Annotated in this window: 52 protein-coding genes and 1 other RNA gene (1 of these 53 cut by a window edge); 19 read left to right on the top strand and 34 right to left on the bottom strand. The window is 56.4% G+C overall.

The features are described 5' to 3' along the window. The 13 genes in view from ACSAMM_RS00265 to ACSAMM_RS00205 are tightly spaced (at most 35 nt apart) and all read right to left on the bottom strand, a layout consistent with a single transcriptional unit that may run on beyond the window. Positions 1–831, bottom strand: partial view of a Coenzyme F420 hydrogenase/dehydrogenase, beta subunit C-terminal domain gene (locus ACSAMM_RS00265; protein ID WP_457788941.1) — the 5' portion only. Its footprint begins 393 nt before the window's first position; only the first 831 of its 1,224 coding nucleotides appear in the window; it begins with the start codon at positions 829–831; its stop codon lies off the left edge, out of view. After that, entirely contained in the window at positions 779–1,930 is a 1,152-nt protein-coding gene (locus ACSAMM_RS00260; protein WP_457788939.1) for a polysaccharide pyruvyl transferase family protein, read from the bottom strand. Before ACSAMM_RS00260 ends, ACSAMM_RS00265 begins: the two co-directional genes overlap by 53 nt. Next, a complete protein-coding gene (locus ACSAMM_RS00255; protein WP_457788937.1) occupies positions 1,927–2,649 on the bottom strand; it encodes a phosphocholine cytidylyltransferase family protein in 723 nt (240 codons plus the stop codon). Before ACSAMM_RS00255 ends, ACSAMM_RS00260 begins: the two co-directional genes overlap by 4 nt. Then, a complete protein-coding gene (locus tag ACSAMM_RS00250) occupies positions 2,649–3,707 on the bottom strand; it encodes a pyridoxal-phosphate-dependent aminotransferase family protein (protein ID WP_457788935.1) in 1,059 nt (352 codons plus the stop codon). The genes ACSAMM_RS00255 and ACSAMM_RS00250 overlap by 1 nt, the downstream gene beginning before the upstream one ends. A 29-nt stretch (positions 3,708–3,736) precedes the next feature. Then, entirely contained in the window at positions 3,737–4,411 is a 675-nt protein-coding gene (locus ACSAMM_RS00245; protein ID WP_457788933.1) for a hypothetical protein, read from the bottom strand. Next, positions 4,362–5,588, bottom strand: coding sequence for a hypothetical protein (locus ACSAMM_RS00240; RefSeq protein ID WP_457788931.1), 1,227 nt, complete (start codon positions 5,586–5,588; stop codon positions 4,362–4,364). The genes ACSAMM_RS00245 and ACSAMM_RS00240 overlap by 50 nt, the downstream gene beginning before the upstream one ends. Before the next feature lie 29 nt (positions 5,589–5,617). Then, positions 5,618–6,379: a WecB/TagA/CpsF family glycosyltransferase gene (locus tag ACSAMM_RS00235; protein WP_457788929.1), complete on the bottom strand. Its 762-nt coding sequence runs from the start codon at positions 6,377–6,379 to the stop codon at positions 5,618–5,620. Then, on the bottom strand, positions 6,354–7,529 hold the full coding sequence (locus tag ACSAMM_RS00230) for a glycosyltransferase family 4 protein (protein ID WP_457788927.1): 1,176 nt from the start codon (positions 7,527–7,529) through the stop codon (positions 6,354–6,356). The genes ACSAMM_RS00235 and ACSAMM_RS00230 overlap by 26 nt, the downstream gene beginning before the upstream one ends. A gap of 17 nt (positions 7,530–7,546) precedes the next feature. Beyond that, positions 7,547–8,692 (bottom strand): non-hydrolyzing UDP-N-acetylglucosamine 2-epimerase, encoded by a 1,146-nt coding sequence (gene wecB, locus ACSAMM_RS00225; protein WP_457788925.1) that lies wholly within the window; start codon positions 8,690–8,692, stop codon positions 7,547–7,549. A gap of 2 nt (positions 8,693–8,694) precedes the next feature. Then, positions 8,695–9,903, bottom strand: a complete 1,209-nt coding sequence (locus tag ACSAMM_RS00220) for a polysaccharide biosynthesis C-terminal domain-containing protein (RefSeq protein WP_457788923.1) — start codon at positions 9,901–9,903, stop codon at positions 8,695–8,697. Beyond that, positions 9,903–10,928 (bottom strand): polysaccharide biosynthesis protein, encoded by a 1,026-nt coding sequence (locus ACSAMM_RS00215; protein ID WP_457788921.1) that lies wholly within the window; start codon positions 10,926–10,928, stop codon positions 9,903–9,905. The genes ACSAMM_RS00220 and ACSAMM_RS00215 overlap by 1 nt, the downstream gene beginning before the upstream one ends. Then, positions 10,898–11,107: a hypothetical protein gene (locus ACSAMM_RS00210; protein ID WP_457788919.1), complete on the bottom strand. Its 210-nt coding sequence runs from the start codon at positions 11,105–11,107 to the stop codon at positions 10,898–10,900. The genes ACSAMM_RS00215 and ACSAMM_RS00210 overlap by 31 nt, the downstream gene beginning before the upstream one ends. Before the next feature lie 35 nt (positions 11,108–11,142). Further along, the gene (locus ACSAMM_RS00205) at positions 11,143–12,153 is read right to left on the bottom strand and encodes an aromatic acid exporter family protein (protein WP_457788917.1); all 1,011 of its coding nucleotides are present in this window, start codon (positions 12,151–12,153) and stop codon (positions 11,143–11,145) included. Between the two features lie 511 nt (positions 12,154–12,664). Between ACSAMM_RS00205 and ACSAMM_RS00200 the strand changes: the two genes are divergently transcribed. Continuing rightward, positions 12,665–12,889 (top strand): hypothetical protein, encoded by a 225-nt coding sequence (locus ACSAMM_RS00200; protein WP_457788915.1) that lies wholly within the window; start codon positions 12,665–12,667, stop codon positions 12,887–12,889. A 66-nt stretch (positions 12,890–12,955) separates the two neighbouring features. On the opposite strand, the gene ACSAMM_RS00195 is transcribed toward ACSAMM_RS00200, so the two are convergent. Continuing rightward, positions 12,956–13,483 carry a ferritin-like domain-containing protein gene (locus tag ACSAMM_RS00195; RefSeq protein WP_457788913.1) on the bottom strand — a complete coding sequence of 176 codons (528 nt, stop codon included), beginning with the start codon at positions 13,481–13,483 and terminating at the stop codon, positions 12,956–12,958. Between the two features lie 182 nt (positions 13,484–13,665). On the opposite strand from ACSAMM_RS00195, the gene pdaA reads away from it, so the two are divergent. Further along, on the top strand, positions 13,666–14,469 hold the full coding sequence (gene pdaA / locus ACSAMM_RS00190) for a delta-lactam-biosynthetic de-N-acetylase (protein ID WP_457788911.1): 804 nt from the start codon (positions 13,666–13,668) through the stop codon (positions 14,467–14,469). A gap of 327 nt (positions 14,470–14,796) precedes the next feature. Here the strand turns inward: pdaA and ACSAMM_RS00185 are convergent, their stop codons facing one another. Both ACSAMM_RS00185 and ACSAMM_RS00180 read right to left on the bottom strand, forming a co-directional pair. Further along, the gene (locus ACSAMM_RS00185) at positions 14,797–15,840 is read right to left on the bottom strand and encodes a uroporphyrinogen decarboxylase family protein (RefSeq protein WP_457788909.1); all 1,044 of its coding nucleotides are present in this window, start codon (positions 15,838–15,840) and stop codon (positions 14,797–14,799) included. A gap of 115 nt (positions 15,841–15,955) precedes the next feature. Then, positions 15,956–16,435 (bottom strand): acyl-CoA thioesterase, encoded by a 480-nt coding sequence (locus ACSAMM_RS00180; protein WP_178725711.1) that lies wholly within the window; start codon positions 16,433–16,435, stop codon positions 15,956–15,958. A gap of 371 nt (positions 16,436–16,806) precedes the next feature. Here ACSAMM_RS00180 and ACSAMM_RS00175 point away from each other — a divergent pair, with 371 nt between their 5' ends. From ACSAMM_RS00175 to ACSAMM_RS00160, 4 genes are read left to right on the top strand one after another with little or no spacing between them, the layout of a single operon-like run. Further along, complete coding sequence (locus tag ACSAMM_RS00175) at positions 16,807–17,772, top strand: ATP-binding cassette domain-containing protein (RefSeq protein WP_178725713.1); 966 nt, start codon at positions 16,807–16,809, stop codon at positions 17,770–17,772. Continuing rightward, the gene (locus ACSAMM_RS00170) at positions 17,769–18,479 is read left to right on the top strand and encodes an ABC transporter permease (protein ID WP_178725715.1); all 711 of its coding nucleotides are present in this window, start codon (positions 17,769–17,771) and stop codon (positions 18,477–18,479) included. Before ACSAMM_RS00175 ends, ACSAMM_RS00170 begins: the two co-directional genes overlap by 4 nt. 16 nt (positions 18,480–18,495) lie before the next feature. Then, on the top strand, positions 18,496–20,289 hold the full coding sequence (locus tag ACSAMM_RS00165) for a DUF7088 domain-containing protein (protein WP_457788906.1): 1,794 nt from the start codon (positions 18,496–18,498) through the stop codon (positions 20,287–20,289). Continuing rightward, the gene (locus ACSAMM_RS00160) at positions 20,286–21,860 is read left to right on the top strand and encodes a DUF4340 domain-containing protein (RefSeq protein ID WP_457788904.1); all 1,575 of its coding nucleotides are present in this window, start codon (positions 20,286–20,288) and stop codon (positions 21,858–21,860) included. Before ACSAMM_RS00165 ends, ACSAMM_RS00160 begins: the two co-directional genes overlap by 4 nt. A 58-nt stretch (positions 21,861–21,918) precedes the next feature. Here ACSAMM_RS00160 and ACSAMM_RS00155 read toward each other — a convergent pair whose 3' ends face one another. Next, a complete protein-coding gene (locus ACSAMM_RS00155) occupies positions 21,919–22,791 on the bottom strand; it encodes an AraC family transcriptional regulator (protein ID WP_457788902.1) in 873 nt (290 codons plus the stop codon). Between the two features lie 93 nt (positions 22,792–22,884). Here ACSAMM_RS00155 and ACSAMM_RS00150 point away from each other — a divergent pair, with 93 nt between their 5' ends. Together ACSAMM_RS00150 and ACSAMM_RS00145 are read left to right on the top strand one after the other, a co-directional pair. Beyond that, positions 22,885–24,174: an ADP-ribosylglycohydrolase family protein gene (locus ACSAMM_RS00150; protein ID WP_457788900.1), complete on the top strand. Its 1,290-nt coding sequence runs from the start codon at positions 22,885–22,887 to the stop codon at positions 24,172–24,174. A 40-nt stretch (positions 24,175–24,214) separates the two neighbouring features. Beyond that, entirely contained in the window at positions 24,215–25,108 is an 894-nt protein-coding gene (locus ACSAMM_RS00145; RefSeq protein ID WP_457788898.1) for a ribokinase, read from the top strand. Positions 25,109–25,317: 209 nt separating this feature from the next. Here the strand turns inward: ACSAMM_RS00145 and ACSAMM_RS00140 are convergent, their stop codons facing one another. Then, the gene (locus ACSAMM_RS00140; protein WP_457788896.1) at positions 25,318–26,718 is read right to left on the bottom strand and encodes a hemolysin family protein; all 1,401 of its coding nucleotides are present in this window, start codon (positions 26,716–26,718) and stop codon (positions 25,318–25,320) included. Positions 26,719–27,181: 463 nt separating this feature from the next. On the opposite strand from ACSAMM_RS00140, the gene nifJ reads away from it, so the two are divergent. Then, positions 27,182–30,754: a pyruvate:ferredoxin (flavodoxin) oxidoreductase gene (gene nifJ, locus ACSAMM_RS00135; protein WP_457788894.1), complete on the top strand. Its 3,573-nt coding sequence runs from the start codon at positions 27,182–27,184 to the stop codon at positions 30,752–30,754. A gap of 105 nt (positions 30,755–30,859) precedes the next feature. Here nifJ and ACSAMM_RS00130 read toward each other — a convergent pair whose 3' ends face one another. The 3 genes from ACSAMM_RS00130 to ACSAMM_RS00120 form a co-directional block, all read right to left on the bottom strand. Next, positions 30,860–31,447, bottom strand: coding sequence for an indolepyruvate oxidoreductase subunit beta (locus ACSAMM_RS00130; RefSeq protein ID WP_457788892.1), 588 nt, complete (start codon positions 31,445–31,447; stop codon positions 30,860–30,862). Between the two features lie 14 nt (positions 31,448–31,461). After that, positions 31,462–33,216 carry an indolepyruvate ferredoxin oxidoreductase subunit alpha gene (gene iorA / locus ACSAMM_RS00125; protein WP_457788890.1) on the bottom strand — a complete coding sequence of 585 codons (1,755 nt, stop codon included), beginning with the start codon at positions 33,214–33,216 and terminating at the stop codon, positions 31,462–31,464. A 211-nt stretch (positions 33,217–33,427) separates the two neighbouring features. After that, on the bottom strand, positions 33,428–34,189 hold the full coding sequence (locus ACSAMM_RS00120; protein ID WP_457788888.1) for an EFR1 family ferrodoxin: 762 nt from the start codon (positions 34,187–34,189) through the stop codon (positions 33,428–33,430). 254 nt (positions 34,190–34,443) lie between these two features. Between ACSAMM_RS00120 and ACSAMM_RS00115 the strand changes: the two genes are divergently transcribed. Further along, complete coding sequence (locus ACSAMM_RS00115; RefSeq protein WP_457788886.1) at positions 34,444–37,443, top strand: InlB B-repeat-containing protein; 3,000 nt, start codon at positions 34,444–34,446, stop codon at positions 37,441–37,443. 102 nt (positions 37,444–37,545) lie between these two features. On the opposite strand, the gene ACSAMM_RS00110 is transcribed toward ACSAMM_RS00115, so the two are convergent. Further along, positions 37,546–38,067, bottom strand: a complete 522-nt coding sequence (locus tag ACSAMM_RS00110; protein WP_457788884.1) for a hypothetical protein — start codon at positions 38,065–38,067, stop codon at positions 37,546–37,548. Beyond that, positions 38,060–38,503, bottom strand: coding sequence for a hypothetical protein (locus ACSAMM_RS00105; protein WP_457788882.1), 444 nt, complete (start codon positions 38,501–38,503; stop codon positions 38,060–38,062). Before ACSAMM_RS00105 ends, ACSAMM_RS00110 begins: the two co-directional genes overlap by 8 nt. A 335-nt stretch (positions 38,504–38,838) precedes the next feature. Here ACSAMM_RS00105 and ACSAMM_RS00100 point away from each other — a divergent pair, with 335 nt between their 5' ends. Further along, entirely contained in the window at positions 38,839–39,216 is a 378-nt protein-coding gene (locus ACSAMM_RS00100) for a hypothetical protein (RefSeq protein WP_457788880.1), read from the top strand. A gap of 163 nt (positions 39,217–39,379) precedes the next feature. Here ACSAMM_RS00100 and ACSAMM_RS00095 read toward each other — a convergent pair whose 3' ends face one another. The 6 genes from ACSAMM_RS00095 to ssrA form a co-directional block, all read right to left on the bottom strand. Continuing rightward, a complete protein-coding gene (locus tag ACSAMM_RS00095) occupies positions 39,380–40,132 on the bottom strand; it encodes a class I SAM-dependent methyltransferase (protein WP_457788877.1) in 753 nt (250 codons plus the stop codon). A 244-nt stretch (positions 40,133–40,376) separates the two neighbouring features. Next, entirely contained in the window at positions 40,377–40,901 is a 525-nt protein-coding gene (locus ACSAMM_RS00090; RefSeq protein ID WP_457788875.1) for a GNAT family N-acetyltransferase, read from the bottom strand. Between the two features lie 377 nt (positions 40,902–41,278). Next, a complete protein-coding gene (locus tag ACSAMM_RS00085) occupies positions 41,279–41,848 on the bottom strand; it encodes a DUF305 domain-containing protein (protein ID WP_457788873.1) in 570 nt (189 codons plus the stop codon). Positions 41,849–42,153: 305 nt separating this feature from the next. Continuing rightward, a complete protein-coding gene (locus ACSAMM_RS00080) occupies positions 42,154–42,402 on the bottom strand; it encodes a hypothetical protein (RefSeq protein WP_457788871.1) in 249 nt (82 codons plus the stop codon). Positions 42,403–42,659: 257 nt separating this feature from the next. Continuing rightward, entirely contained in the window at positions 42,660–43,832 is a 1,173-nt protein-coding gene (locus ACSAMM_RS00075; protein WP_457788869.1) for a M20 family metallopeptidase, read from the bottom strand. Positions 43,833–44,428: 596 nt separating this feature from the next. After that, positions 44,429–44,779: a transfer-messenger RNA gene (gene ssrA / locus ACSAMM_RS00070) on the bottom strand. 117 nt (positions 44,780–44,896) lie between these two features. Here ssrA and ACSAMM_RS00065 point away from each other — a divergent pair. Then, positions 44,897–45,376: an LURP-one-related/scramblase family protein gene (locus ACSAMM_RS00065; RefSeq protein ID WP_457788867.1), complete on the top strand. Its 480-nt coding sequence runs from the start codon at positions 44,897–44,899 to the stop codon at positions 45,374–45,376. A gap of 187 nt (positions 45,377–45,563) precedes the next feature. Further along, positions 45,564–46,286, top strand: coding sequence for an RNA polymerase sporulation sigma factor SigK (gene sigK, locus ACSAMM_RS00060; RefSeq protein WP_457788865.1), 723 nt, complete (start codon positions 45,564–45,566; stop codon positions 46,284–46,286). Positions 46,287–46,693: 407 nt separating this feature from the next. Here the strand turns inward: sigK and ACSAMM_RS00055 are convergent, their stop codons facing one another. After that, positions 46,694–47,590, bottom strand: a complete 897-nt coding sequence (locus ACSAMM_RS00055; RefSeq protein WP_457788863.1) for a LysR family transcriptional regulator — start codon at positions 47,588–47,590, stop codon at positions 46,694–46,696. A gap of 113 nt (positions 47,591–47,703) precedes the next feature. On the opposite strand from ACSAMM_RS00055, the gene ACSAMM_RS00050 reads away from it, so the two are divergent. From ACSAMM_RS00050 to ACSAMM_RS00035, 4 genes are all read left to right on the top strand, one after another. Further along, the gene (locus tag ACSAMM_RS00050) at positions 47,704–48,273 is read left to right on the top strand and encodes a chromate transporter (RefSeq protein WP_178721377.1); all 570 of its coding nucleotides are present in this window, start codon (positions 47,704–47,706) and stop codon (positions 48,271–48,273) included. Then, positions 48,273–48,836 (top strand): chromate transporter, encoded by a 564-nt coding sequence (locus tag ACSAMM_RS00045; RefSeq protein WP_178721375.1) that lies wholly within the window; start codon positions 48,273–48,275, stop codon positions 48,834–48,836. The genes ACSAMM_RS00050 and ACSAMM_RS00045 overlap by 1 nt, the downstream gene beginning before the upstream one ends. 101 nt (positions 48,837–48,937) lie before the next feature. Next, positions 48,938–49,303 (top strand): BlaI/MecI/CopY family transcriptional regulator, encoded by a 366-nt coding sequence (locus ACSAMM_RS00040; RefSeq protein WP_457788861.1) that lies wholly within the window; start codon positions 48,938–48,940, stop codon positions 49,301–49,303. Continuing rightward, entirely contained in the window at positions 49,303–50,706 is a 1,404-nt protein-coding gene (locus tag ACSAMM_RS00035; protein WP_457788860.1) for a M56 family metallopeptidase, read from the top strand. Before ACSAMM_RS00040 ends, ACSAMM_RS00035 begins: the two co-directional genes overlap by 1 nt. A gap of 92 nt (positions 50,707–50,798) precedes the next feature. Here the strand turns inward: ACSAMM_RS00035 and trxA are convergent, their stop codons facing one another. From trxA to ACSAMM_RS00020, 3 genes are all read right to left on the bottom strand, one after another. After that, entirely contained in the window at positions 50,799–51,110 is a 312-nt protein-coding gene (gene trxA / locus ACSAMM_RS00030) for a thioredoxin (RefSeq protein WP_457788858.1), read from the bottom strand. An 88-nt stretch (positions 51,111–51,198) separates the two neighbouring features. Beyond that, positions 51,199–51,798: a Crp/Fnr family transcriptional regulator gene (locus tag ACSAMM_RS00025; protein ID WP_457788856.1), complete on the bottom strand. Its 600-nt coding sequence runs from the start codon at positions 51,796–51,798 to the stop codon at positions 51,199–51,201. A gap of 193 nt (positions 51,799–51,991) precedes the next feature. After that, positions 51,992–54,142: a Tex family protein gene (locus tag ACSAMM_RS00020; protein ID WP_457788855.1), complete on the bottom strand. Its 2,151-nt coding sequence runs from the start codon at positions 54,140–54,142 to the stop codon at positions 51,992–51,994. A 233-nt stretch (positions 54,143–54,375) separates the two neighbouring features. On the opposite strand from ACSAMM_RS00020, the gene ACSAMM_RS00015 reads away from it, so the two are divergent. Next, positions 54,376–54,765, top strand: a complete 390-nt coding sequence (locus ACSAMM_RS00015) for a MarR family winged helix-turn-helix transcriptional regulator (RefSeq protein ID WP_457788853.1) — start codon at positions 54,376–54,378, stop codon at positions 54,763–54,765. After that, positions 54,762–56,165: an MATE family efflux transporter gene (locus ACSAMM_RS00010; protein ID WP_178724163.1), complete on the top strand. Its 1,404-nt coding sequence runs from the start codon at positions 54,762–54,764 to the stop codon at positions 56,163–56,165. Before ACSAMM_RS00015 ends, ACSAMM_RS00010 begins: the two co-directional genes overlap by 4 nt. Before the next feature lie 72 nt (positions 56,166–56,237). On the opposite strand, the gene ACSAMM_RS00005 is transcribed toward ACSAMM_RS00010, so the two are convergent. Continuing rightward, on the bottom strand, positions 56,238–57,023 hold the full coding sequence (locus ACSAMM_RS00005; protein WP_457788850.1) for a DUF134 domain-containing protein: 786 nt from the start codon (positions 57,021–57,023) through the stop codon (positions 56,238–56,240). Positions 57,024–57,283: the final 260 nt, after the last annotated feature.

Genomic DNA, 57,283 nt, shown 5'->3' with positions numbered 1-57,283 from the left:
CCGACAGTTGTAGCAGCAGTCCCGCAGGCTTTCATGCTGCAAAAAGGCATGGTAATATGGATCACAGGAGCCGTTCCTCTTTATAACGACGCTGCGGCCCTTTTTGTCCCGACAGCTATATTGTAAAAGATAAGGACGGGAGTTCTCCTGCAGGCGGAAGCGATAGGATTCAATTGCCCCATGCCGCTTGGACTCTAGCCAGCGGATATACGCCTCAAAAAGGCGCGGACTGGGTACCCCGTGACAGATAAAATCGCAGGTCAGCAAGTTCGGATCGTCTTCACCGAGATACGCTTTCAGCCCGTAAATCTGACAGGGTGTACCAGCATACAAGACACGGCGAGATTGATGTAGGAAAGCCTTTACCTGTGCAAAAGAGTCTACGGTGTCGCACTGTACGTATTTTGAGCCGCACAGTGGAGGAAGCTCTTCCTCTCGCTGCGCGAAGGCCATCCGGCCGAACGCCTTTTCCAGCTTGGCGCCAAAGACTACGCCACCGCTTCGTATCACCTCTTGCGCCAAAGCGGCGAAGATGCCGGCCGAGGAACAAGGGAACACCGTGTTCTGTCCCGGCAGCCGCTTTACCGCCCAGAAGGATTTTACACTCTTCGGATCGTCCGTCTCGGCCTGTTCCACCGGGCAGATACGATGGCACAGGCGGCAATCCACGCAGCGAGAGTCTTCGATAACCGCTCGCAAGAATCCATTTTCATCCTCCCGCATAGTGATGCAGGAAACCGGACAACGTTGTTCACAAGCCCTGCATCCGGTACAGCCTTCACTTACAAATTTCATGTTCGACCTCTTCCAAGCTGTCGCGCAGGTACGCATACGACTCAAGCTTCCATGGAGACAGGCGGCTATCCACCTGAGTATACGAAATGGCTTTATCAAAAACAGAGAAAGATTCGTACCCGTTGAGTACACGCTCAGGAATCCCGGCGATTTGCAGGATATTTTTAAGGCGGCCCGAATATTTCGGGGGCAAATCCACGAGAAAATTCTTTTGGAATATCAGACAAAACGCCGTACCGTGAAAGGAGTCGGTTAGGACATACTTTGCATGTCGGATAAGACGCAACAGTTCCTCAGGCGTCGGTGACAGGATATGCTGACACGAGGCGTGGCGTTTGTATTTTACCGAAAACTCCACCGAAACCAACCGGCATTGTTTCTGTTGAGCCAGACGGCCAGCGTATTCCTTCAGTTTCTCGTTTGTTCCGTAATTGATTTGGAAGACGAGCAGATACGGCGTATTTTCCGCGATTCGCGGCTTGGCCATATCGGATAAATCGCGCCAAACCGCGGGCGAAGCAACCAAAGTCGGATCCAAAACGAGGCGTGGTTCTACAGCTGTGCCAGCCCGCTTGACAATTTCCACACCGGTCTGTTCCCGCACGGAAAGAAACCGGTACTTCTGGAGCTTCGGCCGGATTTCCTCCAGCTCCTCCTCGGGAATCTGATCCCGCCCAAAGCTGGTTGCGAAAGAACCGCAGGGCTCTCCCGCCTTTAAAAAATCAAGGTAATAGGCATCCGTGTTATGTATGCCCGCATTCCACAGCTGATCGCTGCCGCTCAGATAGAAATCGGCCGTAGGACAGTCTTTTTCCAGGTCCTCACAGCTGGTATACATCCGCTGTGACAAATGTACGCGGCGTTTTAAAAAGCCATTAAACATTCTGCGTTCCCGTCGGGTGTTGACAAATGGGAATATCCAGCAAAAAAGCGTTCTCAACAGCACGTTTTTCTTCCAGGCGGGATGATACTCCAGAGCTAAATTGGCCTGATTTTTCGGAACATCCTTGTATCGCCAATAGTCCACGACCTCAACCGTATGGCCAAGCTGTTCGAGAAGCGTCTGGGTTGCAAAAGTCTGCAGCACCGATCCGTAGTTCAAAGGACGGTGTTCTGTAAGCAGGGCTATCTTCATATACCGATTTCCTTCTTTTTCCGATCCACATACATCATGATGCGCCGGTAGTCCTCAATGGTATCGACTTCCGCCCAGAAGGCCCCCTCCACGTCCAGGGCATAGACTGGCTTTTCGTCGGAAATGGCATACAGCGCGTTTTCCCACCAAAGACCGTGCTGCTGCGATTCCACCAGGTTGTCTAGGCTGTCGATAAAGCACTGTGCCATGGCCCCCTTGACGCTGGCGATCCCAACATATTCACAATCGCGGTTGTCCCGCGTGAGTTCTTTGCCATAGGCTTTTATCCTGCCGTTTTCCGTCTGAAAAAAGTAATCGCCGGTATCGGCGCGGCTTCGATCCGAGAGCATGACGGCCTCTTCCTTGGCTGATAGGAGGCGATCGAGGATATCCTGCTCCCAATACACGTCAGCGTTGGCGATGATCTGCTGCGCCGTACAGTCAAGCTGAGATTCCGCCATCCAAAGGGAGCCAATACTGTTGGTCACATCGTAAAAGGGATTGTAGACTATCTGAGCCCCGCGATCTTTGATAATATCCTCGAGATATGTATGCATGTAGCCGGTGATCACGGTCACATCCATATGATTTTTCTGCAGCAGCCGAATCGTATGCAGAATGAGCGGCTCTCCTCCCACATCCAGAGTGCATTTCGGAATAGGGGGAATATCCTTACTGATTCTGGTTCCGCGGCCCGCCGCCAGTAAAAATGCATGCATTATAAAACCCTCTTTAATTTATCGTATAGGTTATCGTAATCCGCCGGCTGCAGATTTCCCAGATGGCCGACGCGAAGAATGTAATCGGCACGTTCACCGCCCGATGGAGTGAGGAAAATCTCATATCGAGATTTCAAAGTTTCATAAACCCGTTTTGCTCCACCGTCAGGAAAAAGAATGGGCGTACAGGAATTCGACAGGCGGTAATCCGGTATAGGGAGTTTCAATTTCTCTGCGTATTGTCGAAAATAAGCGGCGCGCTGATGATGTTCCTCGTTCACGAAGGGAATTCCTTGCTCCAAAATGCTCTGTAGCCGCTGCTGCAGCATGAGTACCGTGCCGACCGCGCTGGTAAACGGCGGCTGCCCTCGCTTTTGATTGACGATATGTTCTTTCAAATCGAGATAATAGGAGGCGCGTTTGTTTTGGAAAATTCGTTCTTCGGTCAGCCGTTGGCTGGCGGCAACCAGCGCCAAGCCCGGCGACAGCGCCAAGGCCTTTTGGCTTGCCGTCAGAAGCAGATCGATTCCCATAGCTTCCATATCGATGGGATCCGCAAGATAGGCGCTCACGGCATCGACAAGAAAATATAAGCCGTTTCGGCGACAAAATTCCCCCAGCAGCTGTCCGTCGTAGAGCTGCCCGGTACTGGTCTCGCTTAGGTTAATCACCAGCGCCGTATAACCCGCCTGCTCAAACGGCTCAAGAAGTCCTGGGGTGAAACCGGTTCCAAACGGCAGGGTAAGCGCATCGTAGGGGATTTGATAAACGTCACAAATCTCCGTAAAGCGCTGTCCAAAGCTTCCGCCGTTCAGGATAAGCAGCTTGTCCCGCGGCGTAAAGCAGGAGGAGATTGCCGCGTCCATGGCCCCGCTGCCGCTGGTCGTAAGGACGGCGAAAGAGGCGGATTCCGGTGCGTGAATCGAGTCAAGAAAATTTCGCTCGATTTCCAACATTACAGCACTGAATTCAGGCGTGCGAAAATAGGGTTCCTGCTGAGAGGCTATCTGTAAAGAGGCGGGATACATCTGCACAGGGCCAACGGTAAACAGTATCATGGAAAACAAGTCCTTTCGAGTGAGCACAATTACAGGTTCACATACCGTCCACGTTTATCTCCGCAATCAAAGCGATTCGGTGCTTCCGTGTTTTTCCAGTTCGTATTCGGCACTCTCCAATCAACGCCATATTGATCACACAGGATTTGTTCATAGTTTCGCGGGACACGAAGTGGCGTTCCATACAACGGCATGTCGATAAATCCTTCCGCACGACGGCATACCAGGCGTGCTATCGATGTCGTTTCGTCGTTCGGATAGGTCAGATCCTCTCTGCGATAATACTCATAAGAAATCATCATATCCCCTTCGGTTTGAAAGAGAAAAAAATCAATGGGAATGCCGCCGTACTGACAGGTAAACTCCGTAACGGTATTCTCTTGCTCACAATACCGAATCAGGCGAAAACCGGCGCTCTGAAGCTTATGTATCAGGTCTTTAACCTGTTGCTGGGATATGTCTAGGATCCCCAGGTCGATATCGATGTCATGAGATAAAAATTGTTTCTCCCGGATTATGCCGAGCAGGCTGCCATAAATATAAAAGTACGAAATTGGCTCGTCCTGGAGCACTTCATAAAGATGATTTGTTACTGCTCCGGCGTTTTTTTTGAGAAGTTTTTGCTGCCGCTTATGCTTTTGATGTCGAAGGAACTCATAGAGCTTTCCGAAAAGCGGGAGGACGCTTATTTTTCTTTTCAACATATATATTGGTATCATGTTCTACTCCTTGCTCGCTATTCATGCTTTTCTCAAAGATAACCAGATAGTATACTGTCAACACCGATATATATATAGAAATATTATCGGTGAAATATATAATTTGAAAGTATATAAGCAGGACAAATGGAAGCGCCGACTGAATTTTTTTCGACAATTTATAACTGCAGATACAAGTAACAACTGAGTAAACCGTATACCCGATAAATCCAGTTTCAATGTACATGCGCATAACGTCGGAATGAATATTCTGTGTCAATGCATATTGAAAGCTTAAAAACGCTTCACAAAATCCCAATCCTCTTCCCCAAAAGAATGGAGATAATTCCCATTCAAATTGAAATAACTGATAGAGCGAAAATCGGCCGCTATCCATAATGCCATATTTTAAAAAAATCGATTGAAGATGCATACTACTTACTAAATAAAGAAATATACCGGCACATAGCAAATAGCCAAATGTTATGAAACCGCATGGCAACGGCCGAATGAGTTTCATGTTTCTTCCAAACAAAAAGAACAAGAGAATTATCAGAATCAGCGCGAAATCAACGATTCTCTTTCCGTTAAGAATGACAATACCAGCCAGCACAAAATCGTGCGCTTTAAGTTTCTTTTCAGTTAATAAAAAATAAAGGAGAAGAATGCCAGCCGCAAAGGGAACGATGTTTGATTCCAGCTGATTTTGATATACGTCATATGAATTGAACAGCCCTTTAACATAAGCAAACAGACTGTTTGTAGCGGCAAAACGAATTACTTGAATGAGATAAGCGCACACCAAGCCATAATATACGCTTTTGACAACGGATGTCTTGTATAGCCTTCCAACCGACATAGAACACCATGCAATTACAATTGGAAAAATAATAAAAAATATATATTTTAGATTTTCAACCAGATATTCTCCTTCACTTGTGAATCCCAATAGTAACGAATAAAAAGCAATACATATCTGTGGAAGCAATAAGAGGCGGATGGTGTCTATATCCAATTTTACAAGCTTATACTTATTTTTCAGCAATAAAGTCATGTAAATAATTACGGCGGATAAAGCTATTATGTACTTGATATTATTTTCAATTTGTAAAAATAAAACAAATGATAACAAAAAATTACTGAACATGAGAAGCAACTTATTAATAGATATACGTGTATGCACAAACTTCCCTCCTTTACGGAAATAGTTGCTTATCTTTTAAACAACGAATACCATATAAACTTCGTATTCGTCACCACATACCGCTTGAACAACCGCTTTGGCTCCTTCAGCAGGCGATACAGCCATTCCAGTCCGGCGTTTTGCATCCATTGGGGGGCGTCGTTGACAATGCCCGCCAAAATATTAAAGGCGCCACCGACACCTGTCATCAGGCCGTTTACTTTTCCCTTTAAGCGATGCATCAAAAGTTCCTGTCGGGGAGCCCCTATTGCTACCCAAATAAAATCCGCTTCCGACGCATTGATTCTTTCGGCAAGCTCATCGACTTCTTCGTCCGAAAGCTCTCGAAAAATCGACGGTTCACAGCCGCATATTTCAAGAGCCGGATAATCCACACGTAACTGCTTTTCCATTGTTTTAAGCGTATCCGAAGTGGTGCCATAAAAGTAATGCTTTTTCCCCTGGAAACGACTGTCGGTAAATGTGTTCTGCATAAAATGCGTTCCCGTAACCTTTTCCATATGGTCAAAACCCTTTTTTCTACCCACCACCGATAACGGCTTTCCATCTGGAAGAGACAGGATAGATTCACTCTGCGCTTTCAGATATTCTGTATCCTCATGGGCCATAACCGTCGTGTGCACATTGGAAGCGCAGACATATTCTCCCTGGATTTGCGAGAAGTTGCTATTTATAAAATTTAAGCAGCTTTCCATATTCACCGCTGAAATGGGTACGCCGATTATTTCAACCCGCGGCGGCAATTCACTTAATATGTTTGGCTCTATCATATATATCTACCAACTCTTCATAATTTTTCTGCTTTGTCAAATAATCGGCGTAATAGCTCCTAGCATTTTGAGAATATAAAGAACGATTGGCGATTACGTCCTCCAACGCCTGTTGAAAGCCCTGTTTATCATTACAAGGAAATACCGCGCCGCCTTTTGCCTGATACACCATATCGTTTTGGTTTCCCATATTGGTGGAAACCACGGGACAGCCCATTGAAAAGCATTCCGACAGAATCATAGGAAATCCCTCATATAAATTGCTCGGAAACAGCAGCGCCTGTGCGCTGGACAAGTCTGAAAATATGTCTTTTTGTGGCTTAAAGCCATAATACTGAATATTATCGAACCTTTCGGACGCTTCTTTCACCTGCGCTTTATAAGTACCGTCGCCATAAATATGCAATTGATACTCCGCCGGCAGTTCCGGCCAAGCATCTAATAGAAATGGGATACCTTTGTTTTCTTCCAATCTGCCAGCGAACACAAACGTATTATAAATTTTTTTCGTTGAATTTGAACTCTCCGCTTCTTCGACAAAATTGGGCTTAATAAAAATATTCGACCCATTCACATCCATCAGCTGGTCAAACTTTGATTTATTAAACTCCGTCAAGAATATATAGGATATCTTTCTGTATGTGCCGATCCATCGGTGAAACTTGAGCATAGCAATGACCACTGCCGTTTGCAATCTTGAATTTCGGTAGCAGCCATGTTTCCATGCCGTTTTAAAGGATTGATGCTTTTTACAGTCCTCACAGATGTGGCCCTCTCGATAAAACATTCCATTTGGACACAAAAAACGAAAATTATGTATGGTTTGAATCACGGGTACTTTTAAGCTTCGTGCCGCATAATAGACTGACGGACTGATCAGGGGAAACGTATTGTGGCAATGCACCACATCGATTTGATTTTGCTTGATGAGTTTCTTTACCTCAACATACGATTTGAATGACCATATTGTGGAGAGAGGCGACAATAGAAGCTTTAATTTAGATGATTTCAGTTCATCATTACTTCTGGTGTATGTCAAGACTTCATGGCCGTTTTCCCTCAGCATTTTCACTTCATTCTCGAAAACGGTATGTTCCCCACCACCAATTTGATAGAAATTATGAATCATCAAAATCTTTTTCTTACTCATTGGCCGCCTCACAAATCCTAGTATTTCTTTCTCCACACCATCTTATTGACCACGCCGGTATAGCTTTGAATGAGCTTGACAACCTTGGTGGACACGTTTTCATCGGTATAATTGGGAACCGGGATGCCGACGTCGCCGTTGTTATTCATTTCTACAGCCGTGTCCACCGCCTGCAAGACCTGGTCGGTGGTAATGCCGGCGAGGATAAAGTTCCCCTTGTCGAGCGCTTCCGGGCGTTCGGTGGAGGTACGGATGCAGACAGCCGGGAAGGGGCTGCCCACCGATAGGAAAAAGCTGGACTCCTCCGGCAGGGTTCCGCTGTCGGAAACCACCGCATAGGCGTTCATCTGCAGGTGGTTATAATCGTGAAAGCCCAGGGGTTTATTCTGCAATACCCGTTTGTCAAACTGAAAATGTCTCTGCTGAATAAATTTCGCGCTGCGCGGATGGCAGGAATACAGGATCGGCATATCGTATTTTTCCGCCATGGCGTTGACGGCGTTCATCAGCTGAAAGAAATTTTCTTCCGTATCAATATTTTCTTCCCGATGGGCCGACAACAAAATATATTTGCCCTTTTCCAGACCGAGCCTGTCCAGGATATCCGACGCTTTGATGCTTTCCAAATTCTCATGAAGCACCTCGGCCATGGGAGAGCCGGTGACGTAAGTGCGTTCCTTGGCGGTTCCCTCGCTGTTCAGGTACCGTCTGGCATGTTCGGAATAGCAGAGATTCACATCGGCAATATGATCGACGATTCTCCGGTTCGTCTCTTCGGGCAGACATTCGTCGAAGCAGCGATTGCCCGCCTCCATATGGAAAATCGGGATATGCAGCCTTTTGGCGCTGATAGCGGAAAGGCAGGAGTTCGTATCGCCCAGAATCAGCAGGGCGTCCGGTTTTTGTTCCGTCATCAGCTTGTAGGATTTGGCGATGATATTCCCAATGGTTTCGCCGAGATCGGCGCCGACCGCGTCCAGATAAAAATCGGGGGCGCGCAGGGCCAGATCGTCAAAGAAGACCTGATTGAGCTCATAATCATAATTCTGGCCCGTATGAACCAGAATCTGATCAAAGTAGGTGTCGCATTTTTTTATAACGGCGGCAAGGCGGATAATTTCCGGCCGGGTGCCGACGATGGTCATCAGTTTCAAACGGGCCATTGTTACACTTCCTCAAAAAAGGTATCCGGTCTTTCGGGATCAAAGCATTCGTTGCACCACAGCAGCGTCACCAGATTCTCCGTTTCGCTGAGATTCACAATTCTATGCGTATATCCCGGTATCATATCCACCACCGTGATTTCATCGCCGCTGACATAATAATCCACCACCGGATAGGCGGAGCCGGTGGCGGGATCCGTACCGACTTTTCGAAGCTGAATCAGCCCTCGGCCCGATACGGCGACGAATTTCTCGGTTTTCGTATGATGCCAGTGCTGGCCTTTGGTAATCCCCGGTTTGCTGATGTTCACGCTGAACTGCCCTCTGTCGGCTGTGCGTATGATTTCCGTGAAGCTGCCTCGGTTATCCACATTCATTTTCAGCGGATAGCTGAAATTATCCGGGGCCAGATAAGACAGGTAGGTGGAATACAGCTTTTTGCTGAAGCTCCCTTCCGTCATATCCGGAACGCTCAAGGTTTTCCGGCTGTCTCTGAACTCGTATAACAAATCGACAATCTCCCCCAGCGCAGCCTGATGAACCTCGGGGACATAGCCATAGCCGTTTTCATCGCGGTGTTCTTTGCCGTCCAGGGCGCGGAACATTTCCTCCATCAGATCATCGATGTAGACCAAATCCAGCCGAACGTTTCGATCGTTCACCTGTATCGGCAAGCCGTTGGCAATGTTGTTGCAGAAGGTGGCCACGGCCGAATTGTAATTGGGCCTGCACCATTTCCCGAAAAGATTGGGGAAACGATAAATCAGCACCCTGGATCCGGTTTCTTCACCGTACGCCTTAAATAAATTCTCTCCGGCCAATTTGCTTTTACCATATTCGCTGCCGGCGTATCTTCCCTCCAGCGACGCCTGAATCGAGGAGGACAGCATGACCGGACACGTGTTATGATAATTCTTCAAAGTATCCAACAATTTAGAACCAAAGCCAAAATTCCCCTGCATAAACTCATCCGGGTTGTCGGGACGATTAACGCCGGCAAAATTAAATACAAAATCCGCTTTTTCGCAATACGTATGCAGCTGGTCTTCCGTGCCGTCCACATCATATTCAAAAATCTCCAGTTCGCTTGGGTCACCCATGCTGTCCCAAGTATGTCTGCTATCCCTGCCGTTTTTTATGGCTTTCAGGGCTTCCACAAAATTACGGCCGACAAACCCCTTGGAACCCGTCACCAAAATATGAAAACCCATTAGTCCTCAAACAATCCTTTCAAAGCGTTTTGGACATACTCCGTGGTCATAATTTTTTCTACCACCCCGTCCACATCCAGCCGTTTGGTATTGTGACTCGTATAGGCTTCTTCGCTTTGGGTCTTTACTTCGCCGTCCACGAAATATTTGTCGTAGTTCAAATCCCGTTCATCCGCCGAAATGCGGAAGTATTTCCCAAAGTCCTCGGAATTCAGCCGTTCCTCTCGGGTCATAAGGGTTTCATATAACTTCTCACCGTGGCGTGTGCCGATAATGTGGATCCCAGTGTCGCCGAATAATTTCTGTACGCCTTTTGCTAAATCTTCAATGGTGGACGCATCCGCCTTTTGGATAAACAAATCGCCGGGTTTTGCATGCTCAAACGCGAACAGCACCAGGTCGACCGCTTCATCCAGGTTCATCAAAAACCTTGTCATGCTGGGATCCGTTATCGTGATTGGTTTGCCGGCGCGGATTTGGTCAATAAATAAAGGAATCACGCTGCCGCGAGAACACATGACGTTACCATATCGTGTGCAGGAAATCACTGTGCCGGTACCTTTGACCTCCCTGGCCTTGGCACGAATCACTTTCTCCATCATCGCTTTGCTGATACCCATGGCATTAATGGGGTACGCAGCCTTGTCAGTGGACAAGCAAACGATTCTTTTCACGCCAAACTGCACGGCGGCGGTTAAGACGTTATTCGTACCCTCGACATTGGTACGCACAGCCTCCATGGGGAAAAACTCACAAGAAGGCACCTGCTTTAAGGCTGCCGCATGAAATATGTAATCCACCCCGTACATCACGCCAGCGACGCTTTCCTTATTGCGCACATCTCCGATATAAAACTTCAGCTTATCGTTGTTATATTTTTTCCGCATATCGTCCTGCTTCTTTTCATCGCGGGAGAAAATACGAATTTCACCGATGTCTGTATTTAAAAAGCGCTTTAACACGGCGTTGCCGAACGAACCAGTTCCCCCTGTAATCAAGAGCGTTTTCCCTGTAAAAATCGACATGAGTTTGTCCTCCATTCAGTACTTCCTAAAGTTTTAAAACATTTTTTAAGCCTTGCAGGAAGACTTGGCAGCATGACTGCCACAATATTTCCTGTCTTTTTCTCGCGCAAAGCCCTCTTTTGCTTTCCTAATTTAATAGGAATACTTTTATCAGAAACATAACAATCAAATTTGAGCATACACGGATATCGACATTTTGTCAATAGTTCGGGGGTTAAGTCGATAATAATTCTACCCAAAACCGGCGAATTTGAGAAGGAGTCAAGCTTTCGGCGAAAAATTTCTTTTCCTCTAACAAATGCTGGATCTGGTGGACGATTTCCACGAGGACGGCGCGGGTTTCGAATTCCTCCCGGGTGGCGGGCAGGCGGCTATGCTGAAAGTGGGTACGCACCTCCTTTAGCTCCTCCAGCAGGACGGTGGCGTTGTTGCATTCATGCAGGGAGTAGGCCGTCAGCTTCATGAAGTTGGCCACCACGTTGGCTTGATAGGGTACACAGGACAGGCGGGGTAAATCCCGGTAAATGGCCGAGAGGATCCGCCACTGGCGGCGGCGCAGCTCGACGTACTGCACGAAATAGCGGGTGTCGGAGGAGAAGCTGTTGTTCTGGTAGGCGCTGGCCCGGCGGTGAGCGGTTTCGAGCTGCTTGTCCAGTTCCTCCAGGCGCCGGCCCGCGTCGATGCCCGCAGAGCTGGCCACCACCCGCTCGGACAGCTCGATCAGGATTTCCCGGACAGTCTCGTCGATGCGCCGCTGATCCGCCCGGATGGCGTCCAGCTCCCGCGGCATATACAGATTCATGACAATACCCATGACGATACCGATAGCCATCAGGATCAACTCGTTAAGGACGGCGGACAGGGTCATGGCGCCGGCGCTCCAGAAATGCAGCACCAGGACGGTGCTCATGGACAAGCCGTCCATCAGGCCGAAAAGGTGGCACAGCAGCGCGAACACCAACAGGAACAGCCCTAGGGAGAGGACGGTATAGCCGGCTGTTGAAAATACTGCGAAGGATACGGCCAGGGCGGTGAGGAAGGCGCAGCTGCGCCTTCCCGCCAGGCGGAAGGTGTCCCGCCGGGTGTTCTGAATGCTCAGCAGGGTAATGGTCACGGCCGACGTGGCGTACCGCAGCCCCAGCAGAGAGGCCGCCGTATAGGCCAGACAGCAGCCCACCGCGATTTTTCCCGTTTTTATAAGTTCCGCCCGTCCCAGCCGCCGCACCGGCACGCCTCCCCGCCGTCTGATTCTTTGCTGTTAGCGTGCGCCTTTTGGCGGCGTTTAGTCATGGGCGTCCTCTTTTTATAAGGATCTGCTGCACACGGCATTCCTATAGGAAAGGGAGGAGAAAAAGCGCGGTTTTGCGTCTGTACAGACGCAAAATGCGGGCCACGCTTCATGTACCCACCGGCATAACGTGAACGCTATGATCGTGGTTTTTCAAGGGTGTTGCTAAATTATTCATTTTGGAGCACCTTCTTGTCGCATTTCGTCGAAGGGCTCGGGTTTGGCGGGATATCCAAAGAAAAAGGGCGGCCGTGGGGATCGACTGGATATTCTGCAATTTTGGCTTTTGTCCGGAAAAACGCCTGCACCAGATTTTTTTCGCTAAAGTCCTCCGTCTTGGGGGAAATGGATAAAGTTCGGCGGATCGACAAAATCTCCTATATTGGATCCGTTTTTTTGATTCGCAGGGTGTATACTACAGACATACCAACAAAAGGAGGATGTCAAAATGAAAAAGATCACTGTCCGCTTATCCACGCTTATGGAGATTCTCACACAGATGAAACACGACAATGTGGACTTCGTCGAAATGGATCTCGTGGGGGATGCCGTGGATTGCGGCCAGATCTGTCCGGCGTTTGTCGAACTACTGGGCGTCCGGAAAACCTCCGACGCGTACATTGTCGATTACGGCTGCGTGGATGAAATCTCGCGGGAAGATTTAGCGAGCTGATCGCACGCGCTTCCGAACATATAAAGCAAGGCCCAGGCTGCACCCCCCATGCAGTCTGGGCCTTTTTTATTGGCAGTCCTTGAGGAACCGGGTAAAAATTTCGGCGTGGAGAACCTCATCCCGGGCGATCCGGTTGAGCACGGCGGCGACGCAGGGATCCGGAATGTCACAGGCCGCCGTCCGGTAGAACTCGGCCGCTTTTTTCTCGTCGGTAATATTATTCAACAGGATCTGACGCACGTCGTGGGAGTAACAGACCATACTGCCGCTCCACCAGGCGCAGGATCCCCGCTGATCGCAGCCAAAGCGGGGATCAGCGCCGAGCAGCACGATGAGCTGTCCCAGCATATCCAGATGGTGCATTTCTACCTTGGCGATGCGGAAGACGGTTACAGCCAATTCCGGGCGGCAGGAGGTCAGGATCCAATGCTGGTATTCATAGCTCATGATAGCGGTCATCTCGCTTTTGGCGCCGGCCAACGCCTGGGAGAGGCGGCACGCCGCCTGGATATTGGGCCCCGTGACTTTCAGCGGCGGATAGGGCGCGGAATCAGCGACAGGAAAAGCCTCGGACGAGGGCTGCTTGTTCTGCATGGACGGTTTCCCCCTTAATCATTTGGGACATATATATGCCAACGCGATAAGGCCTAGACCCATGCAAAAAAGGACGAGTTTTGGCGGGGGCGGCGCGCATATCCGGGAAAAAGCGCCAATATAGTAGTAGCAGAGCGACAACCGGGCGCAGGCCGTCCGGCATGGAAAGGCAGGTAAGGCGTATGTATGTCATCCTTCGCCGTAAGCACATCGCGGCGGCGCTTTGCAGCGCCCTGGCACTGGTGCTGGTACCGCTGGGGCTGGCCCAGCTGCCCGGCGAGCACGTGTCCGCGTCCAAGGCGGCGAACACCAACTGGGGGCTGAGCTTCCAGAAGGAGGGAGAGCCGCCGGTGGGCAACGCCTCCGCCGACTATCTCAAGCAATACGGGGCGTATTACCTGGGGGACACCTCCAAAAAGACCATCTATCTAACCTTCGACGCTGGGTATGAGAATGGTTACACCCCGGCCATCCTGGACGCGCTGAAAAAGCACAACGTCAAGGCCACCTTCTTCGTGGTGGGCAATTACATCCAGACCAGCCCCGATTTGGTCAAGCGGATGGCGGCCGAGGGGCACACGGTGGGCAACCACACCTTCCATCACCCGGACATGTCCAAGATATCCGACGCCGCCTCCTTCGGGCAGGAGATGCGGTCGCTGGAAAACCTGTATAAGGAGACCACGGGCCAGGACATGACCAAATTCTACCGGCCGCCCCAGGGCAAATACAGCGAGAGCAACCTGAAAATGGCGCAGGAGCTGGGCTATAAGACCTTTTTCTGGAGCCTGGCTTACGTGGACTGGTATGTGGATAAGCAGCCGACGGCCACCGAAGCCTTCAACAAGCTGCTGACCCGGATTCATCCGGGCGCCATTGTGCTGCTGCACAGCACGTCCAAAACCAACTCGGAAATTCTCGACGAGCTGCTGGGAAAATGGGAGGCCATGGGATATACCTTCGGCACCCTGGCGGATTTGTCATAGGGAACAGAAAGGCGCTGCGGACGTATCCGCGGCGCCTCAGCGTGTCGACAAAGTCGACACGCTGCTGGACGGGGATGCCGGATCGCGGCGGCTCGTTATACTCGCCTTGCTCCCTCTATCCCCGCCAGTACCACCCCTGCTCTTGAAAAATAGCGGAAACACATGTGTTTCCGCTATTTTTCGCCTATAAGGTGTGTTTGCGAGTCACATGTCCTCGCAAACACCGATCGGTAACCCGCCTCCGCTTTTTTCGTCTTCCGAATGGCGGATTCCCCTTCTTTGACAGACTGAGGCGCCGCGGACGTATCCGCGGCGCCTTTCTGGCCTTCAGCTGTAAAACAGGGCGTAGGTTTCCATCGCGTCCATCACGGCGCGGGCGTTCTCCAGCGGCACGCCGGGATACCAGCCGTAGGTCATCATCAGGCCCCCGCGTTTGCCGCCGATTTTGGAAACCTCTTCCCGGATAAGTGCATCGATCTGCTCAGGCGTGCCCTTGGCGGTCACCAGCTGCCGATCGATGTCCAAATCCACGCAAATCCGGCCGGCGAAGCGGGCAGCGATCCAGTCGATCCCGTTGACCAGATCCTGCAGGTTAATCACCTGGACGCCGCCCTCGATCAGGTCGTCCGCCAGCAAGCGGATATCCCCGTCGGAATGCATATGGACAATGACGCCGCGTTCCTTCGCGGGGCGCATCAGCCGCTGGTAAACCGGCTTGATGTACGTGCGGAAATGGGCGGGCGAGAGCATGGGGCCGACCTGCATGCCCAAATCCTCGGCATAGCCCATCCTATCCACGCCCATGTCCAGGTACCGCCGGACAATTTCCATATTAAAGGCTTCCACCAGCTCAATCAGCTGAAAAATACGGGGATCCTCGTCCTGAAAATCGTACATCAGGTTTTCATAGCCCCGCAGATCGCACAGCTGCAGGAACGTGTGGCCGTGACGCAGGGCGCCGGCGGACAAGCCCCCGGCAGCCTTTTCGGCCTCCACCCGCGCCCTCTCGACCTCCCAATCCACCGGGCCGATGCCCATGCAGACCGCCGGATCCGGCCCCCGGTAAGAGGCAAACGCCTCCCAATCCTCCAGCGGGTGCCGCACCACCGTGCCGGTGATGCCGTCGACGGTGGTTCGCCAGACGCAGCCGAAGTCGTCGGTAAAATCCGCACCCTTGCGGGCCACCAGCGGGTATTCCGGCACGTAACGGCCCGCCGGCCGCCGGAAGCCCGGAAACAGCAGCGGATGGGATTCCATCAGCTCGAAAATCGCATCCTGCGGATAGGCCTCCCAGCAGGAGGGGTTGATCACAAAATTCATGGGGATATAGTCGGGGGTTTCGAAACAGATGGCTCTGCGCATGTTGTCCATGACCGGCATCTCCTCTTCCCATAGGATTTCGGGCTGCGGCCCTTTTTATCATAACGCGGGAGGCTGGGAAGAGATAGCCGTTTTTTTGCGGATTGGTACGGAAAATTTGCGATGTTCAGTATTGCTCATCCCGGCGCTGGCGGCGCAGGGCGCGGCGGCGCTGGCCGCCCTCCCATTCCGCCTTTTCCTCAGGTACAATGGTAAACAGGCCGGGGACGGGAACCGGGTTTTCCTCCTGATCGATGGCCACCAGCACCAGATAGGCCTGATTGATCAACGCTTTATCCCCGCCCAGATTTTCCACATACACATCCACTCGCACCTCCATGGAGGTGTTGCCCGTCCAGGTCATCTGCCCCACGAGCAGAACGGTGTCCCCGATATGAGCGGCGGCTTTAAACTGCAAGTTGTCCACGGCGGCGGTGGTGACGTTCACGCCGCTGTGCCGGCGGGCGACCACGGCGGCCACCACGTCGATCCATTCCATCAAACGGCCGCCGAACAGACGACCGTCGCCGTTGCTGTGCCCGGGCAGCACGATCTGCACCTGCTCGGTGCGGGATTCCCCCACGGTTTTCATCGGACGCTTATCCATCGGCAGCCGCCTTCTTCCCTTTCATTTCCATTAGTATAGCACATTTTCCGGGCGCCAGTCACTCCGCGTGGTTTCCATTCCCGGTATTTTCGGCTCCTCCGCCATTTTCGGACCGTTCTGACTTGAAATTTTCATTGAAAAGACGGAAGAAACATGCTATACTGGTGCAGTTAATGCTTCCCGCGCGCGCCGACGGAAAAATCACACGATAAACACACAACTTTTATAGACTGTTTACAACTGCCGCCGCCGGTTCCGATACAATAAAAACAGCGTGCGGACATGGGTAAACAGCCGCAAAACAGCGCGTTGGACAGGAGAGCTCCGCGGGGCTTGCCTGCGCGGATACTAACAGGAGGGATGGCAAAACCATGATCGAGGTACAAAACCTGACGAAGCGATATGGCGGGCACTGCGCCGTGAACCATATCAGCTTCACAGTGGAAGAGGGCGAAATCCTCGGGTTCCTGGGGCCGAACGGCGCGGGAAAATCCACTACCATGAACATTCTCACCGGCTATCTGTCGGCGTCGGAGGGCGTTGTAAAAATCAACGGCCACGACGTGCTGGAGGAGCCTAATGAGGCCAAGGCCAACATCGGCTACCTGCCGGAGCAGCCGCCGCTGTATCTGGACATGACGGTGCGCGAATATCTGGACTTCATGTACGATCTTAAGAAATGCGCCCTGCCCCGCGCCCAACATATCGCGGAGATCTGCCGGCTGATGAAAATCACCGACGTGTACGGACGGCTTATCAAGAACCTGTCCAAGGGCTATCGGCAGCGGGTCGGCTTCGCACAGGCCCTCATCGGCAATCCGCCGGTGCTGATTCTGGACGAGCCGACGGTGGGGCTCGACCCCAACCAGATCATCGAAATCCGCTCGCTCATTAAGAGCCTGGGCAAGCACCACACGGTGATCCTGTCCTCCCATATCCTGCCCGAAATCGAGGCGGTATGCGATCGGATCGTGGTCATCAACAAAGGCACCATCGTCGCCAACGACACGGCGGAAAACCTGTCCAAGCAGTATTCCAGCGATCGGCGTCTCCTGATGCGGGTGGCTGGGCCGGAAGCGGACGTTTCCGCGCTGATATCCCGCATCGACGGGGTGGACAATGTCGCCTCCATGGGCGAGCGGGAGCCGGGCGTCTGCGAATTCGCCGTCGAGGTGCGCGAGGGCGCGGACATCCGCCGCGACCTGTTCGACCGGCTGGCGAGCCGCAAATGGCCGCTCATGGGCCTGAAGAGCATGGAAATGACGCTGGAGGATATCTTTATCGCCCTGACCCGGGAGCGGGTGCCTCAGGGCATTCGAGGAGGGAAAAAGAAATGAGTGCCATCTTCAAGCGGGAGTTCAAAACCTTCTTCACCTCCCCCATCGGCTACTTTGTGCTGGCGGTGCTGTTCGGGTTTTCGGGCTTCTATTTCTTCGCAACCAACATGTACGCGGGCAGCGCGGATTTAAGCGGTGTGTTCGGCGGCCTGTTCACCATCGTGCTGCTGTTGGTGCTGCCGGTGCTGACCATGCGCCTGCTCAGCGACGACAAGCGGCAGCGCACCGACCAAGCCCTGCTCACCGCGCCGGTGAGCCTGACGGGCATCGCGCTGGGCAAATTTCTGGCGGCGCTGCTGCTGTTCGCCATCGGCATTTCCATCACCCTGGTGTTCGCCGTCATCATCGCCTTTCAGGTGACCCCCGACTGGCTGGTGATCGTGGGCAACTACGTGGGGCTGCTGCTGCTGGGCGGCATGGTCATCGCCATCGGCCTGTTCATCTCCAGCCTGACGGAAAGCCAGTTCATCGCGGCGCTGGGCACCTTTGTGGTCTCCTTCGCCATGATCATGGTGGACAGCCTGGGGTCGGTGTTCTCCTCCGTCAAATGGATTACCTCGGTGGTGAATTTCATCTCGGTGTCCAGCCGGTACAGCGATTTCACCTCGGGGGTCATCAACTACGACAATGTGGTCTTTTTCTTGAGTTTACAAGCGCTGTTTGTGTTCCTGACCGTTCGGGTTCTGGATCGCAAGAGATGGAGCTGAGGGGAGGAATACCGACATGATAAAGGATAACGGATTTGAGAATACGTCCGGCAACGGCGAGCTGGAAGACGAACTGCTGGAGGCACTGAACAAAAAGGGCCTGCTGCCCACCGACGAGGAGGCCGCGGCCGACGGCGAGACGGCCGGCCAGGGCGAAGCCGCCGAGGAAGCCGGCCCGGGAGAGGACGCGGAGGATTCCGCGCAGCCGGAGGAGGAGTCCCTGGAGGAATTCCTGAGCGAGGACGCCGCCGAAGAGGAAGCGCCCGAGCAGGACGGCAAGGCCAAAGGCAAAAAGCCGAAAAAATCCAAAATGGACAGCCGTCGCTTCCGCTATGGCAGCATGGCGACGGCAATCACCGCCGTGGTGGCGGTGCTGGTGGTGGTGCTCAACGTGGTGGTCAGCCTGCTGGCCGACCGGTTCCCCATCAATATCGATTTGACGCAGAACAAGCTGTTCTCCCTGTCGGACAACAGCGTGGAAATTGCCAAAAGCATCAACAAGGACGTGCAGGTTATCGTCTTCGGATCGGAGGACCTGTACAAGAACCCCAACATGGGCTCCGATTATTACCAGGTGGAGGCGCTGTACAAGGAAATCTACAAGGCGCTCCAGCAGTATACGTCCTATTCCGGCGGCAAGGTGACGGTCAAATACGAGGATCTCAACCTGAACCCGCAGCTGGCTACCCAGTACAATAAGTACGAGGTTACCTCCGGCGATATCCTCCTGTTGTGCGGGGATCGCTATCAGAAGGCGTCCTTCAACGACATGTACGAAATCAGCGGCGACGGCTATACCCAGGCGCAGACCGTGTCCTCCAAGGTGGAGGTGACCCTGGCCTCCCGTATCAAGAACGTGATGCGGGACACGGTGCAGGTGGTCACTGCTTTCGTGGGGCACGAAGAGGATGAGGATACCGTCAGCGCCCTGAAATCCATTTATGAAGCCAACGGCTATGAGTTTAAAGAGCTGAATCTGGCCTCCTCGGAGGAGATTGACGCGAACACGGTGGCCGGCCTTATCGTGGGGCCCACCAAGGACTTCACCGCCGAGGAAATCGAGCGGCTGCAGAAATGGCTGGACAACGACGGCAAACTCGACCGCAACCTGATGGTGTTTGCCGACTTCCAGGCGGAATGCAAGAATCTGTACGAGTTCCTCAATGTGGAGTACGGCCTGGAGGTCACCGACAACCTGGTCATGGAGACCAGCCTGACCCGCACCTATCGCTACAGCGGCTTTTATCCTTACGCGGACACGGCGGACACCGATTTCACCAAGGATTTGTCCGGCTCGGCCAATGTGCTGACCCCCCTGACCCGCCAGATTGTCACCCATAAGGAGAACAACTCTGAAAACTCCCTGTACAACGTGCCCATCATCACCTTCCCGGAAAGCGCCAAACTGATGAAAATCAAGGACGCCACGGACGAAAATGCCAGCAGCGAAGACGACAAGTCTTTCGCGGCGGACGCCTATCCCATCAACGGCATGGCGGCGTCCGTCAAATGGACCTATGTGGACAACGAGCAGGTGAAGACCAACGTGATCCTCAGCGGCTCCACCCAAATGATTCTGGCGGCCAGTCAGGCCAACGTCAAGAATGAAAACGTGCTGATGAGCGCGCTGGGCGCCATGACCGGCGTGGTGGACGACATCAACGTATCCACCAAGTCCCTGGAGCGGGATACCATCACCTTCTCCGATTCCACCACCCTGATTGTGGGTCTGGGCGTCTTCACCGTTGGCATTCCGGTGATTATCCTGATTATCTGCCTGGTGGTCTTCCTTAAAAGGAGGCATCTATGAGTAAGGGCAAGTCCATGAGCAAACGGACCCGCACGCTGATTCTGGCGTGCGTGGCCGTGGTGGCTCTGGGCGGGATCCTGACGGCTCTGTTGCTCATCCCGCCCAAGGAAAGCGCGTCCTCCTCCGAGGTATCCAGCGACCCCTCCATTTCGCTGCTGGATAAATCCAAGGGGGCGGACGACAAGACGGTGGACGATCCGGTCAAGACCATGACCGTCAAGCTGCAGGGGGAGGAATTCACCCTGGTGAAAAACAGCGACGGCGACATGGTGGTGGAGGCCTATAAGGATCTGCCCATCGGCACGAGCAACATCGACTATCTAATCAGCGCGGTCACCACCATCTCGGCCAGCAAAAAGCTGGGCGCGGTGGAAAATCCGGCGGATTTTGGCTTTGACAAGCCGCTGGCGACGGTGAATGTGACCTACCATGACGATTCCACCTACGCCTTCGAAATCGGCGCCAAGACACCGCTGGAGGACGGATATTATTATCGCGTCAAGGACAGCGGCGAGGTATACATCGTGGAAACCAGTCTGGGCGACGAGGTCTCCCAGGCATCCACCGCCTATATCGGAACCACCCTGATGACCGCGCCCACTAAAAACGACGACGACGAAAACGGCCAGGCGGTGCTGCGGGATATGGAGCTGAGCGGCACGGCCCGCAAGCAGACCTTCGCGTTTCGGCAAGTCACCTCCTCCGACACAAAAATGTCGCTGTATTCCTACATGCTGACCAAGCCATATCTGCGGGGCGTCAATTCCAACCTGGCCCAGACGCTGTCCACTTTCACCAGCCTGACGGCCAGCAGCGCTTTCAAGGCGTATCCCACCAAGGAGGATCTGACCAAATACGGCTTTGACAAGCCCTACACGGTGGCCAAGCTGAACACGGCGATCTCTTCCACCAAGGACGATCCCAACGCCAGCTCCTCCGCTTCCTCCAGCACCTCGAGCGGCTCGGGCGAAACGCCGCAAATCACCTACTATTATAACGTGGCCGCCCATACCATCACGGTGGGGAACAAGGACGAGGACGGCAATTATTATGTGATGGCGGACGATATCCCGGTGATTTACCTGGTGTCCTCCTCCTCCATCTCCTCTTGGGTATCCCTCCAATACGACGACGTGGCGGATACCATGCTGTTCATGGAGAACATCGTCAATGTCAAGAGCATTTCCCTCACGGTGGACGGCAAGGAGACCCTGTTCGAGCTGAGCCATTACCCCGACAAAGAAGAATCGGACGATCAGCTGGTGGTGAAGGTGGGCGACAAGACCTATTCCACTCCCACCTTCCGGAGCCTGTACCAGATTCTGATGGGCGTGGCCCGCAATGGCTCGGCATCTGAAAAGCCCTCCGGCACGCCGAGCGTGATCTTCAAGATGACCCTTAACGGAGAGGACGCCCCCTCCACGGTGGTCAATATGTACCAGACCTCGGCGAGCCTGTACACGGTGGTACAAAGCACCGGAGAAACCTACACCGTCAAGGCCAGCGCTGTCAACACGCTCAAGCAGCGTTTGACCGACTATCTGAACGGCAAGGATTTCGAAGCGTATTAAGCCAAAGAAGCCGGCGCCCCGAAAGGGATGCCGGCTTCTTTGTATGGTTTTCCGTCGTTTATCGTTTGAGACGATAGGCCTTGGGGGTACAGCCGCAGACGGCGCGGAACTGGCGGCCGAAGCTGGAAGCCGAGTGGTAACCCACCTCCAGGCCGATATCCAGCACCGGCCTGGAGGTGCCCAGCAGCAGAGAACAGGCGGCGGAAATCCGCACCCGGTGGAGGTACTGTTGGGGAGACAGCCCCATCGCCTTCTGGAACCATTCCCGCAGGGTGGCGGGATGCAGGTAAAAGCGGCGGGCAAGACCTTCCACGGTCAGGTCGTCCCGGTATTCCCGACTGATGGCCTGGATAACCGGGGCGAGGCGCTGCAGATAGGGACGGCGGGCGGACACGGAGGCTTCCTCCCCCGTCTGCCGGCAAAGCCGCGCGTGACGCAGAAGCAGGGCGGCCAGCAGGCCGCGGGCGCAGTCCTCCCCCTCCTCCCTTCTCTCCTCCAGCTCGGCAGCGGCCTCCCGCGCCAGATCGACCAGCCCATGATCCGCCGACAGGCAGGCGCGGGCCGGCGGGCCGTTCCAAGGCAGGCGGGCCAGAGCGCCCGTGTCCCCGCCGAACAGCCCCTGCGCGCGAAAGGTGATGAACAGCCAGCGACTGGCTGGCTCTCCTATGCTGCAGGCCTTATGGAGCTGGCCGGGATAAATCACGGTGGCGCAGGGAGCGGAGAAGGGAAGCACCTCCCCGTCAATGATGAAAATGCCCGCGCCCTCCCGGCAATAGCCCACCTCCAGCGCGTCGTGGTGGTGCAAATCCTGAATGGCGTCGGGCAGGGGCTGATTGACCGCCCAGTGGATAAGCCGCGGCTGGTCTCGGAACAGATCCTCAAAGGGGGCGTATTCGATGCGATACGCATCGGAAATGGCGCGATTCTGCATAGGATAACCCCGTTTCTGCGAAGAAATCATCGGAATAGCGGCGTATGCTAACAGTATACCGTATCATTCGGATTTGTAAAGGAGGAAACGGCTGTGCATTATGTGGATTTTGGCCCTCTGCGGGAGAGGCTGAACCGGACGGCGGATTTCGCCGCGCTGGCGGCGGAGTCCGGCAGAGGCAGAGAGGCGGAGGCAGCGGCGGACAGGCTGGAGGAGGCGCTGCGGCAGGCGGAGGCAGCTATTCGCGGACTGGATCCCGACCCGCTGCTGCGGGAACGGGAGCCGGATGCGTACGCCGCCATTCTCGCCCTGTGCGATGGGGGCAACACGCCGAAGCGGCCGGAACGGCTCGAGGATCGGATGGCCGGGGCGGTGCTGGGCCGGTTCGCCGGCTGCACGCTGGGGGTGCCGGTGGAAAGCTGGCCGGTGGAACGCATGGAGGCGCTGGCCGCGGCCAGCGGCATGGCCTTCCCTCCGGAGGAATATTGGCGGCAGGTGGATCGTCCCTGGGACGTGCAGTACGGGGTGGACGCGAGACAGCGATACACCCGGGACGGCATGGACGGGGTGCCGGTGGACGACGACATCACCTATACCCTGCTGGGTCTGCTGATTTTGGAGGCCCACGGCTTCGATTTCACCACGGCGGACGTGGGGCGGATGTGGCTCGAACGGCTTCCCTGCGCCTGCACGGCGGAGGATGTGGCGCTGCGCAACCTGAAGGCGGGCATTCCAGCGGCGGAGGCGGCGGACCGGGACAATCCCTTCTGCCAATGGATCGGCGCGGATATCCGGGCCGACGGGTTCGCCTACGCGGCGGCGGGTGATCCCCGGCTGGCGGCGGCGCTTGCCTATCGGGATGCGTATCTCAGCCATCGGCGCAACGGCATTTATGGGGAGATGTTCTTTGCGGCGGCGATTGCCGCGGCTTTTGTGACGGACGACCCGCTGGAGGCCGTCCGGGCGGGACTGCGGGAAATTCCCCGGGACTGCGCCCTGCACCGAGATGTGGAATGGGCGCTGGAGACAGGCGGGAAGATAACCGATTTCCGCCAGGCGCGGCGGCTGATCGACGAGCGGTTCGCGGGGATGCATCCGGTCCATACCAACAACAACGCCTGCCTGACCATCTTCGGCCTGTACCTTGGCCGGGGAGACTTCACCGCCACCATCGGCAACACGGTGGCCATGGGGCTGGACAACGACTGCACCGCCGCCACGGCGGGGAGCCTGCTGGGCGCGACGGTGGGCCGGGCGGGCATCGATCTCCGCTGGACGGCCGGGTTCCACGATCAGGTGCGCACCTACATGAGGGGGGCGCGGGTTTTCTCCATCCAGGACGTGGTCGCCCGGTTTGTCCGGCTGACGGAGAGCCGTTTTTGAAACCCATGATGCCAAGGGCGGACGCCCGGAAAGGACCGCTATGAAAATTCTGAACGTGGGCTCGCTGAACATTGACTATGTATATCAGGTGGCGCATTTTGTGCAGCCCGGCGAGACCATCGCCTCTTTGGAATTGAACAAGGGCTGCGGAGGCAAAGGGCTCAATCAGTCGGTGGCTCTGGCCCGGGCCGGCGCGCGCACGGCCCACGCCGGCTGCGTCGGCAGGGACGGGCTGTTTCTGCTTCAGCAGCTGGAGGCAGAGGGGGTCGACATATCGGGCGTCCGGGTGACGGACGCGGTGTCCGGCCACGCCATCATTCAGGTGGACGCCGCCGGGCAGAACGCCATCCTGCTGTATCCGGGCACCAACCACGCCCTGACGCGGGAAGATATCGCGGCGGCCTTGGCGGGCTGCGCGGCCGGCGACTGGCTGCTGGTGCAGAACGAGACCAACGGCTTGGAGGACCTCCTGCGGGGGGCGGCGGAACGAGGTGTGCGTATCGCTCTCAACCCCTCCCCCATCACCCCGGATCTGGCCGGGCTGCCGCTGGATTTGGTGGACTGTTTCCTGCTCAACGAAATCGAGGGGGCGGCTTTGTCCGGCGCACAGAGGCCCCAGGAAGTGCTGGACGGGCTGCGGGCCCGGTATCCCCGGGCGCAAATTGTCCTGACTCTGGGCGAAAACGGGGTGCGCTATTGGGACGGGAAGACCGTCTTCGCTCACCCCATCTTCCAGGTGCCGGTGGTGGACACCACGGCGGCGGGGGATACCTTCACGGGGTATTTTCTCGCCGGGCTGACCGAAGGCCTGCCCGCCCAAGACATTCTCCGGCTGGCCAGCGGTGCCGCCGCGTTGGCCGTTTCCCGCAAAGGGGCCGCCGCTTCCATCCCCACGCGGGAGGAAACGGAAAGCTTTTTAAGACAACAGGGATAAACCAAGCGTCCCGCCGTTTAGGTGCGCACCTTTTTAGAAGAAATGGCTTAGCGGAACGGGTTCCGCTAAGCCATTTCTTGCAAAGCGGCGGAACCCGGCTTGGATTCTCCGCTGATGGCGCGCCGCTTTCCGGCGGGACGCTTGGTTTTGCATTTTTTGCGGCAGGTTTTCCTCCGGCAAAAAAAGGGCGGGAAAATCCCGCCCTTTTTTTATTCGCTCTTGTCCTTATCCTTGTCTTTCCTGGGCTTTTCCCCATCCTCCTCGCTTTCCACGGGAGGGGGCGGAGTCAGCTCCACATGCACCATTTCGATGCGCCGGTCGTCCATTTCCATGACGGTGAACGCCGCGTTTTCATAGGTCACGACAGGGTGTTCGTCCTCATCGGGGATGCGGCCCAGCTGATCCATCAGGAAGCCGGCGACGGTGTCGTAGTCCCCCTCGGGGAACCGGATATGCAGCAGCTCTCCGAGCTCCTCCATATCCAGGGAACCGTCGATTTCGAAGGAATTCTCGGAAATCCGGGTGACCTCCTCCTCCTCGTGGTCGAATTCGTCCTGAATATTGCCCACGATGGACTCGAGCAGATCCTCCATGGTGACGATGCCGGCGACGCCGCCGTATTCATCCACCACCACGGCCATCTGGATATGTTTCTCGGTCATTTCGGAGAACAGCTCACCGCAGCGCTTGGTGCCGGGGACAAAATAAGTGTCCCGCACCAGATGGCGGATGGACACGTCCGCGGGAATTGCCTGGCCCACATAGGGGAGCAAATCCTTGATATACAGCACGCCGATGATGTGGTCGATGTCTTCCTCATAAACCGGCAGGCGGGAATATCCCTCGTCCACCCCGATACGCAGGGCCTCGTCAAGGCCGTCCTCCACCTCGAGAGCGGCGACGTCGGTGCGGGGGGTCATAATTTCCTCCGCCGTGATATCGTCAAACTCGAAGATGTTGTTAATCATGTCCTTCTGGCTGCCTTCGATGACGCCCTTCTCCTCGCCGACGTCCACCATCATGCGGATCTCTTCCTCGGTGACGTTTTCCTCGTCGGCGTGGGGATCCAGGCCGAACAGGCGGACCACCACGTTGGTGGAAACGCTCAGCAGCTTGACAAAAGGACGGCAGACCACCGCCACCACCCGCAAAATGCCGATGACGCGGAACGAGAGGGCCTCCGCCTTCTGCATGGCGATGCGCTTGGGGACCAGCTCGCCGAGCACCAGGGAAAAGTACGAGGTGATCAGCGTAATGAGCACCATGCTGACGCCCGATACGATCGATACGTAGGGCAGCAGCGTCGGGAATTTCTCCACGATCCACTGGGCCAGAGGCTCGGACATGGAGGAGGCGGCCGACGCCGCGGTCAGAAAGCCGGCCAGGGTGACGCCGATCTGGATGGTGGCCAAAAAGTTGGACGAGTCCTCGGTCAGCTTGAGAACCTGCCGGGCTTTTTTGTGCCCTTCCTCCGCCATTTTCTTCAGCTTGGTGTCGTTGAGCGAAATAATGGCGATTTCCGACGCGGCAAAAAAGGCGTTGAAAAAGATGAGGACGATCATCAGCAGGATTTGCCAGAGCAGATTACCCGTAGGAGCAGGGTCAGGCATGGGCGGTTATTTCCCCTTTCAGACGCGGCATGGCCGGCGTGGTAAAAATGTGGATTTCCGCGGCCGGCGGGGATGCGGACACCCCCGCCGAAGGACGGATTTTTTATATTACTAATACTACCGGCTTTTTGAGGGGTTGTCAACGGTTCGGCGAGGGACTTTCGGGGGGTGCGCGAGTAAAAAAGCCTGATACAGAGCGATTTTCCCCTCCATCGGGTCCGGAGACGAAATATCCCCGGTTTTTGCCGATTTGCGCGGGTTTTTAGAATGTTAATAAAATAACAGGAAAGAATTCACACAAAAACCGGCATTTTTTCTACGGGAAAAACTTTACACTCCAAACTAAAAGTGGTATCCTATAAGATAGTGTCCGCCGCAGGACCTCCGTCCTTTGCGGACAGGTTTTTTCATGTGAAAAATCCATTTCGCCCCAATTCACTATCCTGAAGGAGGACTTAACAAAATGGCAAGAAAGTTCAAAACCATGGATGGTAACAACGCCGCGGCCCATGTATCCTACGCCTTCACCGACGTTGCCGCCATCTACCCCATTACCCCCTCGTCGGTAATGGCCGAGGTCACCGACGTCTGGTCGGCCGCCGGGCAGAAAAACCTGTTCGGCCGTCCCGTGCAGGTCACCGAAATGCAGTCCGAGGCCGGCGCCGCCGGCGCCGTGCACGGCTCTCTGGAAGCGGGCGCGCTGACCACCACCTACACCGCCTCTCAGGGCCTGCTGCTCATGATCCCGAACATGTATAAAATCGCGGGTGAGCTGCTGCCCAACGTGATCCATGTGTCGGCCCGTGCCCTCGCCTCTCACGCGCTGTCCATCTTTGGCGATCACTCCGATGTGTACGCCTGCCGTCAGACCGGCTATGCCATGCTGTGCTCCTCCAGCGTGCAGGAAGTCATGGATTTGGGCGCCGTCGCCCACCTGTCCACCCTGAAGGGCCGGGTGCCCTTCCTGCATTTCTTCGACGGCTTCCGCACCTCTCACGAGATTCAGAAAATTCAGGTGTGGGATCCGGAGGATCTCCGCGATCTCGTAGACTTTGAAGCGGTGGAGCGGTTCCGCGCCAGCGCCCTGAATCCGGAGCATCCCGTGCAGCGGGGCACCGCCCAGAACCCCGACATCTTCTTCCAGGCCCGCGAAGCCTGCAACACCTATTATGAAGCCATCCCCGGCGTGGTGGAAGAGTATATGAACGCGATCAACAAGAAGATCGGGTCCAACTACAAGCTGTTCAACTACCACGGCGCCCGGGACGCCAAGCACGTCATCATCGCCATGGGCTCGGTCAACGAGACCATCGAAGAGACGGTGGATCATCTCAATGCGGCCGGCGAAAAGGTCGGCCTCATCAAGGTGCGGCTGTATCGTCCCTTCTCCGTCAAGCACCTGCTGGCGGCCATCCCCTCCAGCGTGGAAGCCATCACCGTTCTCGATCGCACCAAGGAGCCCGGCTCCATCGGAGAGCCCCTGTTCCTGGACGTGTGCGCCGCCCTCAAGGGTACCAAGTACGAGACTGTTCCGGTGTACACCGGCCGCTACGGCCTGGGCTCCAAGGACACCACCCCCGGCCAGATCGTCGCCGTGTACCGCAACATGGAAGCCGCCCGCGGCAAGAAGCGGTTCACCATCGGCATCGAAGACGATGTGACCAAGCTGTCCCTGAAGGTCAAGGAGGATCTGGACACCACCCCGAAGGGTACCCGTTCCTGCAAGTTCTGGGGCCTGGGTTCCGACGGCACCGTGGGCGCCAACAAGAACTCCATCAAGATCATCGGCGACCACACCGATATGTATGCCCAGGGCTATTTCGCCTACGATTCCAAGAAGTCGGGCGGCGTGACCATTTCCCACCTGCGCTTCGGCAAAAAGCCGATCAAGTCCACCTACTTTGTCAACAAGGCGGATTTCGTGGCCTGCCACAATCCCTCCTATGTGGCTAAGTACGACATGGTTTCCGACGTCAAGCCGGGCGGCATCTTCCTGCTCAACTGCTCCTGGGACGGCGCGGAGCTGGACGCCCATCTGCCGGCGGCCATGAAGCGCTATATCGCCAAAAACGACATCAAGTTCTACACCATCGATGCCACCCATCTGGCCAAGGGCCTGGGCCTGGGCAACCGCACCAACACCATCCTGCAGGCCGCTTTCTTCAAGCTGGCCAAGGTCATCCCGGTGGAGGACGCGGTGCAGTTCATGAAAGACGCGGCCACTAAGTCCTATATGAAGAAGGGCGAGGCCATCGTCAAGATGAACCACGACGCCATCGAAACCGGCGTCAAGGAAGTCAAGAAGGTCAAGGTTCCCAAGGAATGGGCCAAGGCCGTGGACGCTGAGAAAGCCGTCGCCGCGGCGACCGGCCGTCCGGAAATCAAGGACTATATTGACAACATCTTGACCCCCATCAACGAGCAGCAGGGCGACAAGCTGCCGGTGTCCACCTTCCTGAAGGACGCGGACGGCACCGTGCCGCTGGGCAGCGCCGCCTATGAGAAGCGCGGCATCGCTGTGGATACCCCCTGCTGGCTGCCGGAAAACTGCATCCAGTGCAACTTCTGCTCCTATGTCTGCCCCCATGCGGTTATCCGTCCGGTCATTCTGAACGAGGAAGAAGTGGCCGCGGCTCCCGAAGGGATGAAGATGAAACCCGCCACCGGCCTGCCGGGCTACCAGTTCTCCATGACCGTGTCCGTGCTGGACTGCACCGGCTGCGGCAGCTGCGCCACTGTCTGCCCCGGCATGAAGGGCAACAAGGCCCTGGTCATGAAGCCGCTGGAGACCCAGCTGCCTGAGGAAGAGAAATTCCTGTACGGCTTCAACCTGCCGGCCAAGAAAGAAGTCGCCGAGAAGTTCAAGACCTCCACGGTCAAGGGCAGCCAGTTCCTGCAGCCCCTGCTCGAGTTCTCCGGCGCCTGCGCCGGCTGCGGCGAGACCCCTTACGCCAAGCTGGCCACCCAGCTGTTCGGCGACCGGATGTATATCGCCAACGCCACCGGCTGCTCCTCCATCTGGGGCGGCTCCTCTCCCTCCACCCCCTACACCGTCAACAAGGAAGGCCATGGTCCCGCCTGGGCCAACTCCCTGTTTGAGGACAACGCCGAGTACGGCTACGGCATGTACCTGGGCGTCAAGGCCCGCCGCGCCCGCGTCGAGGACGTGATGAAGACCTTCGCTGAGGCGGATCTGCCCGCTGAGTGGGGTCTGAAGGAAGCGGCCAAGGAATGGCTGGAAGGCAAGGACGACACTGCGGCTTCCAAAGCGGCAGCGGCCAAGCTGGTGCCCGCCCTGGAGAAGGCCAACGCGGCCTGCGGCAAATGCGGCTGCGAGTTCGACGCCCTGTATAAGGAAATGCTGGCCGCAAAGGACACCTTCGTCAAAAAGTCCTTCTGGATGTTCGGCGGCGACGGCTGGGCCTATGACATCGGCTTCGGCGGCGTCGATCACGTGCTGGCCTCTGGCGAGGACGTGAACATTCTGGTGTTCGACACCGAGGTGTATTCCAACACCGGCGGCCAGGCCTCTAAGGCGACCCCCACCGGTTCCGTCGCGCAGTTCGCGGCCGCCGGCAAGGCTGTCAAGAAGAAGGACCTGGGCGCTATCGCCATGAGCTACGGCTACGTCTATGTGGCCCAGATCGCCATGGGTGCCGACATGAACCAGACCCTGAAGGCCTTCCAGGAGGCGGAAGCCTATCATGGCCCGTCCCTGATCATCGCCTACGCGCCCTGCATCAACCACGGCATCAAGGGCGGCATGGGCGTGTCCCAGGTCGAGGAGAAGCGCGCGGTGGAGGCCGGCTACTGGCATCTGTACCGCTACAATCCGGAGAAGGAAGAAGCCTTCACCCTGGACAGCAAGGCTCCCTCCGCCGGCTACCGCGACTTCATCATGAGCGAGGTGCGGTACAACGCCCTGGCCCGTTCCTTCCCGGAGCGTGCGGAGAAGCTGTTCTCCGAAGCGGAGAAAAACGCGGCCGACCGGTACGACCATCTGGTACGTCTCGGCGCGCTGTACAGCAAGAAATAAGGATCCCTCTATAAAGGAAATCCCCCGCCAAAACGGCGGGGGATTTCCTTTTTGACAGAACAAAAGGGCGGGAAGTAAGCTTCCCGCCCTTTTGGCAGCTAAAAATCAGAACGTCATTTCTTTCGCCGCATAGCCCAGTTCGAAAGCCTTTTCGTTGACCGCCACCGTCTTGGGGGGCACCGTGGCGCGCAGGATGTCCATCCAAATGGCCTTGTCCAGCCCCAGATACCGGGCGGTCAGGCCCAGCAGCACAACGTTGGCCGCCTTGACGTTTCCCGCCTCGAGAGCCAGCGCCTTGGCGTCCACCGCCTTTATCTGCACCCCTTTGGCGGCAATGGCCGGCAGAATGTTCTCCGGGTAAACCGCCTTGCCCATGATGACGGGCATGGGGTCGATGCGCTGGGAATTGGTAATCAGCACCCCTCCTGGCTTGAGATAGGGCAACCACCGGGCGGCCTCCAGCTGTTCGAAGGAGAGAACGATGTCCGCCTCCCCCTTCTCGATGAGAGAGGAATGCACCTTGTCGCCGTAGCGGACATACGTGACCACCGAGCCGCCCCGTTGGGACATACCGTGGACCTCGCTGACCTTCACGTCGTAGCCCTGCTCCACAAAAGCGGCGCCCAGCAGCTTGGAGGCAAGCAGCGTCCCCTGCCCGCCGACGCCCACAATCAAAATGTTTTTCACTGACATGATGTTTAACCCCCTTAAGCCTTGGAAATCGCGCCGAACCGGCAGGCCTGCGCGCAGACCTCGCAGCCCACGCACTGGGTGGGATCGATGACGGCGGCGGTCCGGCCGTTTTTCTCGTTGGGCCGGTGGGACAGCGCCGGGCAGCCCACCTGGAGGCAGGCCTTGCAGCCGGTGCACTTGTCGGCAATGACCTTTAGGGCGGGCTTGTGCTTAACGGTTTTCAGCAGGGCGCAGGGGCGGCGGGAGATGACCAGGGACGGCTCCTCCACCTGCAACTCCGCCTCGATGGCGGCGCGGGTGGCCTCCACATCGAAGGGATCGACCGTCACCACCCGGCGGATGCCGATGGCGTGCGCGAGGGCCTCCAGGTCGATGGCCACGGTGGGATCCCCGCTGATGGTCAGGCCGTTGGCCGGATTGTTCTGATGGCCCGTCATGCCGGTGATAGAGTTATCCAGCACAATGACGGTGGAAATGCCCTTGTTGTAGGCGATATCCACCAGCCCGGTGATGCCGGAATGGCAGAAGGTGGAATCGCCGATGACCGCCACCGACTTTTTGGCCGCCTCCTTGCCCCGGGCCGTGTTATAGCCGTGCAGGCCGCTGATGGAGGCTCCCATGCACACACACGCGTCGATGGAGGACAGGGGAGCGGACGCCCCCAGGGTATAGCAGCCGATATCGCCGCTGACATAGACCTTCAGTTTTTTCAAGGCGTAAAACAGGCCGCGGTGGGGGCAGCCGGCGCAGAGCACGGGCGGCCGGGCCGGGATGTCGCCTTCAAAGGCGTCGTAGGGCCTGTTCTCCCCCAGCAGGGCCTCCCGGACGGTGGCCTGGCTGTATTCGCCGATGGCCGGGAACAGCAGGCGGCCGATGACCGGCACGCCATGCTTGCGGCAGTGGGTCTCGATGATGTCGTCCAGCTCCTCGATGACATAGACCTGGCCGACGTTGCGGGCGAACTCCACAATCAGGCTGACAGGCAGGGGGTTGACCATGCCCAGCTTGAGGAAGCTGGCCCGCTCGCCCAGGGCCTCCTTGGCGTATGTATAGGTGGTACCGGCACAAATGATGCCGATACGCTTGTCGTTGTACTCGACGGTGTTGATGGAGGCGGTTTCCGCCCACCGGCGCAGGGCCTCGGTGCGTTTTTCCACCTTAACGTGGGCGCCCCGGGCCATGGCGGGCATCATGACGTTTTTCATCACGTCCTTATGGTACTCCTTCAGAGGACGCTCCTCCCGGGGAGAAAGCTCCACCAGGGAACGGGAATGGGAAATCCGGGTGGACAGGCGTAAAAGCACCGGGGTGTCGAACTGCTCAGACAGCTCGTAGGCCAGCTTGGTAAAGGCCAGGCATTCGGCGGAATCAGAGGGCTCCAGCATCGGCACCTTGGCCGCGATGGCGTGATGGCGGGAATCCTGCTCGTTCTGGGAGGAATGCATGCCCGGATCGTCCGCCACGGCGCAGACCATGCCGGCGTTCACGCCGATGTAAGAAGCCGTATACAGCGGATCGGCCGCCACGTTGAGGCCGACGTGCTTCATGGCACAGAAGCTGCGGGCGCCGCCGGTGGACGCGCCGAACGCCACCTCAAAGGCCACCTTTTCATTGGGGGCCCATTCGCAATAAACGTCGTCGCCATACTGGACGACGTTTTCCGTGATTTCGGTGCTGGGAGTGCCGGGATAGGAGGACACGACGGTGACGCCGGCCTCATACAGCCCGCGGGCAACGGCTTCGTTGCCCAGCATGAGGGTTTTCTTCATGGTTGCACTGTCCTTTCAGGAGAAGGTAAGCCCCAAAGGGCCGGGATGCGTGCGTATACAACTTATTATACCGGAACCGGATACAAAAGTAAAGGCAAACCCGCGATAGGTTCGCCTTTACCGCCGCCTTGTGAATGACGCTGGTACAAATTCGAACGGTGAATAAATGCAGCCGGGAAACCGCTATACCAAGCGGTCCCCCGGCTGTGTGCTATTTTTCGGCCGGCACCCCGTGATACTGCGCCTTGACCGTTTTATCATAGCAGACGGTAATGGCCTGTCTAGGACAAAGATTGACACAGCGGTAGCAAAACATGCAGCGGGCCTGCGGAACGGGCCGCCCCCGTACCAGCAGTAGGTTCCCCGCCGGGCAGCGGCTCGCGCACAGGCCGCAGCCAGTGCACCCTTCCCCTATAGTCACCGCGTTCCGCGCCTTGTCCTCCGTCGTGGGAAGGTAGTGACGCTGCATCCCGCCCAGCAGGCGGGACGGCCGGCCAAAACCGCGACGCACCCGCCGTCCGCGCTTCAAGTTCCGGCAAATCCGCTCGATTTTTTCCTCAGCCTTTTCCGCGCGGCGGCGGGCGAATCCCTCCCCGAACGTCCAGGCGGGAAGCACATTGCACAGGTTGCCCGGCATGAAAAAATGCTCGGCATACAGGACGGTGAACCATCCCGGCGGGAACAGATCGGTGAACGCCCGGGCACCGTCCCCCGAATAGAGCATCTGCGTGCAGAAAATCAGTACCTTCTTGCCCTGGAACGCCCCCTGGTACCGGATGGCAAACTCCCGCATCAGGCGGGGGACGCCGGAGCAATAGACGGGATAGCACACCGCCACCTCCACATGGGCGGCCAGCCGGGCGACGAAATCGGCCGTCTCCTCGATGGAATGACACTCGGCCTCCATACGACGGCTGAAGGCTTCGGCGACATACCGGGAATTCCCCGTCCCGGAAAAATACAGCATCAGCATCGGTTTTCCCCGCTTTCCCGGCCCGCGGGCGGCAGTCCCCGTCCGCGGCCCTCTTCTTCCGTATTGTATGTAGCGGGACAAGTGAAATATGCTCGATTGTATGCGCACGCCGGAGGGATTGGACATACACTGGAATACAGAACGATACCCTGGAGGGATGTATTTGAGCGGCGGGCCACGGCCCGCCGCTCAAACAGGTTTGGCCATTTCCGCCCCCTGCGGCTCCGCTCCCTCCGGAAAGGAATGAAGATTTTATGCGAAAAGATGCGATAGAAGGCACCTCCGGCTCTGTCTCCAGCGAGGAGGAACTGCGCGCGGCCCTGGCTAGAGGCCTGACCCCCATCACACTCACCGGCTGTTTCTCCATCAACGGCGCGGACAGTCTCGTGGTCGACTATAACGCCGAAATCATCGGCGGCGGCCACATCCTGACCCGGGGCGATAGGTTCACCCGCGTCCTGTTCACGGTCACCGACGGCGGATCTTTGACCCTGCGGGACGTGGTGGTGGACGGCAGCCGGGACACGGCCGGCCGCACCAACTCCCTAATCCGCCTCAACGGCGGCACTCTGCGCCTGGAAGAATGGACGGTGCTGCAGAACAATTTCGCCAACGGCGAGGGCGGCGGGGTATATTTGAACGGCGGGGCCGCCACCGAAAACCACCTGTTTTTAACGGAAAACGCCGTCATCCGCCACTGCGAGGCCGGTACGGCGGGGGGCGGCATATACGCCAGCTTTCGCAACCCCGACGTCCCCAGCACCCTGCACCTGGGTGGCTGCTGTCTGATTACCGGCAACCGGGCCGCCCTGGGCGGCGGCGTGGCGGTGCGGCATCTGCCCGCCGGTCCGGGCGCGTCTCCGGGTGCCGGCGAGCTGACGCTGGAAGGCTGCGTCCTGCTGACGGACAATACGTCCACCGGCGCGGGCGGCGGGCTGGCCTATCTCAATGACGCGGGGGACAGCGGGTATCAAAGCCCGGTTCCCATCCGGCTGGTGCTGGGCGGGGAAACGCAAATCACCGACAATCACGCGGCGGACAACGGCGGCGGCGTTTACGTTCTCAGCACCCATCCCGCCGACAGCGTCGTTGTGCGGGACAGCGCGCTGCTGACCGGGAACACCGCCAACATGGGAGGCGGCCTTTTCCTGGATTGCGCCAACGGCGCCGCCGAGCTGACCCTGGATGGCGGCGAAATTTCCGGCAACACCGCGGCTGGCAACGGCGGCGGCATTCACTACCAAATCGTCCGTAAACCTGGGGCGCCGGACGACCCGGAGGCCAGCGGCGTTATCCGCCTGACCGGGACCAGCGTGATGAACAATACCGCGCTGAGCGGCGGCGGGCTAAGCTTCAACAACGCGGTGCCGAGCAGCCGCGTGTCGGTCATCCTGCGCATGGAGGAGGGCCGGGTTTCGGAAAACCGGGCGGCCGGCTCGGGCGGCGGCCTCTACCGTCAGGGCCGGGGCGCCTTTACCATGGAGCTACTCGGCGGCGAAATCTCCGGCAATATCGCGGAGGGAAGCTATGGCGGCGGGGTGTATTTCTACAGTCCGGCGGACGCCAACCACCTGATCGTGGAGGCGCCCGTGGCCATCACCGGCAACTGCGCCGCCCGGTATGGCGGTGGAATTTATTATTACCCGGCCGGCGGCGGCCGGATGCGGATGACTGGCGGCGATGTCTCCGGCAACTGCGCCGGCAACAACGGCGGCGGTCTGTTCTGCACCGCCACCCAAGGGGCCGGCACCGTGTTCGCTATCAGCGGCGGCACCATACAGGACAACCGCGCCGAAGTGGGCGGCGGCCTTTACGCGGCCTACGGACGGCTGGAGCTAACCGGCGGCTCCATCGACGGCAACACCGCTTCCGAGGGCGGCGGTATAGCGGCAAACGGAACGGCGGAAGGCAGCCGGATGCGCGGCGGCCGGCTGACCGAAAACACGGCGCAAACCGGCGGCGGACTGCTGCTCGCCGATGCGGGCCAGTTCGCCCTGTTGGGCGGGGAGGTCAGCGCCAACCAGGCGCGGGACGGCGGAGGCACCGCCATCGCCCGCGGCGGCACCCTGTTCATGACGGAAGGCGCGGCCATCTCCGGCAACACCGCCGAGCAAGCCGGCGGCGGCGTGTATAACAGCGGCGGCACGCTTCACATGGAGGGCTCGGCCACCGTGACCGCCAACATGGCCCGGACGGGAGGCGGTATTGCCAACGTGGGAAGCGAGGAAAGCGCTTTGACGGCTATTCTGGGGCTGGCCGCCGTCACGGAAAACCGCAGTCAGGCCTCCGGAGGAGGGCTGTACAACGCCGGCGTGGCGGCCGTCGTCCGTCTGACCGGCCAGGCCGCCGTGGCCCGCAATCGGTCTCAGGGCGACGGCGGCGGCGTCTGCAACCGGCAGGGCGGCACCCTCACTCTGGCTCAGGAGGCCGCCGTGACCGGTAATGCGGCCAACGGAAAGGGGGCCGGCGTGTTCAACAGCGCCTTCCTGACAGCCGAGGAACAGCCGGACGCGGCCAACGGCCTCTACCTGCCGGATGAGGACGCGGCGCCGGTTATCCGGGGGCCCTTGGGTGCCCGCGCCGCTCTGCAAATCGTCCCGTCCCCCTATGTTGCGCCGTCGCCCGACGGTGTTCCCATCGCCCTCGCTATCGCGGATCCGGTCCGCTATCCGCGGCTGACCGCGGCCGACGCGGCCGCGTTTATCAAACCGCCGGAGGGATTCGACGGTTGGGATATCCGCCTGGAAGCCGGCGGCACCCAGGTGATGCTGGCCCCCCGGCCATACCGGATCCGGTACGAAAATCTTCTGGGCGCTTCCCATACCAATCCCATCTCCTACACCGCCTACTCCCCAGATATCGTCCTGGCGGATCCGGCGCTGGCGGGCTTCCGCTTCTTAGGCTGGTATGACGCGCCGCAGGATGGCGAACAAGTACCCCGTATTCCCCAGGGCAGTCAGGGCGATTGCACGCTGTACGCCCGGTGGGAACGCCTTTCCTATACCGTCACCTACGAGGGAAACGCTGCCGGGAGACCGCCTGTCCTATGCCTTCCCCCCGCTCAGATCGTCTTCTGCGGGGATACCGCCGCCATTTCCGAACAGCTCCCCAGACGGCGCCGCTTCCGGTTTGTGGGCTGGTCGGCGAACCCGGAGGGAACTGGTACGCTGTACCGGCCCGGGCAGCCCCTGCCGGACAGACAGAATGACCTCGTGCTATACGCCGTCTGGATCTCCTGCCGCCGGTGCCGATAAGAGGGGCCGACAGCGGCGGAAGCCCGGGAAAACCGGACACAAAAATGGCGGGGAGCTAAAAGCCGTTCGGGCTTATAGCTCCCCGCCGTTTATTCGCTAAGGCTAGATGTCCTGCCACTCCCGGAAGGCTTCCTGCAATTCCTTCAGCATCTGATAATACGAGCGGGGATCAAGTCCGTTGCTTTTCATTATCTCCCCATCGGTGTAGAGCAGATTCATCTGCCGCAAAACCCGAAACTTCTCTTCTCCCTGCCGTTGCATGTAATCCCACAGCGCCACCGCGTTGGTGAAATCCCCCTGCGCGCGGAAAAACCGCTGACCGAAGGTTTCGTCGTTTTCTTCCAGGTTATGATCCAGGGATAACCGGCTCTCCAGGGATATGTGCGCATTTCTTTTCTGGCGCATCTGTTCCAGGCATTCCTCGATACAGTATGCCGCATACGTCGGGAAACTGCAGCAGCCCTCCACCTTGGAATAGGTGTTGTCCGCTTCCAGGTAGGCCCTCCAGGCCTCCCCCAGACTTTCCTCCTCGTCCAAATGGTGACCGTAATGCGCCACTTGCCTGCGTATGAACCGATCGGCCGCCCGATATTCCACCTCGGGCCAAATCTTCTTCTTATTCATTGGTCTTCTTCCTCGGCGCGTACGACCTCTTCAGCGTGGCCGACAAGGCATCCGTTTTCCGCTCGCCCTGCAGCACGCCCACCCAGGCATCGGCCTCTTCGTTCCACTCCATGATATACCGGGCAGGAAGAGAAATCCCGTTTTCCACCAGGGAACGGGTAAAATACGTGTCTTTTTTCATGCCGCCGGCCGGAAAGGTATAATTCGGCTTGTCCGTCACGAATAAAAGCAGCAAGCCTTTATCCTCCTTGTGACAGGCAAACCCCAGCCGCAGGGAATCGGTGCGCCGGAGAATATTCTGCAGCAGCCGCTTGTTCAGAATGATTTCCCCGCTCGCCCGAATGTTCAGCGCGCCGGCCGAAGTTGTATGCCGTGCCTCCGGCACCAATTCAAACTCCGATCGATCGATTTTCATTGTAGCGGTGTCCAGGAACATACTATCGCTTCCTTTCCAAAATCTTTAGTGGAATGTCACCAAGTCTGAAGTTGCGCCTGGCCTCCTTTCGCTTATTTTCGACATTTTTCTGTATTTATCGCCATTATATTCCATATTATAGAAATTGTCAACTATTTTCCCATAAAATATATATAATAACTTATTTACCTTTAATTTGTTATTTTTCTAATTTTCTTAAGCTCTATTGATTTACCCGCATATTGTTGCTATACTGACAGTATACATCCGAAAATCCTTATCCACATGGACAAACCGCCGCCAAGCGGACCCGTACGCTCTTCCCTGCTGATAATGAAGAAAGGGGCGACTAGGTTATGTTGGAGAAAAAGGAACCGTTGCTGCTGCTCGATAACAGCAGCATGTATGTGGTGGGGGCGGGGGATTACCATTCCACCGACCTGAGCTTTGAGGAGGCCAAGGCCATTATCGACATGTATGACACACCGGATATCCTGCGCTGCTACACGGATCGCGCCATTGACGACGTGTTGTGCGAATACATCGGCATCCAGCAAAGGGAGTTCGCTTACAAGCCGGTGCGCAAAATGCGCGTCGGCCAGGACGCCATTGCCATCAAGCGGCACATCACTAAATCGGAAACGCAGCCGGAAGTACAGGCCGACGACGGCGTAACAGCCAAGAAAATTCAAAACGTATACGTCTATTGCCAATATATCACGCGGATATCCTAACCAGCGCATTTCCCCTTGCCGACCAGAAGATTGCCGTCTATCTGATTGAAAAAAGGAGGCCCTCAGCTGAGGGCCTCCTTTTTCTGTACAGGTATATCTTCGGTGAAGCAGCGCAGGAGGAATCCTCCCCGCCATCTGTTGTAAAGCTGGAACTTGCTCATAATTAGACGCTGCATTCATATAAAAACATGTCGGAATCATTTGCTTTGGCTATATCTTTCGCAAAGGATGAATATACTTTCACTTTTGTAAACCCAATTGCACTCAAAATGGCCTCCATCTCTCCTAGTTCGTACAAATGGGTCTGAAAATCCATCTTCTCTTGCTGCAACAATTCATGACCATCATACAATTCATAAAGCGCTGGACTGAATTGCGTGTGAGTCGCCTCATCATAATAGCTTTTGGACTTAAGAACCAATTGAAAATTTTCTCGGGTTTCGACCGTTATTCCCACTGTATATTCATTACTATCGGGACAACGGTCTGCCACGGTATCGACCGCAAACACAAATTTCCCGTCTTTTTTTAAGAGAGCTTTCATCTTGGATAAAATGCTTATGCAGGATTGCCTGTCTGTAAATAAGGATACGGAGCCAGAAGAAATAAAAATGTAATCAAAGCATTCCTCTGTCGGATAGTCTTCAATGTCACTTTGTACGATCGGTGCAGCAGGCGCCTTTTTCAGCAGCTTTTCGAGCATTTCCTGCGAGTTATCTATGCCCTTTATATAAAATCCTCTTTTTAAAAACGGCACAAAAAATCTTCCGCTTCCGCATAAAGGCTCTAAAATGGACATTTCCTTTTCTGCGTAGGACAGATAAAATTCCAATTCCTCCTGCGGTGCCTCTTTGTGCAAAATTTCGTACATTTCTGTACATAAACTGCCATAATAATTTCTTTTTATTTCTTCCATCTTATTTTTCCCCCCCACCCTACATTATCGCTCTGTTTTCACGCAGGACAAGCGGTCGAAAATCAAGAATTTTTTCGCCAAATTCCCATTGCCGCCCGAACTCCTCGCCGCCGCGTCCCGGTCCGCCTTGAAAACCCTCTGGGTTTTCCTGCTGCCAATTCCATGGTGCCACTTCTCCACCAACAAAAAAAGAGCAACCAAAGGGAGCAGAGCAGGGGTAAGAACGGCCAAAAGTAGCATAGCCCTATGAGGTTCTTTGCCCCATTTGTTTTTCAAATCTCAAGAAACCATCGCCTCCTGGGACATCCTCAGGGTAGTCCTCACCGGGTTCGGGATGGTATTTGCAGAAAAATTCCACGACGTGAAAGCCACACTTGTTTACATAGAAATGGATGTTCCGCTGTTCAAAGTATGGAGTGTGCGTTTCCCAGACTTCAGTTTCCGGGTGCAGCGCTTCGATAGCCTGCCAAGCGGCATATCCGACGCCTTTGCTATGGCAGTTCACATCGACAAACAACAAATCCAATGAATTACGGTTTGTTTCGGGGTGTATCACAATCACCGCGCCACCAACCACTTTACCGTCAAGCACGATATTGTAGCTCTCGGCTCCTTCTGCTTTGAAAGACCTGATTATATGTTCCCTTGGAATAATCTGGCCGTCAAAATCACCGAACTGCTCCACGACAGCCTTCTTGAATGCAATTTGAATCTTTTTGATGAACTTCTCTTTGTCACGCTCCTGTAAGGGTGTCAGTACAATGTCCATGTTTAACCTCCTAAAGCAAAAATGCCCGGTCATTGCACTGCTGCAATAACCGAGCTCACTCGACATCTTATCTGACAGGCGGCCTGCAGGCAACGCCTACGATCCCCTACACTACGGTGTACTGTCCTCTGATGTAAATGCGATTATATCCTATTATCATAAAAATGTCAATACGCCCCCGACAACCATATCGGCTGCCAAGGGCGTATTTTGTTATCTATTGCAGGCAGATGATTGGCAACATAAGAAACCTCTCTTGTCTTGATAGACAAAAGAGGTTTCTTGGATTTAAGCCCTCGTAACACGCAAAAAATTGGCAGCGGCAGAGAGCTGCCGGTGTGTACACAACCAATGGTACGCGACAATCCATTGATTTTCTAACAGCCGAGGCATCGAAGCAAACGCCGCATCTCCCGTACTCCTTTTTCTTGCGATGTAATGATAGCTTGCAGAATAGGGTCAAGTTCCGGACAGATGGGATATTGTAGCACATTCTTTGACATCTGAATAGCGCCTTGATGGTGTGGGATCATTTCCCTCATAAAATTCGCGTTTATATTGTTATTGGAGCAAGCATTGCGCATTTGTGAAAACATCGTTTGTGTAATCTGGCGGAACCGCCTGTCGTATAAGCACAGATCCTTCTCTGAGTTTGAAAGCTGTGCACAATGCGGCAAGACACTTTGCATGTTCTCAATACTTTTAGTTTGTTCATTTACGATGTTTTGCGCGATACGCTGTAGAGGGACAAAGGTGGTATACTGCAGAAGATTTTCCGACATTTCGATAGCCGCCCGGTGATGTGGGATCATCTGCACGATAAAATTATGGGATAAGCTGTCTGTAAGTTCTGCGTTGGTTATTCCTTCGATCATTTGATCGAGTATTTTATAGAAACGGCATAAATAATTGGTGGTAACATCGCTAAGCTGTTGACTGCAATTCATTGAGCATCCCCCTTCTCTTTTCCAGTTTATGCACTGCATGTAAAATATGTGATGTTGAAAGGATGACGTCTGTGGCCAAACAGCAGAAAAAAGGCGGTCGGCAACTCATTACGAATTGCCGACCGCAGGTCTGTAAAGATAGGCTGAAAAAGATCCGTTCCGGCGCGGGCCAATCGTTTGGACAAAGAAAAACCTGCGGTGCGCGTCTTGCTCACCGCAGGTGTGTGAAAGGCACATGAAAAAGGTTTTTCGGCTTTTCGGAGGTGGGAGTTGAACTCTTGTAAATGCTTTGCGGTTTGTTCTCATTATAACTCCACCTCGGCTTCCACTTCAAGCCCGCCGATGAAAACCTCCTTGATTTTTTCCTTGGATTCTACGATCACACATTGCAGAATTTTTCGGATGATATCATTGCCAAAGGTCAGCGGGTGGTTCTCCATGCCGTCGAGGATGGTAAAAATCTGCTCTAACCGTGACTTGGCATTTTTACGATGCTGCTCGGTAGTGCTGTATTCTGCCAGCTTACTTTCAAGTGTTCTTTTTTCAGTAATCAAAGCTTCGATGCGGGGATTGGTGAGCAGGCTTAATTCAATTTCTTTTTTCCGTTAGAAACATGGGGAGAAAATTATCAAATAAAGACGGGTGTTTCAATAACAACAAAATATCATAGTGCCAGCGGTCCGGTATATTGCCTGACCGCTGGCTGTTATGACGTCTCATTTTTTCAGGCGGACACCCTGCCAGAAAAACGAATGTCGAGCGCTTATTCAGGACAAAAATACCAGTTTCCAATAGAATGTCTTCGCTTTATTTATTGATGCTCTTCCAGCCAGCGGACCGCGCAGTGCGCTAAACAAGCGGAGCCGATTGGACAGACATCCTCATTGAACTGAACCTTCGGATTGTGTGCAGGAGCATCGCCCCGTTCGTCCATATATCCTGCCGAAAGATACATGAATACGCTGGGAATTCTCTCCGCAATAGTCGCAAAGTCCTCAGAAGCACTGGCTGATGTGTCGGGAACAGGGGTCAGACCGGGAATCGGCAGTTCTTTCATATAGCTTACTATCTCGTCCGTCATAGCAGGATCACATACCAGTGGTGGCACCTCAGAAATCATCTCGACCTGTGCCAATCCCCCAAATACCTCAGTGGTCTTGTGAACAACCTCCTTCAGCCGCCGAACCAGCTTCTCACGGCTGGCACTGTCATTGGTGCGCAAGGTTCCTTGGAGGACGGCAGTATCAGGGATGATGTTGGGCGCTGAACCTGCGGAAAAATTGCCGATGGTCAGCACACAGGCTTTGCTGGGGTCTGCTTCCCGGGCAATCAGCGATTCCAAAGCAAGATAAATATGGACGCCGATATTGATTGGATCAATGGAACTGTGCGGATATGCGCCGTGGGCGCCCCGCCCGTGGATTGTGATTCGGAAGCCATCCACGGAATACATCATGGTTCCGCCGCTGTTGTACATAAACAAGCCCACAGGCATCCTCCCGGAACCGACATGATAAGCCAGGGCTACATCCACACTTTCCAGTACCCCATATGCCAGCATATCCTTCGCGCCTTCAAAGGTTTCTTCCGCAGTTTGGAACATAAACCGAACCCTGCCGGACAGCATGGATTCATTTTCTTTTAACATCTTTGCCGCTGTCAGCAACATAGCCGCATGGAAATCGTGACCGCAGGTATGAGCCTCCGTGCCGGTTGGACAGGCAAAGCTTTCACCGCTTTCCTCCGGCATGGGCAGTGCATCCATATCCGCTCGGAGCAGGATTGTCCGCCCCCCTTCCTGGCCCAACTCTGCGGTCACTCCATGCCCGCAGGGATGTGGATCCAGTCCATATCCTCTCAACTGATCCATAACATAGGCTTGCCCTTTGGGCATATGAAGACCCACTTCTGCGTTGCTGTGCAGCCAGCGGCGGTGAGAGATGGTTTCCTCACGCAGTGCCAGTGCCCGTTTATAAAAATCCATAATCGTACCTCCTTAATTGCTACGAAAAATTGGTAAACATATGCTGAAAAAATTATAACAAACGGTGTTGATAACTTTAACAATGCTTATAGTTTGCTCACTATTTATAAAAAAGACACATCTGGCTTGGAAATGCTGCACTCCATGCCGTTTGAAAGCACAGCATATCACTGTCATGATAGTCGATTGTATCTTCACCGTACCCATAGGCATGGGCGCCGGTAGAGCAAAAGCGCTTTGATAAAGTAATGGGCCGGGGACATTCAAAGTCATGGAAGATTTTTCCGAGAGTGTATCTTTGCCTTGAAGCAAAAGCTCGATTGATTAACAAGATATTCTTTGTAAGGGTACAAGTACAGAAAGAAACAGAAGATTAAGCGCAGGACGCGCTCAGGCATGTCAGAATCAGCCCGTATCCATTTTAAGGCTTAGACCCTTAATTTACCCTTAGACAAAAATGGGTTTGATATGGAGCTCTTGGACACCAGAAAAAGACGGGCAGGCTTAAGACCTGTCCGTCTTTTTCTTGAATGCCAGCACAATACCATAAGGAAACACAAAGACGGTGCTCCCTGGTGTTCGACCAGCGTTAATTTTGGTGGAGGCGAGGGGAGTCGAACCCCTGTCCGAAAACCGCTTGCCATAGCTTTCTTCGAGTGCAGCCTATCTTTTGGGATTCCCCTCACCGGACGCCGATGGGCAGGCTTCCGGCTACGGTAGCCGCCAGGTCATGACGGGAGCCGCGGCCCTCTCCCGTTCACGTTCACCGCTAATCGACGCCTCTATCCCGCCCGCGGTACTGCGGGTAGAGACGAGCAGCCTAAATTAGGCCGCTAAAGCAACAGTATTGTTGTCGTTTACTTTAAAAAGTTGCAGGTTTTATAGCGGGCCCGCACCGCTACTCGCTTACTATGACGCACCGTCCCCGTCGAAACCTTTACGCCCCCCTGTTTGCAGAGACCTACTCTCTATTATAGAGTATGCCCCGTTCCTTGTCAACTCAGTCGTATCCGCTTGTCAGGACAAGTCCTCCCATGGTATACTGGAACAAAGGAGGCGGACATATGGACATGTATATCCGGCAGAAGGTCTTTTCCATCGGCGATCGCTATAACGTCTTTGATATCAATCAGAATCTTCTTTACCGGGTGGAAGGGGAAATCCTGACCTTTGGCGCCAAGCTGCACCTGTGCGACCCGAGCGGCGGCGAACTGCTGTACATCGAGCAGGAACTCTTTCACATGATGCCCCGGTACAATCTGTACTGCCGCGGGACTCTGGTCGCCTCCATCCGGAAAAACTTCACCTTTTTCGGCCACAGCTTGTCGGTGGACAGCGGATACGGCTCCTTCGACATCGACGGCAGCGTATTTGGTATGGAATTCACCATCGCCTTCAACGGCCGGGTGGTGGCCTCCATTTCCAAAGAATGGCTGACGTGGGGAGACACCTACCATCTGCAGACAGCTGACGATTTTTCGGATCCGCCCTTCCTGTGTGCCCTGCTCATCGCCATTGACAACTGTGTTCATAACGGGGACTAATTCCTCTGTGCGGCCTCAAACTGCCTCCCGGTAAGCCCTAAGCGGCCCGTCGGGAGGCTTTCCCATATGAAAATTCAGTGTTTTTCCCAGTTTCGTCTGCCTTTTTTATCCTGTCCTCTTTTGCCCGGGACAGGCACGCCTTCTTGTCCTTCCGCATAGGATAGGAAGTGATTGGAGGTAGGCCGTTATGCTTTTTGAACTTTTGAATTCCCTGTCGCATATTTTTTACATGGCGCTCCATGTGGTCAATTCCGGTTCCTTCCCCCGGCCTCTGACAGCCGCCCAGGAGAGGGAATGCCTGGAAGCATACCATCTGCGCAACGATATGGAGGCTCGCAACACCCTCATTGAGCACAACCTTCGCCTGGTGGCGCACATCATTAAAAAATATTACAGCTCCGTGCGGGATCAGGACGATTTGATATCCATCGGCACCATTGGCCTCATCAAGGCCGTCGGCACCTTCGACTACACCAAGGGCACCCGCTTCGCTACATACGCCTCCCGCTGCATTGAAAACGAAATCCTCATGCATTTCCGCGCCAGCAAAAAAACTGCCCAGGATGTGTCCATCTCCGATCCCATCGATACCGACAAGGAAGGGAACCCTCTCACCTTGATGGACGTGATTTCCGAAGACGACACCATTCTGGACGATCTGGATCTGAAAATCAACGCGGAAAAGCTCTACCGGTATATCCGGGAATCCCTCGACGACCGGGAACAGGAGATTATCGAGTGGCGCTATGGGCTTATCGGCGACGGCTTAACCCAGAGAGAAGTGGCCAAAAAGCTGAATATCTCCCGCTCCTATGTCAGCCGGATCGAAAAGAAGGCCCTGTCCAAATTGAAAAAACGCTTCGATACCGGCGATGTCCGCCCCCGCCCGCCCATCAAGCGCATCCCCTGAGCAGATAAAAGCGGAAACCGATGTGTTTCCGCTTCAGCGTGTCGCCAAAGTCGACACGCTGCTGGACGGGGATGCCGGATCGCGGCGGCTCGCTATACTCGCCTTGCTCCCTCTATCCCCGCTGGCGGAGCGTTCGCTCCGCCCGACCACGCCCTGCTCTTAAAAAATAGCGGAAACACACGTGTTTCCGCTATTTTTCGCCTATAAGGTGTGTTTGCGAGGCACATGTCCTCGCAAACACCGATCGGTAACCCGCCTCCGCTTTTTTCGTTTCACGAATGGCGGATTCCCTTTTTCGACAGCCTCAAGCGGAAACCGATGTGTTTCCGGTTTTTTTCATTCATCTTATGCATATTTATCTATGAGAGTTATCCGATATTGATATTTTACAGAATGGGGTAAACCGCCTATACTGATAGAAGCGAGGCATTTTCTTCCTTTTCCACCGCCGCGCAGAACGCCTCCATGGCCGGGGTCAGCTGCTTGCCGCGATGCCGGATGAGCTGGAAGTACCGAATAAGCGGCGGCCCCTCCAGGTTTAGGCGGCATAAGCGTTCCTGGGCGATGAGGGGATCCGCCCACCGGCGGGATACCGCCGACAGCCCCTGTCCCTCCTCCACCGCCCGCAGTACGGCGTCGAAGCTCTGGCACGTCCATTTGGGGTACACCTGCAGCCCGTTGTCCTGCAGAAATCGATCCAGCCCCGCCCGGGTGCCGCTCCCCTCCTCCCGCAGGACGAAGGGCTCCCCGTTCAGGGCGGCGGGCGGCACGGTCTCTCGCCCGGCCAGAGGATGCGCCGGGCTGCTGATGAGCACCAGCTCATCCCGGATAACGGGAACCGCCAGCAGCTCCCCGCTCTCCGGCTCCCCTTCCGATACCGCCAAATCCAGCTCGCTGTTCAGGATTTTCTGCTCGATGCGCCGGGCGCTTTCCACCTCCACCTGGACGCGCACGCCGGGATGCTCCTGCTCAAAACGGCGGATAAGCGCCGGAAGTACACAGCTGCCCACCGTGATGGTGGCCCCCACCCGGATGGCCTGCAGCCCCGCCGCCGCGTGGAGATCCGCCTCCATCTCGTCATAGAGGGCCAGCAGCTGCCGGGCATATCGAAGCAGACGGGTCCCCGCCTCGGTGATGTACAGCTTCTGCGCCAGCCGGTCGAACAACAGCACGCCGTATTCCTTTTCCAGGTCCCCGATCGCCTTGCTGACGGTGGGCTGGGAGATGTACAGCTGCCGGGCGGCCTGTCCCATCTTTCCGGCTTCAGCCACCGCCTTAAAAATCTGCAGATGCCGGATCGTCATCGCCGTCCCCCCTTTTCTTCTATCATACCGGTTCGCGCCGGCAAAAACAAGAGGGCCGTATACGGGACGAGAATTTACATGGCGCCGCCTGCGCGCCGGATTGAGAGGCTTTTATGAAAACACCCGCAGCCACCTATTGGAAGCTCTTCTCCTCCACCTTTTATCTGAGCGCCTTCACCTTCGGCGGCGGCTTCGTCATCATTCCCCTGATGAAGAAAAAATTCGTGGACAATCTGCACTGGATCGAGGAGGAGGAAATGCTGGATTTGACCGCCATCGCCCAGTCTTCTCCCGGGGCCATCGCGGTCAACGCCTCCATCCTGGTGGGCTACCGGGTGGCCGGGGTGGTCGGGGCGCTGGTGACCATCCTGGGCACCGTCCTGCCTCCTCTGATCATCCTGTCGGTCATCTCCCTGTTTTACCAGGCCTTTCGGGACAATCTCGTGGTCAGCGCCGTCCTCCAGGGGATGCAGGCCGGGGTGGCGGCGGTGATCGTCGACGTGGTTCTTTCCATGGGCTGGACAGTGCTCCGGGAAAAACAGTGGGTGTCCGCCGTCATTATGGTGGGCGCCTTTGCCGCCACCTATGTCTTTCAGGTCAATATCCTGCTCATCATCCTTGTCTGCGGGGTCACGGGCGCGGCCGCCTTCTTCCTGCGCAATCGAAAGGGGAGGAACGCCTAATGCTCTACCTGCAGCTGTTCTGGAGCTTTTTTCAAATCGGCCTGTTCAGCATTGGCGGCGGTTACGCCGCCATGCCCCTGATCCAAAATCAGGTGGTGGATCTGCACCACTGGCTAACCCTGTCCGAGTTCACCGATCTCATCACCATTTCCCAGATGACCCCCGGCCCCATCGCCATCAACTCCGCCACCTTCGTGGGCATTCGGATCGGCGGCGTCGGCGGTGCCCTGGTGTCCACCCTGGGCTGCATCCTCCCCTCCCTGATTATCGTGATGACCTTGGCCTATTTCTATACCAAATATAAAAATATCGCCGTCATCCAGGGGGTGCTCAGCGGCCTGCGCCCGGCGGTGGTCGCCCTTATCGCGTCGGCCGGCCTGTCCATCGTCATCCTGGCCTTCTGGGGGGAAGGCGGCTTCTCCCTGAAGCCCGCCGATCTCAATCTGGCGGCGGTGGGCCTGTTTGCCGCGGGGCTGTTTGTCCTGCGCAAATGGAAGCCCAACCCCATCTGGGTGATGCTGGGCAGCGGCGTGGCCGGTCTGTGCCTGTATACCTGGCTGTAGCCGTTTCGCTTTTTCGAAACTGCCCCTTGCCAAACCATACTACATCGTGTAGAATATAAGTATACTACATCCTGTAGAATATCGAAAAGGGGGCGCGTTTTATGGCGGATTTGCAAATGGGGCCGATCGAATCCCGCTTCGCCGATATTATTTGGCAAAACGAGCCGCTTTCCTCGGCCGAGCTGGCCAAACGGAGCGCGGAGGAGCTGCAATGGAAAAAGACCACTTCCTTCACGGTCTTGAAGCGCCTGTGCGATAAGGGGATTTTCCAAAACACCAAAGGCACGGTGACGTCGCGGATCTCCCGCCGGGATTTTTATGCTCTACAGAGTGAAAAATTTGTGGAGGAAACCTTCGACGGCTCCCTGCCGGCCTTTCTGGCCGCGTTCACGGCCCGCAAGGCCCTCACGCCGGACGAGGTCGCCCAGCTGCGCCGTCTGGTGGCGGAGTATGAGGAGGAAGCCTGATGGAAACGGTATTCCTCTCCCTTTTGAACAGGAGTATGGCGGCCGGCTGGCTGATTTTGGCGGTCGTCGCTTTGCGCCTTCCGCTGAAAAAGGCCCCGCGATGGATAACGGCGGCGCTTTGGGGGCTGGTGGCGGTGCGGCTCATCTGTCCGTTCTCCTTTGAGAGCCGGTTCAGCCTGCTCCCACGGGCCGATGCCATCCCGCCCGAGGCCCTGACCGCGAAGCACCCGGCCATGGGTTCCGGGTCGTCCTTCCTCGATCCATCGCTGTCGGAGCGCCTGGCGCCCCAGGAAATCGCCAGCGTGAATCCCTTGCAGGTGCTGCTGTTCGCGGCGTCCCTGCTGTGGATTGCCGGCATGCTGGTCATGCTCCTTTACGCTCTCGTCAGCTCTCTGCGTCTTGGCCGCCGGGTGCGGGAGGCCGTCCGGCTGCGGGACAATCTGTGGGTCTGCGACCATATTCCGACCGCCTTTATCCGTGGTGTGCTGCGTCCCCGCATCTATCTGCCCTCCACCATGAAGGAAGCCGATAGGACCTGTGTGGTGCTCCATGAGCAGGCGCATCTCAAGCGGCGCGATCCCCTTTGGAAATCACTGGGCTTCCTGCTGCTCGCTGTGTATTGGTTTCACCCGCTCCTGTGGCTGGCCTATAGCCTGCTGGGCCGCGATATCGAGCTGGCCTGCGACGAAAGGGTGCTGCGGGAATGCGGGCCGGAAATCAAACGTTCCTACGCCAGCGCCCTCATCACCTACAGCGTGTCCCGCCGAAGGACGGCCGGCATCCCCCTCGCCTTCGGAGAGGCCGGCGTAAAGGCCAGGGTAAGCCACGTGCTGCGCTATCGGAAGCCGGCGCTGTGGATAAGTATAGCCGCGGTAGCCGCCTGTATCGTCACAGCGGTCTGCCTGCTGACCAATCCCGCCGCGAACCTTCGGGATATCCTCGACGAAAACGGCTTTACCCTTGTCCGGCAGGCCCAGCGGGAGGTTACTCTCTCGATCCCCAGGGAGGCGCGTATGGCTGCGGCGGCGGGCGGCGCTTTTTCTGAAGATGAGGTGGTCGTCTGCCGGACGGACACCACCTCCATCTATCTGGAACGCGTGCGGCCGGCCGAAAAAGACGGGGAGCCGGTATCCGTCGTCTTCAACATGTCCTATCGGCTCCCCTCCGGCGGGACGATTTTACTGCCCTATCAAAAAAACGAGAATGGCAGCTTTTCCGACTGCGTCAGCCCGCAAAGCACGGCGCTGGACGAGGAAGGGCGGGCGTATCCCGACGCCGTGTACCTGGGGTCGTCCGGGCCGGAGCGGCAGTTCATGCTGTACGTAGCGGCGGACGTGTGGCAGGCGGCCGCCGGTACGATCCGCCTCCGGCTATCCTGCAACGAGCTAACCTATGCCAAATAGGCCGTGGTCTTTTCCAACCACCTGAAAAAGCGGCGGGACTCCCCGAAGGAAGTCCCGCCGCTTTTTTACGCCTATGTTGCTCAGAGAACCCATCATTCCAGCATCCGCAGGATGGCGGGCTTGGGCTGTACGCCCACGGTGGAATCCACCAGCCGCCCGTCCTTGAAGACCATCAGGGTGGGAATGCTCATCACCCGGAAGCGCTCGGCCAGCTCCGGCTGCTCGTCGATGTTGACCTTACCGACCTTGATCCGGCCGGCCTGCTCCTGCGCGATGGTGTCCACCGTCGGGGAAAGCATCCGGCAGGGCGTGCACCAGGGCGCCCAGAAATCCACCAGCACGGGGGTTTCGGAGGCCAGCACCTCCTGCTCGAAATTGGAGTCCTTTAACGTGATGACTGCCATATATACTAGCTCCTTTCTAAGTCACAGGTCTTTGTCTCTTCCTACGAACATAGTATACATCCCGCCGCGTCATCGTTCCGTGACCTTGTCACACTGGCTGCTTGCGTCCCTGCGCCCAGTTTTCCAGCCGTCCGGCGTCCGTAAGCCGCAGGCCGCCCCGGAACAGCTCCACCGCCCCCTCGCTCTCGAAATACTTGAGCATGCGGGAAACCACCTCCCGGGCAGTGCCCAGATGCCCGGCAATCTGCTCGTGGGTCAGCGGCAGCTCCGTCGACTGCCGCACCCCCGCCTCTTCCAGAAGGAAGGCGGCCAGACGGGCGTCAAAGCTTTTGGAAAGGATTTGATCGAGCAGCCACATCACCTCCGTGAACCGGGAGGCCATCAGCTGGTTGGTAAAGTTCGCCACCGGCAGGGATTCCTGCATCAGCGTCTTGTACACCGGGGCGGGTATGACCAGAAAATTGGTGTCGGTTTCGGCCTGCACCTGCATGTCGAACTGCACGCTGCTGAGGATGCAGGCGGCGGAAAACAGGCAGATATCCCGCTCGAGCAGGCGGTACAGGGTGATTTCCTTGCCGCCCTCCGACTGGGCGAACACCCGCAGCACCCCGTCCAGCACCACGAACAGGCCGACACAGTCCGCCGAGCCGTTGTGCAGCAGCGTGCCTTTAGGCGCCGTGCGCTGCACAGCGCTGCCCGCGAGCGTGCGCTGCTGGGCCTGCGTCAGCTGATCCCAAACGGGAAATAGGTCTTTGAGTTTGATGAACCTCGCCCCCTTCTTCTGCGGTGAAAAACGTCATCGGCATCGTCGCTTTAAGGCGAGGGGGGAGCGAACCCACCCCGCCTCACCTTATGCATATGCGCCGCCCCTTCGCTTCATGTCACGGCGTTTTCGGCGCTTTCATGGTCAGCCCGATCCGCTTTTTCTGCGTATCCACGCTCAGCACCCAGACCTTCACCACGTCCCCCACCTTAAGCACCTCCGACGGATGCTTGATGAAACGATTGGTGATCTGCGAAATATGCACCAGGCCGTCCTGGTGGACACCGATGTCCACAAACGCGCCAAAATCGATGACGTTGCGCACGGTGCCGGTCAGCTCCATACCCGGTTTCAAATCCTCCATGCCCATCACGTCCGTGCGCAGCAGCGGGGGCGGCAGCTCGTCCCGGGGATCCCGGCCCGGCCGCTCCAGCTCGGCCGCGATATCCAGCAGGGTCGGCTCCCCGATGCCCAGCTTGTCCGCCAGTGCCGCCGTCCCCAGCTCCCGGATCCGGTCGGACAGCGCGCCGGCCTTCCCGCCCCGCACATCCTCCAGCGTCATGCCGCACAGGGTGAGAAGCCCCTTGGCCGCGTCGTAGCTCTCCGGATGAACGGCGGTGTTATCCAGCACGTTTTTGCTCTCCGGCACCCGCAGGAAGCCGGCGCACTGCTCGAAGGCCTTGGGCCCCAGCTTGGGCACCTTCTTGAGCTGGGCCCGAGAACTGAACGCCCCGTTCTCCTCCCGGAAGGTCACCACGTTTTTGGACACCGTGGCGCTCAGGCCCGCCACCCGGGCCAGCAGCGGGGCGGAGGCGGTGTTGAGATCCACCCCCACTGTGTTGACGCAGCCCTCCACCACGCCGTCCAGGGCCTCGGACAGCTGCTTCTGGGGCATGTCGTGCTGATACTGGCCCACCCCGATGGCCTTGGGATCGATTTTGACCAGCTCGGCCAGGGGATCCTGCAGCCGCCGGGCGATGGACACCGCGGAGCGCAGGGACACGTCGTAGTCGGGGAATTCCTCGGCCGCCAGCTTGGAGGCGGAATACACCGACGCTCCCGCCTCGCTGACCACCATGTAGGCCACCTTTCTGTGCAGGGATTTGATGAGGTCGGCGGCGAATACCTCGGTTTCATGGGAGGCGGTGCCGTTGCCGATGGCGATGATCTCCACCCCGTATGTTTCGATCCACCCGGTCACCAGCCGCTTGGCCTCCTCCACCTTGTTGTGGGGAGGCACGGGGTAGATAACGCCGGTCTGCAGCACCTTGCCGGTGCCGTCCACCACCGCCGTCTTGCACCCGGTGCGGTAGCCGGGATCCAGCCCCAGGGCCACCTTGCCCTTGACCGGCGGCTGCATCAGCAGATGGCGCAGGTTGAGGGAAAACACCTTGATGGCCGCGTCGCTGGCCCGCTCGGTCAGCTCGCCGCGGATCTCCCGCTCGATGGAAGGAAAAATCAGCCGGTCATAAGCATCCTGCGCCGCGGCGCGGACCGTCTCGGTGGCCGGGGAGCCCTCTTTGACATGGTTCGAGCAGACAATGGCCAGGGCCTTGGCCCGATCGAAGTCCACCGACACCTTCAAGAACTCCTCCCGCTCGCCCCGGTTGACGGCCAGAATTCGGTGGCCCGCCAGCTTGTTCAGCGGCTCCCGGAAATCGTAGTACATGCTGTACACGCTGTCCTCGTCCTTGGCGGCCTTGGAAACCAGGCTGCCCCCCGCCATGCAGACCACCCGCAGGCGCTTGCGCACCGACGCGTCGTCGGAAATCCTCTCCGCGAGAATGTCCATGGCCCCCTGCAGGGCGTCCGCCGGGGCGGGCACCTCCTCCCCCACATAGTCCGCCGCCAGCGCAAGAGGATCGGGCATGTCCTTCTCTTGGGCGTAAAGAGCGTCGGCCAAGGGCTGCAAGCCCCGCGCCTTGGCGACCGAGGCGCGGGTTTTTCGCTTGGGCCGGTAAGGCCGGTAGAGATCATCGATTTCGGTCAGGGTGGCGGCCGCGTCCAGGGCGGCCGCCAGCTCCTCGGTCAGCGCCCCCTGCTCCTCGATGACGGCTCGCACCTTCTCTCTCTGCTCGTCCAGGCTGCGCAGATAGGTCAGCCGTTCGGCCAGCTCCCGCAGCACCTGGTCATCCAGAGAGCCGGTAACCTCCTTGCGGTACCGGGCGATAAACGGGATGGTATTCCCGTCGTCAATCAGCTTGACGGTATTCTCCACCTGGCTCGGACGCAGGTGAAATTGTGCGGTAAGTGCAGCTAAAATGTCCATGTGTTCCTCCTGTATACAGCTAAATCGCTCTTGTGTTCGATTATATCACAAAATATGCGAAGTTTCCCAGCTTTTTTATCTCCATCTGTCTCCTTGACAAGATAAATATTCGGATTATAATAGTTCTTTGCAGAACCGTTTTAATCAGCACCATTCCCAAGGGAGGGGTTTTTATAAAACGAACAACGGAATTCCTGACCAATATCCGACGGATTGTCAAGCTGCACGAAACCATGCTCAAAGCCATCTGTGAGGAATACCGGCTGACGCTTATCGAGGCCACCATCATCAGCTTTCTGCACAACAACCCAGGCAAAAACACCGCCGCCGACATCGTGGAGCTGCGCATGCTGTCCAAGGGGAACGTCTCCCAAGCGGTGGAAAGCCTGATACAGAAGGCTCTCCTGCGGCGGGAGCCGGATACGGCGGATCGGCGGCGGATTCATCTGTTTCTGACGCCGGCCGCCGGGCCGATCGTCGCCTCCATGGAGGTCATCTGGAGGCAGTATGAGGAGACGATTTTCGCCGGGCTGACCGAGGAGGACAAGGTCCTGTTCGATAAGGTGAACCGGCGGATGATGGAAAACGCGCAAAACGCCATGACAAGGAGAGACACGCCATGAACCAAGACAAGGATTTTCTGGGAAAAGAGCCGGTCGGCAGGCTGTTGCTCAAGCTGGCCCTGCCCACCGTAACGGCGCAGATCATCAACATGCTGTACAACATCGTGGACCGCATTTATATCGGCCACATTCCGGATGTGGGCGCGATGGCGCTGACCGGCGTGGGCGTCTGCATGCCGCTTATCATGATCGTCACCGCCTTCGCCGCCTTCGTGGGCTTCGGCGGCGCGCCGCGGGCCTCCATTTTTATGGGCAAGGGGGATCACCCATCGGCGGAAAAGACGCTGGGCAACTGCTTCCTGGTGCAGATTCTCATATCCGTGCTGTTAACCGTCGTTTTGCTGATAGGAAACCGGGATTTCCTCCTGGCGTTCGGCGCCAGCGAAAACACCATCGAGTACGGCGTCAGCTATATGAACATCTACGCCATCGGCACCATTTTCGTCCAGCTGACGCTTGGCATGAACACCTTTATCACCGCCCAGGGCTTTGCCAAGACGGGCATGCTGTCCGTCCTGATCGGCGCGGTGGCCAATATCATTCTCGACCCCATCTTTATTTTCGGCTTTCACATGGGGGTGCGAGGCGCGGCGCTGGCCACCATCCTTTCCCAGGCTATGTCCTGCATCTGGGTGCTATCCTTCCTGTTCGGCAGAAAAACCTTGCTGAAAATCCGGTTGAAAAATCTCCGGCTGGAGGCGAAAATTATCCTGCCAAGCCTGGCGCTCGGCCTATCCACCTTCATTATGCAGGCCAGCGAAAGCGTCATTTCCATCTGCTTCAACTCCTCCTTGCTGAGGTACGGCGGCGACATCGCGGTGGGCGCCATGACCATACTGACCAGCGTGATGCAGTTCGCCATGCTGCCGCTGCAAGGCCTCGGCCAAGGCGCGCAGCCCATCATCAGCTACAACTACGGGGCGCGCAACGCGGATCGGGTGAAGGCGACCTTCAAGCTCCTGCTGAAATCCAGCTTGTGCTATTCCGCCTTGCTGTGGGCCGCAGTCATGCTCTTCCCGCAGGTTTTCGTCTCCATGTTCACCCCGGATCCCGCGCTGCTGGCGTTTTCCAAGACGGCGCTGCGCATTTATATGGCCTGCATGGTGCTGTTTGGCATCCAAATCGCCTGCCAGATGACTTTTACCTCCCTCGGCAACGCGAAAGCGTCTATTTTGGTGGCGGTGATGCGCAAGTTTATCCTGCTGATCCCGTTGATTTATATTCTGCCGCAAATCCTGCGCGCCGACAAGACCACGGCCATCTACATGGCCGAGCCGGTGGCGGACTTTCTGGCGGTGTCCTTTACCGTCGTTCTTTTCACCTTTCAATTCAAAAAGGTGCTGGCGCAGATGGCGGGGGACGAAAAGCGAGATAAAGGAATCCGCTCCCAAACGGAATAGTCTGCCGCGCAGGATGGCACAAAAAAAGAGACGGGGTTATCCCGTCTCTTTTTTGACCGCACAGCCGTATCTTTACGACCGACAGCCGCCGCTGCCGGCGCAGCCATGCTTGTTTTCCCCACAGTGGTGTCCCTCGCCGTGATGATCATGATGATCGCAGCGCACTTGGGGATTAAAGGCCAGCCGGCCGGCCAAAAGCGCATTCACCGCGTCATCTGCATCGCCTGAAACCCCGCCGTAGAACCGGATGCCGGCTTGAGTCAGCGCGTTCTGCGCCCCGGCCCCGATGCCGCCGCAAATCAGGGTATCCACCCGCAGCTCGGCGAGGAAGCCCGCCAGCGCGCCGTGGCCGCTTCCGGCGGCGCTCACAATCTGCGTGCCGGCAATTTCATTGTTTGAAATGTCGTAGATCTTGAACTGTTCCGTATGGCCAAAATGCTGGAACACGTTCCCGTTTTCATAGGTAACCGCAATTTTCATGTGACTCGCTCCTTTTGCATAATCAGCCTGGCTGTCGGGTGCGATGCCGGCCTTTCGGCAGTCCCTGCCGCAGCAGGGCCGCGCGGACCCGTCGCACAGCCGGTAGTTCCCGCCCGTGATGCGCAGTTGCTTCCCGTTGACGAGGCAATCCGCAATTTTAAACCGGGCCGTTTCGTACATTTCGGTTACGGTGGTTCTGGAAATCCCCATTTGCCGCGCGCACTGTTCATGGGTCTTTTTTTCAAAGTCAATCAGCCGGACGGCTTCGTATTCGTCCACGGTCAGGACAATCTGTTCACCGTCTGATACGCCGCAGGGGGCAAATCTGTCGTATTCCGGCTCGAGACAGATTCTTCTGCAACGGCTGGGCCTTGCCATATAAACGCCTCCGTTTCCGACATATGACGATAATAGTATACCCTACTTCCTGAAAAAAAGCAAGGTTATTTGTAGAGGAATATTCCCGCTATCAGGTGAACCATACTTTTCCCAGGTCTCTGCATCTATGTATGCGTGTATAGAATAAGTTCCCACTATTTAGATAAAAATATTTCAAGTTTTCCTTCTTTAAATAAAAATAAGCTATTGCTTTCTCTGTAACCGTTGATAAATTTTTGTTTTTGAAGCGCTTGCATGGT

It is taken from the genome of Anaeromassilibacillus sp. SJQ-5, from assembly GCF_054108045.1.
The sequence above is the reverse complement of the archived record's forward strand: the minus strand, read 5'-3'. Positions and strand labels throughout refer to the sequence as shown.

Coding starts and splice junctions, on each gene's coding strand:
- ACSAMM_RS00175 (WP_178725713.1), top strand. CDS start 16,807: ATGATCGAGGTACAAAACCTGACGAAGCGATATGGCGGGCACTGCGCC.
- ACSAMM_RS00250 (WP_457788935.1), bottom strand. CDS start 3,707: ATGATACTGTTTACCGTTGGCCCTGTGCAGATGTATCCCGCCTCTTTA.
- ACSAMM_RS00090 (WP_457788875.1), bottom strand. CDS start 40,901: ATGGACATTGTACTGACACCCTTACAGGAGCGTGACAAAGAGAAGTTC.
- ACSAMM_RS00005 (WP_457788850.1), bottom strand. CDS start 57,023: ATGGCAAGGCCCAGCCGTTGCAGAAGAATCTGTCTCGAGCCGGAATAC.
- ACSAMM_RS00120 (WP_457788888.1), bottom strand. CDS start 34,189: ATGCTGATGCTGTATTTTTCCGGGACGGGGAATTCCCGGTATGTCGCC.
- ACSAMM_RS00200 (WP_457788915.1), top strand. CDS start 12,665: ATGAAAAAGATCACTGTCCGCTTATCCACGCTTATGGAGATTCTCACA.
- ACSAMM_RS00195 (WP_457788913.1), bottom strand. CDS start 13,483: ATGCAGAACAAGCAGCCCTCGTCCGAGGCTTTTCCTGTCGCTGATTCC.
- ACSAMM_RS00110 (WP_457788884.1), bottom strand. CDS start 38,067: ATGAATAAGAAGAAGATTTGGCCCGAGGTGGAATATCGGGCGGCCGAT.
- ACSAMM_RS00170 (WP_178725715.1), top strand. CDS start 17,769: ATGAGTGCCATCTTCAAGCGGGAGTTCAAAACCTTCTTCACCTCCCCC.
- ACSAMM_RS00130 (WP_457788892.1), bottom strand. CDS start 31,447: ATGTCAGTGAAAAACATTTTGATTGTGGGCGTCGGCGGGCAGGGGACG.
- ACSAMM_RS00185 (WP_457788909.1), bottom strand. CDS start 15,840: ATGGACAACATGCGCAGAGCCATCTGTTTCGAAACCCCCGACTATATC.
- ACSAMM_RS00010 (WP_178724163.1), top strand. CDS start 54,762: ATGAACCAAGACAAGGATTTTCTGGGAAAAGAGCCGGTCGGCAGGCTG.
- pdaA (WP_457788911.1), top strand. CDS start 13,666: ATGTATGTCATCCTTCGCCGTAAGCACATCGCGGCGGCGCTTTGCAGC.
- ACSAMM_RS00035 (WP_457788860.1), top strand. CDS start 49,303: ATGGAAACGGTATTCCTCTCCCTTTTGAACAGGAGTATGGCGGCCGGC.
- sigK (WP_457788865.1), top strand. CDS start 45,564: ATGCTTTTTGAACTTTTGAATTCCCTGTCGCATATTTTTTACATGGCG.
- ACSAMM_RS00055 (WP_457788863.1), bottom strand. CDS start 47,590: ATGACGATCCGGCATCTGCAGATTTTTAAGGCGGTGGCTGAAGCCGGA.
- ACSAMM_RS00215 (WP_457788921.1), bottom strand. CDS start 10,928: ATGTCGATTTTTACAGGGAAAACGCTCTTGATTACAGGGGGAACTGGT.
- ACSAMM_RS00105 (WP_457788882.1), bottom strand. CDS start 38,503: ATGTTCCTGGACACCGCTACAATGAAAATCGATCGATCGGAGTTTGAA.
- ACSAMM_RS00045 (WP_178721375.1), top strand. CDS start 48,273: ATGCTCTACCTGCAGCTGTTCTGGAGCTTTTTTCAAATCGGCCTGTTC.
- ACSAMM_RS00235 (WP_457788929.1), bottom strand. CDS start 6,379: ATGATAGAGCCAAACATATTAAGTGAATTGCCGCCGCGGGTTGAAATA.
- ACSAMM_RS00230 (WP_457788927.1), bottom strand. CDS start 7,529: ATGAGTAAGAAAAAGATTTTGATGATTCATAATTTCTATCAAATTGGT.
- ACSAMM_RS00050 (WP_178721377.1), top strand. CDS start 47,704: ATGAAAACACCCGCAGCCACCTATTGGAAGCTCTTCTCCTCCACCTTT.
- ACSAMM_RS00140 (WP_457788896.1), bottom strand. CDS start 26,718: ATGCCTGACCCTGCTCCTACGGGTAATCTGCTCTGGCAAATCCTGCTG.
- trxA (WP_457788858.1), bottom strand. CDS start 51,110: ATGGCAGTCATCACGTTAAAGGACTCCAATTTCGAGCAGGAGGTGCTG.
- ACSAMM_RS00255 (WP_457788937.1), bottom strand. CDS start 2,649: ATGCATGCATTTTTACTGGCGGCGGGCCGCGGAACCAGAATCAGTAAG.
- ACSAMM_RS00180 (WP_178725711.1), bottom strand. CDS start 16,435: ATGGATAAGCGTCCGATGAAAACCGTGGGGGAATCCCGCACCGAGCAG.
- ACSAMM_RS00155 (WP_457788902.1), bottom strand. CDS start 22,791: ATGCAGAATCGCGCCATTTCCGATGCGTATCGCATCGAATACGCCCCC.
- ACSAMM_RS00015 (WP_457788853.1), top strand. CDS start 54,376: ATGCTCAAAGCCATCTGTGAGGAATACCGGCTGACGCTTATCGAGGCC.
- ACSAMM_RS00065 (WP_457788867.1), top strand. CDS start 44,897: ATGGACATGTATATCCGGCAGAAGGTCTTTTCCATCGGCGATCGCTAT.
- ACSAMM_RS00040 (WP_457788861.1), top strand. CDS start 48,938: ATGGCGGATTTGCAAATGGGGCCGATCGAATCCCGCTTCGCCGATATT.
- ACSAMM_RS00100 (WP_457788880.1), top strand. CDS start 38,839: ATGTTGGAGAAAAAGGAACCGTTGCTGCTGCTCGATAACAGCAGCATG.
- ACSAMM_RS00020 (WP_457788855.1), bottom strand. CDS start 54,142: ATGGACATTTTAGCTGCACTTACCGCACAATTTCACCTGCGTCCGAGC.
- ACSAMM_RS00145 (WP_457788898.1), top strand. CDS start 24,215: ATGAAAATTCTGAACGTGGGCTCGCTGAACATTGACTATGTATATCAG.
- ACSAMM_RS00095 (WP_457788877.1), bottom strand. CDS start 40,132: ATGGAAGAAATAAAAAGAAATTATTATGGCAGTTTATGTACAGAAATG.
- ACSAMM_RS00210 (WP_457788919.1), bottom strand. CDS start 11,107: ATGCTCAAATTTGATTGTTATGTTTCTGATAAAAGTATTCCTATTAAA.
- wecB (WP_457788925.1), bottom strand. CDS start 8,692: ATGGCCCGTTTGAAACTGATGACCATCGTCGGCACCCGGCCGGAAATT.
- ACSAMM_RS00260 (WP_457788939.1), bottom strand. CDS start 1,930: ATGAAGATAGCCCTGCTTACAGAACACCGTCCTTTGAACTACGGATCG.
- nifJ (WP_457788894.1), top strand. CDS start 27,182: ATGGCAAGAAAGTTCAAAACCATGGATGGTAACAACGCCGCGGCCCAT.
- ACSAMM_RS00220 (WP_457788923.1), bottom strand. CDS start 9,903: ATGGGTTTTCATATTTTGGTGACGGGTTCCAAGGGGTTTGTCGGCCGT.
- ACSAMM_RS00085 (WP_457788873.1), bottom strand. CDS start 41,848: ATGAATTGCAGTCAACAGCTTAGCGATGTTACCACCAATTATTTATGC.
- ACSAMM_RS00165 (WP_457788906.1), top strand. CDS start 18,496: ATGATAAAGGATAACGGATTTGAGAATACGTCCGGCAACGGCGAGCTG.
- iorA (WP_457788890.1), bottom strand. CDS start 33,216: ATGAAGAAAACCCTCATGCTGGGCAACGAAGCCGTTGCCCGCGGGCTG.
- ACSAMM_RS00115 (WP_457788886.1), top strand. CDS start 34,444: ATGCGAAAAGATGCGATAGAAGGCACCTCCGGCTCTGTCTCCAGCGAG.
- ACSAMM_RS00075 (WP_457788869.1), bottom strand. CDS start 43,832: ATGGATTTTTATAAACGGGCACTGGCACTGCGTGAGGAAACCATCTCT.
- ACSAMM_RS00160 (WP_457788904.1), top strand. CDS start 20,286: ATGAGTAAGGGCAAGTCCATGAGCAAACGGACCCGCACGCTGATTCTG.
- ACSAMM_RS00245 (WP_457788933.1), bottom strand. CDS start 4,411: ATGTTGAAAAGAAAAATAAGCGTCCTCCCGCTTTTCGGAAAGCTCTAT.